The organism is Rhizobium sp. BK376 (assembly GCF_004341625.1).
Lineage (GTDB): Bacteria > Pseudomonadota > Alphaproteobacteria > Rhizobiales > Rhizobiaceae > Rhizobium.
The window spans coordinates 168,948-224,483 of record NZ_SLZG01000004.1; the positions used below are offsets into that span (position 1 = coordinate 168,948).

The window sequence follows — 55,536 nt, forward strand, 5'->3', positions numbered from 1 at the left end:
TGGATGCCGCGATACAATCCGATCGGCTTCTTCGCGATCTTTGCAACGGGCGCACTGGCATCAGGCATCCACACCTGGCTGCCGGCGAAGCGGTCGGTGCTCTACGACATTCTCGGATTTCTGGCCCTCATCGCGGGCGCAGCGCAATTTCCAATATCTATTGGCGGGCCTTGGGAAGGTTACGGCTGGCTCGGCATACCCTATCGCTTTCCCTTCCTGCCGCTCGCGGTAGCAGCCGCCCTCTGCACGCTGCCGCGATCGGTCTATCTCGGAAAGATGCTGGATAATCCCATCATCCGTTATATCGCCACCATTTCCTTCGGCATCTACATCTGGCAGGATATCGTCATCTCGTTGATCAAGCAGACCTTTCCCGGAAGCTTCGGCGGCGCGGGTGACGTCCTGTCAGGATGGATCGTCTCGAGCGTCCTCGCAGCCGTCCTTCTCCTCCTGATCGCCACAGTGAGCTATTTCTTCCTTGAGCGGCCGATTATCCTCTGGGCGAGAAACCTCGAAGGGCGCACACAGCTTCGATCTGTCAATCCGTAAGCTTCGACCGACGGCCTAAGCCTTACGGCTCTGCATCCCTAACGCAGCCCCCTCCACGATCAGCGCAAGGCCAGCCTCGAACAGTGCCGCATGCCCCTCATGCCGGTAATGCGCCAAAGCCTTCGCCGTCAGCGGATGATCCTTGGCCGCAGCATCGAGCCTGTTTCCACGATTTGGCGCGTCCGGAAAATCCGCCTGCTCCTCCAGCACGCAGCCGACGACGTAGCGGCCGATCGCCACGAGGATGTCCATGGCGAATTCCTCGGTCATGCCGGCCCCGACCAGAACCCGCATATGCGCCTCGATCAAATTGAGATTGTCCGGATTGGCCTCGGTGCCCGCATGGACCCGCGCTCCATCCCTGTAGGCAAGGAGTGCCTTGCGGAAGCTGCGGGCATCTTCCAGCAGGAAGCGCTTCCAGTCGGCGCTATCGAATGCCCAGTCATGCCGATGCCCGCGCGCCAGAATTTCATCGTTCATGGCGTCGAGAAGCGCCCGCTTGTTCCTGAAATGCCAATAGAGCGCCGGCTGGCGCACATTCAGTCGCTCGGCCAGGAGACGTGTCGAAAGCCCGTCGATCCCAACTTCGTTGAGCAACCTCAACGCCGCCTCGACTATCGCCGCCCTATCGACTTTCATATTTGGCCCACTTTCATATTTGGTCCCCGCTGCCGTTGATTTTTAAATTTATCATCGATAAGGAACTTATCAGTGATAAATTTTGAGCTTTCCAATGCAAAACATGCTCCCCGTCATCCTGGCGACCATCGTCCTTGATGCCGCCGGCATCGGCCTGACATTGCCCATATTGCCGCGCCTCCTGCAGGAGGTCGGCCATACGAGCGAACTCGGCTGGCTTTTCGGCGCGTTTCTCAGCCTCTACGCGCTGATGCAGTTTCTCTTTTCACCCGTGCTCGGAGGCCTGTCGGATCGATTCGGCCGCAAACCCGTGTTGCTGGTGTCGCTTGGCGGCGCTGCCGTGGACTATCTCTTCATGGCTTTCGCACCGTCGCTTTGGCCGCTCTTCATTGGCCGCGCCATCGCCGGCATAACCGGCGCGAACATGGCGGTTGCGTCAGCCGTTATCACCGACCTGACGCCGGAGGATCAGCGGGCGCGACGGTTCGGGCAATTGAGCGCCTGCTTCGGCATCGGCTTCATAGCCGGCCCGGCAATCGGCGGTCTCCTGGGTGAAGTGTCGGTGCGCACACCCTTCATCGCGGCTGCATTCCTCAATGCCGTCAACCTGGCGCTTGCCTTTTTCACACTTCGGGAAACACGCCAAAGAGATACAGAGGCACCGGAATCGAAGAACTCCCTTTCTCCTCTCGGCACGTTGCGATGGGTTTCAGGGCTTGGCGGGCTTCTTCCTCTGATCGGAGCCTACATCGTGCTTGCCCTTCTCGGCGAAGTCGGGGGCACGATCTGGGTTCTCTATGGGCAGGACAAATTCGCCTGGTCGCCCGATCACGATCGGCATATCGCTCGCCGGCTTCGGCCTCTTCCATGCGGGCATCCAGGCGTTTGTCGCAGGACCGATCTCCGAGCGCTGGGGCGAACGCCGCGCTCTGCTGATCAGCATCATCACCGACAGCATCGCCTATATCCTCATCGCGTTTGCGACCGAAGGCTGGATGGTCTTCGCATTGCTGCCGCTATTTTGCCTGGGCGGCATTGGGGCGCCGGCGCTGCAATCGCTGCTGACATCAGGCGTGCGCTCGGACCAGCAGGGCAGGCTGCAAGGCGTGCTGTCCAGCATGACCAGCCTTGCCTCGATCGTCGGCCCGCTATTGATCAGCACTGTGTATTTTATGAGTCGGTCGAGTTTTCCGGGCCTTGTATGGATTGCCGGTGCAGCACTCTACTGGCTCTGCCTGCCCGTCTTTCTCAACCGCTCAAAGGCGCAAGAGGTATCGCGGAGCCAGCCTTAACGAAAAGGCCGCCCAACGTCATTGTCGGACGGCCAATCAATGGGAAGCGACATCCAGCCCGAAAACCGAACCGGATATCGGCGTAGCCTAGAAGCGGGTGGACTTCAGCCGATCTTCATCAAGGGCGATGCCGAGGCCCGGCGCCTCTCCCAGCTCCAGCCAGCCCCTGCTGTGCTTGAGCGGCGTCACCAGCGGATAGTCGCGGCGGCTCTCGCTCCATTCCGGATTGTCATAGGGATATTCGAGCCAGGCTGCATCGGCAACGCCTGCGGTCAGGTGCGCATTTGCCAACACACCGATGCCGTTCGTCCAGGAATGCGGCGTGAACTGCACGCCTGCCTCCCGTGCCTGGTAGGCAAGGCGGCGGCAGCCGGTGATGCCGCCGACGAGCGCCACATCGGGCTGGATCACGTCGAAGGCGCGTTCCTCGATGATATCGCGGAACTCATAGAGTTCGCGTGTCATCTCGCCGCCGACGATGCGGACGCTGGTTGCCTGCTTCAGCTCCTTCATGCCCTTGCGGTCGGAGCGGAACAGCGGCTCTTCCATCCAGTGGATATTGAGCCGTTCCAGTTCCTTGGCGACAGCCAGTGCGTCCTTGAAGGTCCAGGGAAGCGTCGTGTCCCAGGGCATGCGCCAACCCTGATTGCAATCGACCATCAGCTCCAGCTTCATGCCGACGCGGGCGCGGATCGCCTCCAGCGCCCTGACGTCGTCGCGCCAACTGCCGCGGCCGCCTGACGAAGACGAGAAGCGCACCTTCATGGCAGGAAAGCCCTCTTCGAGGTAGCGCTCGGCCTGGTCAGCCATCTGCTCCGGCTCGCGCAGCACGCCTGATGAGGCATAGAGCCGGACACGATCGGAGCGGCCACCCAGCATCCGCCAGACGGGCTCGCCAGTGATCTTGCCCGAAAGGTCCCACAGCGCCAGATCCATTGGCCAGCAACGGCCATAGTGGAAGTTGATATGCGACAGCACCTCGTAGTGCCGCTCCAGATGTCGGGGGTCCTGGCCGATGAAGAGATCCTCATGGCCTTCGAACCCCTTCATCAGGTCGCCTGAGCCGATGCCCTGACGACCCTCGTCATCGGTCACGCGCACGATCGTCGCGTCGAAATGGCGACGAGGCCTGCCATCCCAGCTCGCCTTGAACGGCGGATCAAGCGGCAGGCGATGGTGGGTGATTTCAACAGATACGATCTTGCTCATTTAGCTCTTCCCTCTTTTATCTTTGGCGCGTGCGGCAAGCCCCTCATCCGCCTGCCGGCACCTTCTCCCCGCTTGCGGGGAGAAGGTGGTATTCGGGGCAACCTCTCCACCCCTCTCCAACCTGTCACAAGGCACGTCCCCTCTCCCCGCAAGAGGGGAGAGGGTTAGGGTGAGGGGCCGACTACGGCAAGTCCGAAAACAGCGACAGCCGAATTACCCGAACTGCTGCCAGATGGTCTTGTAGTCACAATATTTGTCGATCGCATGCACCGAGCGATCACGACCGAAGCCGGATTGCTTGAAACCGCCAAACGGCGTTGCGAAATTCGACATGTCGTAGGTGTTGACCCAGACCGTACCGGCATGAAGCTCTTCGGAGAAGCGGTGAGCGCGATCCATATTTTTGGTGAAGACGGCACCGGCAAGACCGTAGATCGTGTCGTTGGCGATACCAAGCGCCTCTTCCTCCGTGTCGAAGGGAATGGCGGCGAGCACGGGGCCGAAAATTTCCTGCCGCGCCAGGCTCATGTCGTTGGTCATATCGACGAAAACGCCGGGCGAGATGTAATAGCCGCCGCTCTCGCTCATGACCTGCTCGGCGCCGAAGGCGCGACGCGCGCCTTCCTTCTCGCCGGCGGCGATCATGCCGAGTACCTTCTTCATATGCTCTTCCTCGATCAGCGCGCCGATCTGCGCCGACGGATCGAGCGGATGCTTGAGCGCGATGTCGCTCTTCGTCACGGCTTCGATCTTGCGGATCAGCTCGTCCTGCACCGAACGCTGAACGATCAGGCGGGTGGAGGCGTGGCAGGTCTCGCCGGAATTGTAGAAGCAGCCCCAGGCGGCGGCGGCGGCGGCAGCATCCAGGTCCGCATCTTCGAAGACGACGAGCGGCGACTTGCCGCCGAGCTCCAGCGCCACGCGCTTGACGTTGGATTGGGCAGCATAGCCCATGATCAGCTTGCCGACTTCGGTCGAGCCGGTAAACGCGATCATGTCGACATCCATGTGCAGTGCCAGCGGCTTGCCGGTCTCTTCGCCATAGCCCGTGACGACGTTGAGGACGCCGGCGGGAAGACCGGCTTCGAAGCCCAGCTGCGCCAGGCGAATCGCCGAAAGCGAGGACTGCTCCGCCGGCTTCAGCACGACGGAATTGCCGGCCGCAATCGAAGGACCGAGCTTCCAGGCATCGATGATCATCGGATAGTTCCAGGGCGTGATCGCGCCTACGACGCCGATCGGCACCTTGCGCACCAGCGCGCGGGCATTCGGCCCCGTCGGCGCGATCTCGTCATACATCTTGTCGATCATTTCGCCGTAATACTGGATGCCGTCGGCGCAGAGGCGCACATCGACATTAAGCGACGCCATGATCGGCTTGCCGACATCGATGGTTTCGAGCATTGCCAGCTCTTCGCCATGGGCGCGGATCAGCTCGGCCCATTTCAGCATGATCTTCTTCTTTTCGAGCGGCTCCTTCTTACGCCAGACACCGCTCGCGAAAGCGGCGCGCGCTGCGGAAACGGCGGCATCGACATCGGCGGCATTGCCGCGTGCAAGCTCAGCGCCCGGCTGGCCGTCCATGGGACGGATGCGGGTGAAGGTTGCGCCCGAAGAGGAGGCGACGAGCTCGCCGTTGATGAAGTGGCGACCCTCAGGCTTGATGCTCGAGAGGACGTTTTCCCAATAAACGCGCGTGAATTCTTTTGTCATCTCAAATCCCTTTCGGAAGCGCCATCACGATGGCGGCGAACTGATCGATATCGGCATCGCTGATCTCACGAATGGTGGAGCGGCGCATCGGATGGTTTTCGGGTGCGCGCATCTCATTGGCGAGATCGGCAGCAGTGAAGGGCGCAAAGGCGGCCGGCAGAGCACGGACGATGCCGCAGCGGTCCATCAGGTCCGAAACGAAGGCCGGCAGGGCAGCGGCGTTTTCAAGGCCGCAAGCCTTGGCAGCGGCATTGAGATCGGCCGTATCCTCTTCGACCAGCCAGGCAAGCGTCGCCTCAAAACCGAGCGCGGTCGCAAGACCATGATGCACCGGCGCAAGCCCCGCCAGGGCATGACTAACATTGTGGGCAATCGCCGTGCCGCAATTGTCGATCGCGATGCCGGCAAAGCAGGAGCCGAGCAGGACGTCTCCGCGCGCATCGAGATTGGACGGCTCCTTGACGGCCGTTTCCAGCGATCGCGTGATCAGACGAAGCGCCTCATGGGCATAAAACTGCGCGCCGCGATGGGCATTGCGGTTCGTTGCCGCCTCGAAAGCGTGGATGAAGGCATCCATGCCGCACCATGCCGTCAGATTGGCCGGGAGCGTCGTCGTCAGCGCCGGATCGAGCAGGACGAGATCGGCCTTAGTCTCGGCGCCCCAGATCCAGAGTTTTTTGCCTTCCGGGCCGGCAAAGATATTGGTCGCCGAGGTCTCCGACCCAGTGCCGGCGGTGGTCGGGATCATGATCTTCTTCAGCGGGTTCTTCGGTAGCGGATTGGCCGCCAGAGCATAATGCATCGGGTCTTCGCCCGAGGCTGCCGAGCAGGCAACGATCTTGGCGATATCCAGAGCAGAACCACCGCCGATGCCGATGACCAGCTGCGCGCCCTTGGCGATCTCAAGGGCCGCGTGCAGATGCGCAAGCTTCGGCTCGCCGGAAAAATCGGAAAACACCGCCGTTTCGATGCCTGCGCCTTCAAGCTCCCGGCGCACCTTCTCGGCAAAGCCGGACTGGGCCAGAAAGCCGTCAATGACGAGAACAGCACGCTTTACGCCATCAAAAGAGGCTGCGGCAGAGGCGAGACCGGAGAAGACGCCGTCTCCGAAGCGGATTTCGGGAATGGAAGAGATCGAAAATGTCACGAGAGCACCGCAATTGAGTCGATGGAACGATGCCGATATTCATGCATCACAATTTCAGCTCTTCAAATCGGGCGATTTCTCAGGAATATTGATGATCTGAAGTTATGGAGAGCCGCTTGCTCGAAAAAATCCCGCTTGAAGCCTTCCGCGTTTTCGATGCTGCCTGCCGTCTGATGAACTTTTCGCGGGCTGGACGCGAACTCAACATCACCCAGGCTGCGGTCAGTCGCCGGATCAAGGGGCTGGAGGATCATCTTGGCGCGACCCTGTTCACCCGCCGCGGCCGCAACCTTGCCCTGACACCGGATGGAGAAAGGCTGTTTCAGCGCGTGCGGGCGACCCTGGAATATCTGGAGGAAAGCCTGGAACCCTTCCGGAGCGGCGGCGGCCAGATTATCTCGATCGCTGCCAGCGGTTCCGTGTCACACCTCTGGCTTGGCCAGCACCTGAAGGATTTCGGCAAGGAGAGCCCGAATATCTCCGTCCGCCTGCTGACGACAGACGCCCCGACCGAACTAGCGTCCGAGGCCAACGATCTCGTTATTCTTTACGCGACCGGCGAGCATCCGCGCTGGAACCTGACGCTGCTGATGAAAGAGGTGCTGATGCCGGTAGCATCCCCGGACTACCTAGCCAGACGAGGGCTGATCGCCGAAGAGCTGACGGTCGAGGATATCGCCGCATTGGACCTGATCGACTATGAGCGCTTCAACGCCCACTGGATCTCGTTTCGGCAATGGTTTGGCCGGGTTCCGCGTCCGCCGAAGATAAGGCTTCCGCGACCGCGGCTATCCTTCTCGACCTATATCATGGCCGTTGAGGCCGCCTTGCGTGGCGAAGGCATTGCCCTTGGCAGCCTTGGCCTGATCGAGGAACAACTTCGCGCCGGAACCCTGGTAACGGTTGGCAAAGACCATGTCGAAACCGGCTTCGGCTACTATCTCGGGACGCCACGCTTCCGCTCGCTTTCTCCCGAAGCGGTACAATTACATCGGCATTTGCTGTCGAATGACCGAGAAGAGCAATAATTCTTTTGGAAAGCACCCAATTTTGACCCCTTCAGGGTTAACCAGTTATTAAAGCGATAGATGACAAGCGCTATTGCAAAGTATATCTGTGACGCGCCTTCGAAATTGTCATATCAATTTAAGATTGAAATCCATGGCGAACCTATCCGACCGCAAGAGTAATTTTGTGAGCCGCCCGCTGGCTGTGGGCGATCTGTCACACAAATACATCAATGCCAATTCCAACGAATTGCGTGTCGGACACGCTCCAAGACGCGGTTTCGGCTTTCGCGCCCAGCTCGCCGCCAAGAGAGTGATCGATATCCTCGCTTCGGCCACGGCACTTCTCGTGCTGCTGCCACTCTTCCTTACTCTGGCAGTGCTCATTCGTATCGACAGCCCAGGGCCTGTCTTCTTCCGTCAGGTTCGCTGGGGTCAGAATGGCAAGAAAATCCAGGTTTACAAATTTCGCTCGATGCGGAACGATCTCGGTGATCCCACCGGCGTTGCGCAGACGGTCAGAAATGACCCACGTATCACCAATATCGGCGCCACGTTGCGGCGGACCAATCTCGATGAGCTTCCCCAGCTGATCAACGTGCTGAAAGGCGACATGTCCCTGGTCGGACCTCGCTGCCACGCGGTCAACATGTTGGCCGCCGGCCGCCTCTATGAAGACCTGGTGCCGAACTACCATCAGCGTCATCAAATGCGCCCCGGCATCACGGGGCTTGCGCAGATGCGCGGCCTTCGCGGCCCCACGGATCGCGCCGACAAGGCCCGCGCCCGCATCGCCTGCGATATCTATTACGTTGCCAATTTCAATCTCTGGCTCGATTTCAAGATCGTGATCGGCACCATCGTCTCCGAATTGGCCGGCGGCACAGGCTTCTGAAAGCTTCGCCCATATAGGCAACAAGCAAGCATATAGAGTGCAACAAAAAAGGCGGCCCGATAAGGTGCCGCCTTTTTTGCTGCTATCTTTTTTGCTGCTATCGTTTTGCAGAGTATCAGTCCGGCAGGACCGAGCCGCTCAGATGGGTCATTTCCATGATGAAGTGTTCGAGGCGCGACTTGTGCTCGTGGAACTCTGTTTCCTCGAGTTCGCGGCGCGCAGCGTCGATACGGCGCGTCAGCTCGTCACGATTGAGCTCCTCAACCGGGATGGCCGATTCAGCCAGCAGCGTGCAGCCGGTCGGAAGAATGTCGGCAAAGCCGCCGAACACAACATAGTTCTGCTTGGCGCCGGAGGCGGAACGAACCTTGATGAGGCCTGGCTTAATGGTCGTCATCGTGGGCGCGTGGTTGGCCATGACGGTCATTTCACCTTCGGTTGCCGGAATGACAACCTCGGCTACCATTTCCGACAGAAGCAAGCGCTCCGGAGAAACCAGTTCGAAATGGAAATTGTCAGCCATCAGTGACTCACTTTCTCGGATATCGCTTTTAGATCTTGCAGTTTAGTCCCGCAGAACGGGCAGTGCATTATTGCGTGATCGAGATAACCGAGACCTTCCTCGGTCTGGACCAGGCCCACCACCATCATCAGCACGCCGTTATCGGCGCGATAGATAATTGGAGCAGCGGGCTCCGGAAGCTCCGCCACGACTTCCCTGAGGGAGTCGCAGCAGAAAATCTCGTCGGACACGCTGTCGCTCATTAAGCGGCAGCAGCCAGCTTCTTGGCCTTTTCGATCGCTTCGTCAATGGAGCCGACCATGTAGAAGGCAGCTTCCGGCAGGTGATCGTATTCGCCGTTGACCAAGCCCTTGAAGCCCTTGAGCGTGTCTTCGAGAGCAACGAGCTTGCCCGGCGAACCGGTGAAGACTTCAGCAACGAAGAACGGCTGCGACAGGAAGCGCTCGATCTTGCGGGCGCGGGCAACGGCCAGCTTGTCTTCTTCCGACAGTTCGTCCATGCCCAGGATGGCGATGATGTCCTGCAGGGACTTGTAGCGCTGCAGCGTCGACTGAACCTTACGGGCAATTTCGTAGTGCTCTTCGCCGACAACCAGCGGGTCGAGCATGCGCGAGGTGGAGTCGAGCGGGTCAACAGCCGGGTAAATACCCTTTTCAGCGATCGAGCGCGACAGAACCGTCGTTGCGTCCAGGTGGGCGAACGAAGTGGCCGGAGCCGGGTCGGTCAAGTCGTCGGCCGGAACGTAAATAGCCTGAACCGAGGTGATCGAGCCGGTCGTCGTCGTGGTGATGCGTTCCTGCATCTGGCCCATATCGGTTGCGAGCGTCGGCTGATAGCCAACGGCCGAAGGAATACGGCCAAGCAGAGCCGACACTTCCGAGCCAGCCTGCGTGAAGCGGAAGATGTTGTCGACGAAGAACAGAACGTCCTGGCCCTGGTTACGGAAGTTTTCAGCAACCGTCAGACCCGTCAGAGCGACGCGAGCGCGGGCGCCCGGCGGCTCGTTCATCTGGCCGTAAACCAGCGCAGCCTTGGAGCCTTCGCCACCGCCAAGCTTGTTGACGCCGGATTCGATCATTTCGTGGTAGAGGTCGTTGCCTTCGCGGGTACGTTCACCGACGCCGGCGAAAACCGAGTAACCACCGTGCGCCTTGGCGACGTTGTTGATCAGTTCCATGATGAGAACGGTCTTACCGACGCCAGCGCCGCCGAATAGGCCGATCTTGCCGCCCTTTGCGTAGGGAGCGAGAAGGTCGACGACCTTGATGCCGGTCACGAGGATCTGTGCTTCCGTCGACTGCTCGACATAGGCAGGAGCATCCTGGTGGATCGCGCGCTTGTGTTCGGTGATCAGCGGACCTGCTTCGTCAACCGGCTCGCCGATGACGTTCATGATACGGCCGAGTGTTTCCGGACCGACCGGAACCGAGATCGGAGCGCCGGTGTCGCTGACTTCCTGGCCACGAACGAGACCTTCGGTAGCGTCCATGGCGATCGTGCGAACTTCGTTCTCACCGAGGTGCTGCGCGACTTCCAGAACCAGGCGATTGCCGTTGTTGCTGGTTTCGAGCGCGTTCAGAATGGACGGCAGGTCACCTTCGAAAGCCACGTCGACGACGGCGCCGATGACCTGAGTAACCTTGCCTGTTGCCTTTGCGGCGGGGGTAGCTGCCTGAGCCATATTCTTACCCTCTTTCCCTAACCTCAGAGCGCTTCCGCGCCCGAAATGATTTCAATGAGTTCCTTGGTGATCTGAGCCTGACGCTGGCGGTTGTAGCTGAGCGTCAACTTGTTGATCATCTCACCGGCATTGCGCGTCGCGTTGTCCATGGCGCTCATCTTCGCGCCCATTTCGCCCGCGACATTCTCAAGAAGCGCGCGGAAGACCTGGACGGAGATATTGCGCGGGATCAGATCTTCGAGGATCGATGCCGGATCCGGCTCATATTCGTAGATAGCGCTCGAGTGCTCGCTATCCTGGACAGCAGGAGCCTCGGCCGAAGTCGGGACGAGCTGCAGTGCCGTCGGGACCTGGCTGATCACCGATTTGAACTCGGAATAGAACAGCGTGCAGACGTCGAACTCGCCTTCTTCGAACATCTCGATGATGCGCTTGCCGATAGCGTCAGCATTCTCGAAGCCGATCTTCTTGACTTCGCGCAGTTCCTTGCGCTCGACGATCAGCGATGCGAATTCGCGGCGCAGGATGTCGTAGCCCTTTTTGCCGACGGTGAAGATCTTCACCGTCTTGCCTTCTGCAAGGAGCTTGCGGATGTGATCGCGGGCGAAACGGGCGATCTGCGAGTTGAAACCGCCGCAAAGGCCGCGCTCAGCCGTGCAGACGACGAGCAGATGCACGTCGCTCTTGCCGTTACCGGTCATCAGCAGCGGCGCGTCATCGGCTTCGGTGACGGCTGCGGTGATGTTGGAAAGCACGACGGCCATCCGCTCGGAATAAGGCCGGGCGGCTTCGGCCGCCTCCTGCGCACGCCGAAGCTTCGCCGCGGCGACCATTTTCATCGCCTTGGTGATCTTCTGCGTCGCCTTGACGGAGGCGATCCGGTTTTTCAGATCCTTAAGTGAAGGCATCCGTTATCCGTCCTAGAAGTGAGGCCCGATCAGGCGAAAGACTTGGCGAAGCTATCGAGGGCAGCCTTGAGCTTGTCCCGGGTCGCGTCGCTGATGGCCTTCTCGTTGCGGATCGCGTCGAGGATATCCTTGCCTTCCGACCGCAGGTAGGAAAGCAGTCCCTGCTCGAACTTGCTGACGGATGCGACCGGCAGCTTGTCGAGGTAACCGTTAACACCCGAAAAGATCACAGCAACCTGCTCTTCCGTCTTCAGCGGCGAGAACTGCGGCTGCTTCAGGAGCTCGGTCAGGCGCGCACCACGGTTCAGCAGGCGCTGCGTGGCGGCATCGAGGTCCGAGCCGAACTGGGCGAAGGCGGCCATTTCGCGATACTGGGCGAGTTCGCCCTTGATCGAGCCGGCAACCTGCTTCATCGCCTTGATCTGGGCCGCAGAACCAACACGGGAAACCGAGAGACCGACGTTAACGGCCGGACGGATGCCCTGGTAGAACAGGTCGGTTTCAAGGAAGATCTGGCCGTCGGTGATCGAGATCACGTTGGTCGGAATGAAGGCAGAAACGTCGTTGCCCTGCGTTTCGATAACAGGCAGAGCGGTCAGCGAGCCGGCGCCCTTGTCGTCGTTCATCTTTGCAGCGCGCTCAAGCAGACGCGAGTGCAGGTAGAAAACGTCGCCCGGATAGGCTTCGCGGCCCGGCGGGCGGCGCAGCAGCAGCGACATCTGACGGTAGGAAACGGCCTGCTTGGACAGGTCGTCGTAGCCGATCAGCGCGTGCATGCCGTTGTCACGGAAATATTCGCCCATGGCGCAACCGGCAAATGGTGCCAGGAACTGCATCGGGGCCGGATCGGAAGCCGTGGCAGCGATGATGATCGAGTACTTCAGCGCGCCGCGCTCTTCGAGCACCTTGACGAACTGGGCAACGGTCGAACGCTTCTGACCGACGGCGACGTAGACGCAGTAGAGCTTTTCCTGTTCCGGGCCGTTGTCGTGGATCGGCTTCTGGTTCAGGAAGGCGTCGAGCAGGATGGCGGTCTTACCGGTCTGGCGGTCGCCGATGACGAGCTCGCGCTGGCCGCGACCGACCGGGATGAGGGCGTCGATGGCCTTGAGGCCGGTCGACATCGGCTCATGAACCGACTTGCGCGGAATGATGCCGGGAGCCTTGACTTCGACGCGCGAACGGCGGGTCGCATTGATCGGGCCCTTGCCGTCGATCGGATTGCCGAGCGCGTCGACGACGCGGCCGAGCAGTTCCGGACCAACCGGAACGTCAACGATCGCGCCGGTGCGCTTGACGGTGTCGCCTTCCTTGATGTCACGGTCGGAGCCGAAAATAACGACACCGACGTTGTCGGATTCAAGGTTCAGGGCCATGCCGCGAACGCCGCCCGGGAACTCGACCATTTCGCCCGCCTGGACGTTGTCGAGGCCGTAGACGCGGGCAATACCGTCACCGACGGAAAGAACCTGGCCGACTTCGGAGACTTCAGCTTCTTGGCCGAAGTTTTTGATCTGATCTTTCAGAATTGCGGAAATTTCCGCGGCGCGGATATCCATCAGCCAACCTCTTTCAATGCAAGCTTAAGGGTAGAGAGTTTGGTACGAAGAGACGTATCGATCTGGCGGGAGCCGACCTTGACGATCAGGCCACCCAGGATCGACGGATCAACCGTAACAGCGATTGCAACGTTCTTGCCGGTAACGCCATGAAGCGCCGCCTTGAGTTCGTCTTCCTGCGCCGGGGTCAGCGCATGGGCCGAAGTAACTTCGGCGGAAATTTCGCCGCGATGCTCTGCAGCAATCTGGCGGAAGGACTTGATCATGCCAGGAAGGGCAAAAAGGCGGCGGTTACGCGCCACGACCTTCAAGAAATTGGCAAAGAAACCGCTGATGCCGGCCTTTGCAGCGATCGCCTCGATTGCCTTCAGCTGCTCGTCCGAAGAGAAAACCGGGCTTCCGATGAAGCGCTTCAGATCAGCGCTCTCGTCAAGCATTTTCTGGAAAGCGTCGAGGTCGCTGGAAACTGTGTCGACGGCGCCTTCCTCAAGAGCCAACTCGAACAGCGATGAGGCATATCGTTCTGCGACACCAGAAATATGCTGGGATGTGTCTGGCACGGGCACAATTTTCCCTGATTTCAACCCAAGAACTCAGCATCCGGCAGGCGGAAGCCTTATGGTCTTGAATTCGTTTTGATTTCCCCCAGAAATCAGCAAGAGCTTCCTCTCACTTCATCCGAAATTCGGGGTCCGTCTAACATAGGATGTTGAGACTCGCAACACGCGTAATCACCGAATAAGCCTTTCGCGTGAATTTCTGATGGCAAAAACGCCAAAATGCCCTGATGCGGTGCACAATGATTGCGTTGCGGATCGCGTTTTTGATTAAATGAAACTGAAAGCGTAAAGTAGAGGCAGTGCCGCCAGGACGACTTGCACAACCAGAAGCAGCAAGTTGACGATGACCCCGCCACCGCGATCCGACATCAGCGACAGGATGCGGCCGAAAGCCGCGAGCGCGAAGGAAGCACCGAGCGCTATGTAGATCGTCGGCTGGGCGAGCAGGATCGCCGCAAGCCCGAAACCGAGATAGAACCCGCCGACCGAGCGCGATTCCGCATAAGCCCCTTGCCGCCCCTCGCGCACCTGCAGCCCATAGAACTTATAGGCAAGGCCCGGCGCAAACATCATCAAAAGACCGACGAGCGCGGTAAAAGCCGCAGCACAAAAGGCGAGCTGTTCACCCAGCTCCGTCGGAAAATAAAGCTCCATCGATCGTCCCCAAATCAGCGGATTATGTAAGCCGACTTATGGCACAAAGCGAAAACGGAAGAAATGTCCAATACAGACACGGGTCGGTTGGACTTAATTATTTGAAAAAATGTGCATTATCCCTTTATACGGTGAACCCTCGGGAAATGGGATAATTCCCGGCGATGGACAGCCGTATCCAATTGAGCCAGTGAATTACAGGAAACTCTGCGGATCGATGTCGAGCTGGACCTGGACCGAGCCGCGCTCCTTCGGCCCCTGCGACAGCATGGCGCGCAGGAAGCCCTGCATGTCGGAATTCCTTCGGCCGTGGACCAGCAGGCGAAAGCGGTGACGGCCGCGAACGAGCGCGAGCGGCGCCTCCGCAGGCCCGAGAACCGCGATGCCCTGCACCTGCGGCGCGGCATTGCGGATGCCACGCGCATGGCCTTCCGCATCCTGACGCGTATCGGCCGAAACGATGATCGACGCCAGCCGGCCGAAGGGCGGAAGCACGGCCCTTTCCCGCTCCGAAATCTCCCGCTCGTAGAACGCGCCTGCATCGCCTGACACAATCGCCTGCATGACGGGATGCTGCGGCTGGTAGGTCTGGAGCAGGCCGTGGCTCTTGAGACCCGTGCGCCCCGCTCGGCCCGTCACCTGCGACAGCAGCTGGAAGGTTCGCTCGGCAGCCCGCGGATCGCCGTTTGCAAGGCCTAGATCGGCATCGACGATGCCGACCAGCGTCATCAGCGGGAAATTATGCCCCTTGGCGACCAGCTGCGTGCCGATGACGATATCCGCCTCCCCCTTGGCAATCGCCTCCAGCTCCAGCCGAAGCCGCTTTACGCCACCCGTGATGTCGGAGGAAAGCACGATGGTGCGCGCCTCAGGAAAATGCTTCTCCACTTCCTCGGCAATGCGCTCGACGCCCGGCCCGCAGGCAACCAGATGGTCGAGCGTTCCACAATCGGGGCACGCCTCGGGCGTGCGCTCCGAATAGCCGCACTGATGGCATTGTAGCTGGTTTCGGAAGCGATGCTCGACGAGCCAGCTCGAACATTGCGGGCACTGGAAGCGATGGCCGCAGACGCGGCAGAGCGTCAGCGGCGCATAGCCGCGTCTGTTGAGGAAGAGCAGCGCCTGCTCTCCCCGCTCCACCGTCTTGCCGATCCCTCGCAGGAGCACCGGCGAGAGAAAGCCGCCGCGCTCCGGTGCATGCCGGCGCATATCGATCAGATGCAGGTCCGGCAGCGCCGCATCCCCGAAACGGGTCGGCATATGCACGGTGTTGTAGCGGCCGGCCTGCCCGTTCACCTGGCTTTCGACCGATGGCGTTGCCGAGACCAGGACGACGGGGAAATCGCCGATCCTGCCGCGTACGACCGCCATGTCGCGAGCATTGTAGAAGACCCGGTCTTCCTGCTTGTAGGCGGGATCGTGCTCCTCGTCGACGATGATGAGGCCAAGGTCTTCGAATGGCAGGAACAGCGCCGATCGCGCCCCCGCCACCACCCGGACCTCGCCCGTGACAGCCTGCCGCCAGACCTTTTCCCGCATGCGCGGCGCCAGATCGGAATGCCATTCGGCAGGCTTGGCGCCGAACCGACGCTCGAAACGTTCCAGGAAGGCGGATGTCAGCGCAATCTCGGGCAGGAGGATCAGCACCTGCTTGCCCCGCCTCAGCGTCTCGGCGATCGCTTCGAAATAAACCTCCGTCTTGCCCGAGCCGGTCACGCCGTCGATCAGCGATACGGAGAACTCCTGGGCGTCGATATCGCCGAGAATTTCCTCCGCCGCCTCCCGCTGCGGCCCTTCCAGGCGTGCGGCGGTAAAATCCGGGTCCGGCTTTGCGACGACGGGCGGCGGCGCCAAAAAGATCGTCTCGAAGATGCCCTGCGCAATCAATCCGTCGACGACGCTGAGCGAGACGCCGGCCGCATGCGCAAGGCCGCTGCGTGTCCACGACACCCCGTCATTGGCAAGTTCCATCACCCGCGTCCGCGCTGGCGTCATGCGCTCGGGCTGACCGCCGACGAAGCGCAAGCCCTCCACCATCGGCTCCGGCTCGAAAGCGTTCGGCGCACGCAACGCCATGCGCGCCACCAGCCCGGGCGGCGAAAGCGTATAGGAGGCGACCCAATCGATGAAATCGCGCATCTCCTTGGTGAGCGGCGGGCAATCGAAGACATGGCTGATCGGCCGCAGCTTCTTCGGATCAAGCTTATCGTCCTCGCCGCCGTCCCAGACGACGCCGATAACCTGCCGCGGACCGACGGGCACTTGAACGACGGACCCGGGCTCAACATGCACGCCGTCGGGCACCGCATAGGAATAGGGTGTCGCCACCGGCAGGGGCACCAGGACAGGCACCGTCCGCGTCGCGACAGGCGCCTTGAACAACTCTCCAAAAAGATCGGTCGAATCCGTAGTCATCGCGCCGGACCATGCCCCCAAAGGCACGAAAAGAAAACCCGCCCTTTCATTCCGGCCCTTTCATTCCGGCTAGTCCTCCTCGTCCTCATCTTCTCCGGCGATGACGCCGGTCAGCCGCATGCCCTCGATCCAGGTCGCGCCGTCTTCCTTGATCACTCGCCTCGGGCGGACACCGCAGCGCGACTGCAGCGCCTCGGCAAGCTGCATCGAATGGGTAACGACCCAGATCTGGCTGCGCTTCGACGCCTCCGCGATCATGTCGGCGAGCGGCCCCAGCATGTCCGGATGCAGGCTCGCCTCCGGCTCGTTGAGCGCGATAAAGGGCGGTAGCCGATAGGACAGCAGAGCGGCCGCCAGACCGAGAAAGCGAATCTGCCCATCCGAAAGCTCGCGGGGGTGGAAGGTGCGATAGGGAAAATCGGGCAGCGTCAGCGCAAATTCCGCCGTTTCGCCCGGATCAGGCACGACAAGACGAGCGCCGCCGAGCGCGGAAGCAACGATGCGATCGAGATCGACGGTATCCTGCCGCGTATGGGTCAGCGTCGCAAAGACCGCCGCCAGATTGGCGCCGTCCTCGTCCAGGATTGGAGCAGTCACGGCGAGACACGGATGACGCAGCGGCGAAGCGCGATCCGTGCGAAACCCATGAAAGAAGCGCCAGTTGGCAACCATGCGTCGGAACGCGGCAATCTCGGGAAAATGTCCGGCATCGCCGAGAACGGCAATCGCGGTTTCGGACGTCAGCGCCTGGTCGGGATAGTCCTCCATCCGCCCGGCGCTATTGCGCACGGAGATCGACGGTCCGGCGCGCTTCATCATGCTGACGGAGCGGTGGCCGGTCTGGATAGAGAGTTCCTCGGCCTTCACCTGCGGCTCCAGTGCAAAGCCTGCAGCGGCACCGGGAGGACGAAGTCCTGTCTCGACCCGATAGCGGAAAGCCGCGGCCCGCTCCTCGTCAAGGATTTCCACCTCGAAACAGATGCGCGCCGGATCTTTCGGTTTGCTTCTCGGCCCTGACCACAAAACCGACAGCATGCCGCCCTCGATCGCCAACTCATGCGCCAACCTGCCGTTGATAGCAGCCTGCACCAGCTGCAAGGCGCGATAGAGATTGGATTTGCCGGTGCCATTCTCGCCGATAAAGACCGTCATATCCCCGAGATCCATGCGGATCGATCGGAGCGAGCGATAGTTCTGGGCGAACATGGAACGAAGGCGCATTGCGGAATTTCTATACGATTACGGCAGAAAAAGAAGGGCGCTCAACCGAACCGATAGATGTGCGTATAGTTTTCGCATTGCATCGGCTGAAATCCCATCGCGTGCCAGAACAGCGCGGCATCGGGGTCACCGGCGTGCACCGTTACCCTATCGGTAAACGCTTTGGCGTGATTGAGGAGCTCGCGTGCAATCATCCGGCCAATGCCGCGGCCACGATACTGCGGCAGCACGTAGAAACGCCGCATCCGGAGCCAATCGACGCGCGAGAATTCGACCGTCAGCCCGCCGATCGCCACAACATCATTCTCTTCGAGAGCCACAAGCAGCCGCTCTCCGCGCCTTGAGAAGCGGTTAAGCCCGTCTGCCCATTCATCAACAAGGCGGCGGATGTGCTCATAGCCTTCCCGCTCGGCCGCGGAGGCAAGCGGCGTGACATCATCCGGCAAAGTATCAACGACGACACGAAGAGTGACCGTCATCTCAATCAGGCGACCTTTTCGGTCTCGTCCGCGGGCATGATGCTTTCCGCATTGCTCGGCATTGAAAACCGCGCATTGCCGTCTGCAGCAAGATCGAAGACCGTGTGCTGTTCCAGCGCTTTGGTCACCTCGTTGACATCGCCATCCAATGCTTCCGGCTGGATCAGATGACCGATCTGAAATTCGAAACGGTCACCGCGCTTGTTCAGAAGCTCGTGGAAGACGGTCATGTCGCGCAGTTCCGTCGACCATTTGGCGAGCCAGTAGAACAAGCCGGAATTGCGCGCCGTCAAGTGAACCGGCAGGATCGGCAGATTATATTTCCGCGCCAGCCCGACGGCCGAGGTCTTCCACGGGCGTTCGTTCAACTTGCCATTCGCCCAATAAGCGATGCGGCCGGAGGGAAACAGCACCGTGGCCTTGCCTTCCTTCACGGCGGCATTGGTCAGTTGCAGCGTCTCGCGCGTCTTGAGCTTGCTCTTGTATTCCTCGCGCCACTCGACCGGGATGATCATCTCGGCAAAACGCGGATTGACCCGGACTGCGTCGCGGTTGGCAAAGACCATCATGTCCGGCCGCCGCTCCTTCAGGAGGTCGAAGACTGCGACGCCATCGGCAATGCCGGTCGGATGGTTGCTGACGAGGATGAAACCGCCCTTGGCGGGAATGCGGTCGGCATCCGACACCCTGATATCAAGGCGCAGAAGGTCGCTCATATATTCGAAACACTGGAAGCCCGGCATGTTCGCGACATCGTCGGCAAAGGCGATGGCCTTGTGATAGCGCAACACGATGTGGAGAAACGGGCGCATCAGCGGCCAGAGCGGATTCTTGACGATCTTCTCTCCGCGCTCGGCGATCAATGTGTCGACGACATGACCCGGCTGTCCTTGGGAAACGAGTGCGATATGATCCGCAAGCTGTCCCAGTGCAGTCGTTGAAGCGCGGCGTGCCATGAAAAATCCTGAATATTTGGCTTACCCTATCGCAATCGATTGTGATCGAAGCATGACAAGATTGCATGACAGGGATCAGGGAAAGTTAGCGATTCCATAACCTTCCATCTAGCAAAGTGGCAGACTGAATTGCAAATTCAAGAGGTGTTTTGCTGAGCGAATTGTTGATCATCGCCGATCCGGCCCTGATGGCCGAACGCCAGCATTGGCTCGCCGCGCTTGAGAGCGAACGACGGCTTTCGGACCACACGCTGGACGCCTATGAGCGCGATACACGGCAATTTCTCGCCTTCCTGACAGGCCATCTCGGCGGTCCAGCGACCATCAAGGACATACACGCGCTTCGTCCGGCCGATTTTCGCGGCTTCCTCGCTACGCGCCGCAAGGATGGAGCCGGCGCGCGCTCGCTCGGCCGCAATCTTGCAGGCCTTCGCTCCTTCCTGCGCTATCTGGAAAAGAAGGGCCTGGTGAACGCCGCCGGCGCCGGCGCCGTCCGCTCGCCGAAACAGCCGAAGTCCCTGCCGAAGCCGCTCTCCGATTCGCAGGCGATTACGGTCACTGGCGACAATGCGCAGATGCATGACGAACCCTGGATCGCTGCCCGCGACGCCGCCGTCCTGACCCTGCTCTATGGCTGCGGCCTGCGCATTTCGGAAGCACTTGGCCTGATGCCCTCGGATATTGGCCCCGGAACGACGGCGCTCAGGATCACCGGCAAGGGCAACAAGACTCGCATCGTACCGCTGCTTTCCCTCGTCGGCGAAGCGGTCGAAAAATACCGCAAGATCTGCCCCTATCATCTCGAGGATGGCAAACCGCTCTTCCGCGGCGCCCGCGGCGGCCCGCTGCAGCCGGCAATCATCCAGCGCGGCATGCAGAAGCTGCGCAGCGCCTTCGGCCTGCCGGATAGCGCGACACCGCACGCGCTGCGCCATTCCTTCGCCACCCATCTGCTTGCCGGCGGTGGCGATCTGCGTACAATCCAGGAGTTGCTTGGCCACGCCAGCCTGTCAACGACGCAGGTCTATACCGGCGTCGATGCCGCGAGACTGCTGGAAGTCTATGACCGGGCGCATCCCAGGGCGTAAGAAAGCGTTAACCTGATACCTTAAGGGAAAATGCGTGCGACCGGAGTAGAACCGGAATCCAATATCCGCACCTCAGAAGGCCGAAATGATTTCTGCTGTCGACAACAGTTCCCGTTCGATAATGCCCAAGGCATCGACTGTCCTTCTGTGGGTGGCCGCCGCCGTACCGGCAGCCCTGCTGGCTGCGCTGGTCCTGACCACGATCTCGCTGCGGACGGCCAACGCTGCTGACGATGCCGCAGCCTGCACGGGCAAGAACCTCCTGACGGACCTTCAGCAGACGGATCCGGCGAAATACGCTTCGATCATGGCGGAAGGCGACAAGGTCGCCAATGGCAAAAGCATCTTCTGGAAGATCGAGAAGCCGGGCATGAGGCCTTCCTGGCTGCTCGGCACCATGCATGTCACCGACCCGCGCGTCCTGTCGATGCCCAAGGGTGCCGCCGAGGCGGACAAGGCCGCCGATACGATCATCGTCGAATCCGACGAAATTCTCGACGAGAAGAAGGCAGCCCTTGCCCTCCTCGCCAAGCCTGAGCTGACGATGTTCACCGACGGATCGACGATCAGCAAATATCTCTCCGCCGATGACAATGCCAAGCTTGAGGCCGGCCTCAAGGAGCGGGGCATTCCGCTCACCGCGGTTTCCCGCATGCGGCCATGGATGATCTCCAGCGTCGTGGCATTGCCGCCCTGCGAAATCGCCCGCAAGGCCAAGGGCGCCGAATTCCTGGATCAGAAACTGGCCGTCGATGCCGCCGCCGCAGGCAAGCAGGTAAAGGGCCTCGAGACGCTCGCAGACCAGCTACAGGCCATGGCGGACCTTCCGACCGAATTTCATCTGAAGTCACTGATCGAGACGCTTCAGCTCGGCGACAAGATGAACGACGTCGTCGAGACAATGACCGATCTCTATCTTTCCGGCGACATCGGCGCCACTATGCCGATGCTGAAGATTGCTGCCCCTGACGGCGACGACGGCGATAGCGACTATGCCGCCTTCGAACAGCGCATCATCCTCGATCGCAACAAGGTCATGGCCGAGCACGCCGCCCCGATTCTCGCAAACGGCAATGTCTTCATGGCCGTGGGCGCCTTGCATTTGCCCGGCGACCAGGGGCTGGTGGAGTTACTACGCAAGCAGGGCTTTACGGTCACGGCTGTACAGTAAAATACACAACCGTCACTTGACTTTTATTGTGCAGCCGAAGAAATTTCCCGCAAAACTACAGTTGCGGCAGCATACAGATAATGGTTTTCAACCCGACTTTACCTGACATGGCGAAGGTTCTAGGAACCTTCGCGTTTCACATCATTGTACTTCTCTTCCTGCTCGTCCCAGCGAACGCATCGCCAACCTCCGCGCCAGATACCATGAAGTGTCCAGCTTCAAGTGTGCTGCCGCGAATGAAAGCGAGTCAGCCGGAGCGTTATCGGACCTTTCTCAAAGAGGCCCGCTCGATCCGAAACGGCAGACACATTGTTTGGAAGATCGAAAGGAAGGGGCTGAAACCATCGTGGCTTTTCGGCACAATTCACACAAGGGATCCACGCGTCTTCACTCTCCCGCCCAACGCATTCAATGCCTTCGACAAAGTCGATGCCGTGCTTGTCGAAATTAAGGAGCTTCTCCAACCGACTTCCATTAAACTCGAAGTATGGAAGCATCCGGAGTTGGCGATGCTTCAAGACAGTAGGCTCGACAATCTATTGCCGCCAGAGGAGACGGTCGAACTCGCGACCTCTTTGAAACAGCGCGGGCTGCCGCTCGATCTCGTTGCGAGGATGCGGCCCTGGTATCTGACGTTCAACTTGGGAACACTCACATGCGAGACCCGCCTGATAAGAGCCGGCAGGGGCTTTCTCGATCAATCGATCGCGCAAAAAGCACTAGATAAGAAGATCACACTTGTCGGTCTCGAAACTCCCCTGGAGCAGCTTCAGGCGTTCGCTCGCGTTCCCGACGCCTTTATGCTTGAGGCTCTTCGGCGATCGCTTACGCTACCCTACAGCAATGACGATCAATTGGAGACGGAAATCGATCTCTACAAAGCACATGATATCGGGAAAATCATCGCACTGGGCGATTTTTTCTTGGCCGATCAGGCAATCGCCCAGTCATACACGCAATACGTTGTTACTGATCGCAACAAGATTATGGCCGAACGCGCCAAACCCTATCTGGATAAAGGTCGCGCTATGATCGCTGTCGGCGCGGCGCATCTTCCCGGCGACGAGGGGCTAGTCGAACTCCTGCGCAAGCAAGGCTTTACGGTCACGGCTGCGGATTGAGGGCGGCACGATTGAGATTGATGAGCGCCGTTTCGACGATGAGATTGTGAAACGGCGTGATTGCCATCAGATAGAGTTTTCCAAACAATACTTTGCGCCGAACAAGCGTTGTCGAGCTGACGAATGTTCGCCCATCGCGTTCGTTGACATCGATAACAGCGCGGAAATCGAGGTGGCGGTCGTCGAAGCCGAGCACCACCTGACGGGCGGACCGGCTTACGACAGGAAAGATGCCGATCATGTCGATATCGCCGGGCTTATGCGCCGTCGACGGTTTGATCCCGAAAGGCGCGACCAAGGCGTCGCGGATCGTTATCAGCACCTTTACCCAATAGGGAAAACGGCCCAGGACCAATCGGGCTGCCTCGTCAGCTCTCATGCTCCGGCCGACAGCGATCTGGTAGCAATCCGCCCAATCGGCACCGGGCAACGCCGGATGTGGCAGGCGTGGTACAATTTTCGTCGGTTTGGCAAAATCGTTCTGCATCGCGAGGCCGGTCCGCTTGCGTCTACGGCGCAGCATACCACCGCGTGACGTCCCCTGCTTGGCCTATTGTGAGGCTGCGACAATGCGTATTGGCACTCTCTGGTGGGGAGCCGCAACCGGTGCTGCGGCTCCCGAGACGAATCACATATGGATCGGCTTGAACGTAGCTGCCATCGCAGCTTCCTTCACCGCTTCCGACATGGTCGGGTGCGCGTGGCAGGTGCGGCCGAGATCTTCCGACGAACCGCTGAATTCCATCAGGACGGTGATCTCGTGGATCATCTCGCCGGCGCCGAAGCCGACGATATGGCCGCCGAGAACCTTGTCGGTTTCCTTGTCGGCCAGGATCTTCACGAAGCCATCCGTCGCAAGCATCGCGCGAGCGCGGCCGTTGGCGGTGAAGGGGAACTTGCCGACCTTGTAGGCGATGCCTGCGGCCTTCAGCTCTTCCTCGGTCTTGCCGACGGAAGCCACTTCCGGCTGCGTGTAGACGACAGCGGGAATGACATCGTAGTTCACATGGCCAGCCTGGCCGGCCAAGATTTCGGCAAGCGCCACACCTTCATCTTCAGCCTTGTGCGCCAGCATCGGGCCCTTGACCACGTCGCCGATCGCATAGATGCCGGCGACATTGGTCTTGAAATGGCCGTCTATTTCCACGCGACCGCGGTTGTCCAGCTTCACGCCGGCTTCTTCAAGGCCGAGGCCTGATGTGTAGGGCTTGCGGCCGGTGGAGATCAGCACGACATCGGCATCAAGCACGACCTTGTCGCCGCCCTTGACCGGCTCGAACGTCACCTTCGCGCCGGCGCCGGACTTTTCAACACCGGTCACCTTGGCGCCGAGATGGAATTCGAGGCCCTGCTTGGCGAGCAGGCGCTGGGTCTGCTTCGACACTTCGCCGTCCATGCCGCCGAGGATGGTGTCGAGATATTCGACAACGGTGACCTTGGCGCCGAGGCGCGACCAGACCGAGCCGAGCTCGAGGCCGATGACGCCGCCGCCGACCACGATCATGCTGCCGGGAACCTTGTCGAGCGCGATACCGCCGGTCGACGAGATGATGACCTTCTCATCGACTTCGACCGGAACGCCGGGAATGCCTGCAACGTCGGAGCCGGTGGCGATGACGATATTCTTGCCCTCGATTTCCTGGACCTTGCCGTCTTCGGCGGTTACGGAAACCTTGCCGGCCGCGACGATCTTGCCCGTGCCGATGAAGCTGTCGATCTTGTTCTTCTTGAACAGGAAGGCGACGCCATCGACGTTGGACTTCACCGTCGCATCCTTGTGCGCCATCATCTTGGAAAGATTGAGCGTCGGTGCGCCGACTTCGATACCGAGCGCATCCATGCCGTGACCGGCCTGATGGAACATCTCGGAAGCATGCAGCAGCGCCTTCGACGGAATGCAGCCGATGTTCAGGCAGGTGCCGCCGAAGGTCGTGCGCTTTTCCACGACCGCGACCTTGAGGCCGAGCTGTGCCGCCTTGATGGCGCAGACATAGCCGCCGGGGCCGGTTCCGATAACAATCACATCATAGGACATTGTTTAATTTCCTTTTTTTGAAGGCGTCCAATTAATCGGCGGCGCGCTCAAGCGCCAAACGGAAACCGGAGCAGGCCGAAGCCGCACCGGGAAATACGGGTGAACTGTCGTCCGGCGCTGAAACGCTCGCGCAACGGCCTGACGATGAAGAGGATCGAAACGACTGCATGTCTACCCCTATCGGCCGCCGCTCACATTGAGGATCGAGCCGGTTATATAGGAAGCGGATGGAGACAGCAGGTAGAGCACGGCGTCGGCGACTTCCTCCGACGTACCGACCCGGCCCATCGGCAGCGTTGGCCCGAGGTCCCGGACGCGATCCGGCAGTCCACCGGACGCATGGATGTCAGTGTCGATAATACCGGGGCGAATGCAGTTGACCCGAATTCCCTCCGCGACCACCTCACGCGCAAGGCCGATCGTGAACGTATCGATCGCACCCTTGGAGGCCGCGTAATCGACATATTGGCCGGGGCCACCGAAGATCGCGGCCATGGAAGAGATATTGACGATCGAGCCGCCCTTGCCGCCGTGGCGCGTCGACATGCGAAGCACGGCTTCCTTGGCGCAGAGGATCGAGCCGGTGATGTTGATGCGGAACATCCGGTCGAGCCGCTCCGGCGACATCTGGTCGACGCGCTGCACCATATCGACGATCCCGGCATTGTTGACGAGCCCGTCAAGCCGGCCGAAATGGCGGTCGGCGGCCTCGAATATCGAAGCGATCCCGGCAACATCACCGACATCGCCCGCAATCGCGATGGCATCGCTACCGGCCGCACGGACCGCGTCGACCACCTGATCGGCGGCTTGCTTGTTCGAGGCGTAATTGACAACCACACGCCAGCCCTGGCGCGCCGCGCCGATGCAGATCGCAGCCCCGATGCCGCGGCTGCCGCCCGTGACCAGAAGTACCGGAGAATTATCGCTCATCTTCCATCCTCACCGCAAAACGCCAACGAACATCAGGACGAGACCTGTCAACGAAACCGCCCAGATCAACGAACGCCAGGGGCTGAGACCGAGGAGATAGGCGGGCAAATAGGCAAGCCGCGCCCAGAACCACAACAGGATGCCCCAATGGGTCAAGGCATCAGCCCGTCCCGCGGCGACAGCGACAACCGTAAGCGCAATGAAAACAGGATATGTTTCCTGAAAATTGCGAAATGCGCGGGTCGCGCGCCCCGTCAGGAGATTGGGTTCCGGCTCGTCATCACGCGTCGAATTGGCCTCCGCCACGCCCGACTGGAGGCGATAGACGCTCGCCTGGACCATCATGTAGATGAAGGCCAGCGCCGTGCTCCACAGGAGATAGGTCAGTTCGAACGACATGGAGAATGCCCCGGAATGGCAGAAAGGGCCGCTCGTGGCGGCCCTGCACCGTTCTTAGAGATCGAGAACCAGACGTTCCGGATCTTCCAGGCTTTCCTTGACGCGGACGAGGAAGGTAACCGCTTCCTTGCCGTCGACGATACGGTGGTCGTAGGAGAGCGCGAGATACATCATCGGGCGGATGACGATCTGGCCGCCGACGACAACAGGACGGTCCTGGATCTTGTGCATGCCGAGAATGCCCGACTGCGGCGCATTCAGGATCGGCGAGGACATCAGCGAACCGTAGACACCGCCATTGGTGATGGTGAAGGTGCCGCCCTGCATGTCGGCCATCGACAGCGTGCCATCACGGGCAGCCTTGGCGAGACGGCCGAGGTCCTTTTCGATCTCGGCGATCGACATCTGGTCTGCATCGCGGATGATCGGAACGACGAGGCCCTTGTCGGTGCCGACGGCCATGCCGATATGGCAGTAGTTCTTGTAGATCAGGTCGGTGCCGTCGATCTCGGCGTTGACGGCCGGCAGTTCCTTCAGCGCATGGGTCACGGCCTTGGTGAAGAAGCCCATGAAGCCGAGCTTGACGCCATGCTTCTTTTCGAAGACGTCCTTGTACTTGGCGCGCAGGTCCATCACGGCCTTCATGTCCACCTCGTTGTAGGTGGTGAGCATGGCGGCGGTGTTCTGGGCGTCCTTCAGGCGCTTGGCGATCGTCTGGCGCAGGCGGGTCATCTTGACGCGCTCTTCGCGCCCTGCGTCTTCGACCGTCGACGGGCCGCGGGCGGCGACCGGAGCTGCAGCCGGTGCGGCTGCGACAGGAGCCGCAATGCCCTTGGCAACGGCAGCGATCACGTCACCCTTCAGGACCTGGCCACGCTTGCCGCTGCCGTCGACCTGATCGACCGAGAGGTTGCTTTCAGCAAGCAGCTTGGCAGCAGCCGGAGCCGGCGGCATGGAGGAAGCAGCCGGAGCTGGAGCAGAAACGACGGGCGCAGCAGGAGCTGCGGCAGCGGCCGGAGCAGCAGCGCCGACAGTTTCGGCAACCTTTGCAGCGGCGGGTGCGGCGGTAGCGCCGGCACCTTCGGCGATCTGGCCGAGCAGTGCGCCGAGACCGACCGTTTCGCCAGCCTGCGCAACGATTTCCGAAAGCGTTCCGGCAGAAGGAGCCGGCACTTCGATCGTCACCTTGTCGGTTTCAAGCTCGAGGAGCGGCTCGTCGGCCTTGACGACATCGCCGACCTTCTTGAACCAGGTACCAACGGTCGCTTCACTGACGGACTCGCCGAGGGTTGGAACGCGGATTTCTGTGGCCATTGTTCAAATCCTGAATTTTTTGATCGTTATGAGTTGGACGGCGCTCCGGCAGAAGCTTGCCGGAGAATGATCGAAGGAATGGGCGAAACGTCGAAGCGGAAACCGATACCTGCAAGGATCACGGGATCGGCATCGCCGACCGCCTTGGCAGCGTCGGCATCAGCGACTTCGATGATTGCCATCCCCCATGCGCCTTCTCTTTCGAAGACCGGGCCGACGGCGATCGCCATCCCGGTCTCTGCATTCTGCCGCCAGTAGGCGGCGTGACGTTGCATGGCGGCCATCTCTTCAGCGGTCGCATCATGCGGGAAGCTGGGGCGCGGTGGCGTCAATTTCAGATGAAAATAAGCCATCGCGCCAACTCCTTAACCGCCGAGCGCATCCTCGAGGAATGCGGCGAGCTGCGCCAGATGCTTGGACATCAGGCCCGTCGCCGGAGAGGCGGCGGCCGGACGGCCGGTGTAGCGAACCCGCTGGTACTTGGCATCGATATGGGCAAGCACCCATTCCAGATAAGGATCGATGAAGGACCATGCGCCCATGTTCTTCGGCTCTTCCTGGCACCAGACCATTTCCGCGTTGCGGAAGCGGCTGAGCTCGTTGATGAGCGCCTTGGCCGGGAACGGATAGAGCTGCTCGATGCGCAGCAGGTAAACATCGTCGATGCCGCGCTTTTCGCGCTCTTCCAGAAGGTCGTAATAGACCTTGCCGGTGCACATGACGACGCGGCGGATCTTGGCATCCTTCTGCAGCTTGATCGGGCCGTCCTTGATCACCTCGGCGTCGTCCCACAGCAGGCGGTGGAACGAGGATTCGCCGGCGAGTTCGGCAAGGCTCGATACGGCGCGCTTGTGGCGCAGCAGCGACTTCGGCGTCATCAGGATCAGCGGCTTGCGGAAATCACGCTTCAACTGACGGCGCAGGATGTGGAAGTAGTTCGCCGGCGTCGTGACGTTGGCGACCTGCATGTTGTCTTCCGCGCAGAGCTGGAGGTAGCGCTCCAGACGGGCCGAAGAGTGTTCCGGGCCCTGGCCTTCATAGCCATGCGGCAGAAGGCAGACGAGACCGGACATGCGCAACCACTTGCGTTCGCCCGAGGAGATGAACTGGTCGAACACGACCTGCGCACCGTTGGCAAAGTCGCCGAACTGAGCTTCCCAGAGGGTCAGCGCGTTCGGACGGGCCAGCGAATAGCCGTATTCGAAGCCGAGTACGGCTTCTTCAGACAGCATCGAGTTGATGACTTCGTAGCGGGCCTGCGTCGGCGACAGGTTTGCGAGCGGGATATAGCGCTCTTCAGTTTCCTGATCGTAGAGAACCGAATGACGTTGCGAGAACGTACCGCGTTCACAATCCTGGCCCGAGAGACGAATCTTGTGGCCTTCCGTGACAAGCGCGCCAAAAGCAAGCGCCTCTGCCATGGCCCAGTCGAGACCTTCGCCGGTCGCGATCATGCCGGCACGGTTTTCCATGAAGCGCTGGATCGTGCGGTGGGCGTTGAAACCTGCCGGGATTTCCGAAAGCTTCCGGCCGATCTCCTTCAGCTGCTTCATCGGGACGGCGGTCTTGCCGCGACGCTGTTCGTCCGCATTGTCGGCAGCGCGCAAGCCGGACCACTCGCCATCAAGCCAGTCGGCCTTGTTCGGCTTGTAGTGCTGGCCAGCCTCGAACTCCTGTTCGAGATGCGCGCGCCAGTCAGCCTTCAGCTTTTCGACTTCGCCTTCGCTGATATGGCCTTCGCCCACCAGACGATCGGCATAGATCTGCAGCACCGTCTTGTGACCACGAATGACCTTGTACATCTTCGGCTGCGTGAAAGACGGCTCATCGCCTTCATTGTGGCCGTATCGACGGTAGCAAAACATGTCGAGGACGACAGGCTTGTGGAACTTCATACGAAATTCCATGGCGATCTTGGCAGCGTAGACGACCGCTTCCGGATCGTCGCCGTTGACATGCAGGATCGGCGCTTCGATCATCTTCGCGACGTCGGACGGATAAGGCGACGAACGCGAGAAGGCCGGATTGGTGGTGAAACCGATCTGGTTGTTGATGATCACATGCATCGTGCCGGCGACGCGATGGCCGCGCAGGCCCGACAGGCCGAGAATTTCAGCGATAACGCCCTGGCCGGCAAAGGCCGCATCGCCATGGATCAGCAGCGGCAGAACCTTGGCGCGCTCGGACAGCGGAATGGTGTCGCCGTCCCAGACGGTTGCGCCCATGTCCTGCTTGGCGCGAGCCTTGCCCATGACGACAGGATCGACGATTTCCAGGTGCGACGGGTTTGCCGTCAGCGACACGTGGATCTTGTTGCCGTCGAATTCGCGATCGGACGAGGCGCCCAGGTGATACTTGACGTCACCAGAACCTTCGACTTCGTCAGGTGCGTAGGAGCCGCCCTTGAACTCGTGGAAGATGGCGCGGTGCGGCTTGCCCATGACCTGGGAGAGCACGTTCAGGCGGCCGCGATGGGCCATGCCGAATACGGCTTCACGCAGGCCGAGCGAACCGCCGCGCTTGAGGATCTGCTCCAGCGCCGGGATCAGCGATTCACCGCCGTCGAGACCGAAGCGCTTGGTGCCCTTGAAGCGAACGTCGAGGAACTGCTCGTAGCCTTCGGCTTCGACCAGCTTCTGCAGGATGGCCTTCTTGCCCTCGGGGCTGAAGGCAACACCCTTGTCCGGCCCTTCGATGCGCTCCTGGATCCAGGACTTCTCTTCCGGGTTGGACATGTGCATGAACTCGACGCCGAGCGTCGAGCAATAGGTGCGCTCGAGAATCTCGATCATCTCCCGGATGGTCGCGTATTCAAGACCGAGCACGTTGTCGATGAAGATCTTGCGATCGTAATCGGCGGACGTGAAGCCGTAATTTTCCGGCGACAGCTCGTGATAATCTTCGACCGGGGCCGCGATGCCGAGCGGATCGAGCTTGGCATGCAGGTGACCACGCATGCGATAGGCGCGGATCATCATGATGGCGCGAACCGAATCGCGGGTCGCCTGCAGCACGTCGGTCGCGCTGGCGGGGGTGCCTGCAGCCTCGGCCTTCGCCTTCAGCTTGGTTTCGACAACCTTCTCGACAATGCCCCAATCGCCGTCGAGGGCCGATACGAGATCGCCCCGTGCCGGGATCGGCCAGTTCTTGCGCTGCCAGGACGCGCCCTTGGCCGCCTTCTTCACATCGTCGGGATTATCTTCCAGAGCCTTGAAGAAGGTCCGCCACTGATCGTCTACCGATGTGGGATCTTCCTCGTAGCGCGCGTAGAGCTGCTCGATATAGGCAGCGTTGGCGCCATCCAGAAACGAAGTGATCTGAAACTGTTCGTTGGCTTCTTGCCGTGCCATGGCGATATGCGGACGCTTCCGTCCGCCTCCTGACTTCGATGAATCCGCCGGTCGCATTGCCGGCTACCGCATTCTCTGGACCGTTTGCGCTTTTCTCGCGAAACGCTCCTATCTTCCCGATTTTTCGCAATTCCGGACAAAACCGCTGCGCAGCTTTGCTGGAATTGCTTCATTGCCGCCTGTCCGCGGCGCATCTGCTCTTGAACGAATGGACCGGGCGAGGTGCAGATGCCGCTCCTCGCCCGGTTTAATAAGTCGGATCAGCCCTTGAGGACTTCAACCAGCGTCTTGCCGAGGCGTGCCGGGGAAGGAGACACCTTGATGCCTGCCGATTCCATGGCAGCGATCTTGGATTCCGCATCGCCCTTGCCGCCGGAAACGACAGCGCCGGCGTGGCCCATGGTGCGGCCCTTCGGAGCGGTACGGCCAGCGATGAAGCCGGCCATCGGCTTCTTGCGGCCCTTCTTGGCTTCGTCCTTGAGGAACTGGGCTGCATCTTCTTCAGCCGAGCCGCCGATTTCGCCGATCATGATGATCGAGGTCGTGGCTTCGTCAGCGAGGAACATTTCGAGCACGTCGATGAACTCGGTGCCCTTGACCGGGTCGCCGCCGATGCCGACAGCCGTCGTCTGGCCGAGACCTTCGTTCGAAGTCTGGAAGACAGCTTCGTAGGTCAGCGTGCCCGAACGGGAAACGATACCGACCGAACCCTTGCGGAAGATCGAGCCCGGCATGATGCCGATCTTGCATTCTTCCGGCGTCAGGATGCCCGGGCAGTTCGGGCCGAGCAGGCGAGACTTGGAGCGGTCGAGGCGAGCCTTGACGCGGACCATGTCCATGACCGGGATGCCTTCGGTGATGCAGGTGATGAACGGGATCTCGGCGTCGATCGCCTCGATGATCGCATCTGCTGCACCAGCCGGCGGAACGTAGATGACGGACGCGTCGGCGCCGGTCTTTTCCTTGGCTTCGGCAACGGTCGCGAAGATCGGCAGGGTTTCGCCCTTGGAGCCGGTCCAGGTTTCGCCGCCCTTCTTCGGGTGGATACCGCCGACCATCTGGGTGCCGTAATAAGCAAGGGCCTGTTCCGTGTGGAACGTGCCGGTCTTGCCGGTCAGGCCCTGAACGAGGACCTTGGTATTCTTATTGACGAGAATGGACATTCTTTCAGATCCTTCAAATTAGCCGTTGATCGCCGCGACGATCTTCTTGGCCGCATCGTCCAAGTCGTCAGCTGCCGTGATCGCGAGACCCGATTCGTTCAGGATCTTCTTGCCGAGCTCGACATTGGTGCCTTCGAGGCGCACGACGAGCGGAACCTTGAGGCCGACTTCCTTCACCGCGGCGATGACGCCTTCAGCGATGACGTCGCACTTCATGATGCCACCGAAGATGTTGACGAGGATGCCCTCGACCTTCGGGTCCGCGGTGATGATCTTGAAGGCTGCAGCAACCTTCTCCTTGCCGGCGCCGCCGCCGACGTCACAGAAGTTCGCCGGCTCCTTGCCGTAAAGCTTGATGATGTCCATCGTCGCCATGGCAAGACCTGCGCCGTTGACCATGCAGCCGATGTTGCCGTCGAGGGCAACGTAAGCGAGGTCCCACTTGGAGGCTTCGATTTCCTTGGCGTCTTCTTCGGTCTCGTCACGCAGCGTCTTGACGTCGTCGTGGCGGAAGAGCGCGTTGCCGTCGAAGGACATCTTGGCGTCGAGAACGCGCAGGTGGCCGTTCTTCATGACGATCAGCGGGTTGACTTCGAGGAGAGCCATGTCCTTTTCGCCGAACGCCTTGTAAAGCGCCGGGAAGAGCGACTTCGCATCTTCGGCTGCTGCACCGGTCAGTTCCAGAGCCTTGGCGATCTTGGCAACGTCGTCAGCGGTTACACCGGCTTCCGGGTTGATGGCGATCGTGTGGATCTTCTCCGGCGTGTCGTGGGCGACAGCTTCGATGTCCATGCCGCCTTCGGTCGAAACGACGAAGGCAACCTTGCCAACCGAACGGTCGACCAGGAGCGAGCAGTAAAGCTCACGCTCGATGTCAGCGCCGTCTTCGATGTAGAGGCGGTTGACCTGCTTGCCGGCAGGGCCGGTCTGGGCAGTTACCAGCGTGTTGCCGAGCATCTCCTTGGCATGGGCCACGACTTCGTCGATCGACTTGGCGAGACGAACGCCGCCCTTGGCATCAGGGCCGAGTTCCTTGAACTTGCCCTTGCCGCGACCACCGGCATGGATCTGGCTCTTGACCACGTAAAGCGGACCTGGGAGCGACTTGGCGGCAGCTTCGGCTTCCTCGACCTTGAGGATAGCCACGCCTTCAGCGACCGGTGCGCCGTAACCCTTGAGCAGGGCCTTGGCCTGATATTCGTGAATGTTCATTTGGGAAGATCCCTGTTTCGATTACTTGAGCGCCAGATTACTTGAGGGACGGCGCGATGTTGATGCAGGCTTCGCAAAGACCGGCGACAGCAGCGACGGACTTGTCGAAGGCTTCCTTCTCGGTCTTGTTCAGGTCGATCTCGATGATGCGCTCGATACCGCCGGCACCGATGACGGTCGGAACACCGACATACATATCCTTGACGCCGTACTGGCCGTCGAGGTGAGCGGCGCAGGGCAGAACGCGCTTCTTGTCCTTGAGGTAGGATTCGGCCATTTCGATCGCGGAAGCAGCCGGTGCGTAGTAGGCCGAGCCGGTCTTCAGCAGGCCGACGATTTCCGCGCCGCCATCACGAGTGCGCTGGATGATTTCTTCGAGGCGTTCCTTGGTGACCCAGCCCATGGTGACGAGGTCGGTCAGCGGAATGCCGCCGACGGTCGAGTAGCGCGCAAGCGGAACCATCGTGTCGCCGTGGCCGCCGAGAACGAATGCCGTGACGTCCTGGACGGAAACGTTGAATTCCTGCGAGAGGAAGAGGCGGAAGCGCGAGCTGTCGAGAACGCCGGCCATGCCGACGACCTTGTTGGCCGGGAGGCCCGAGAACTTCTGCAGCGCCCAGACCATGGCGTCGAGCGGGTTGGTGATGCAGATGACGAAAGCGTTCGGGGCATACTTCTTGATGCCGGCGCCGACCTGCTCCATGACTTTGAGGTTGATACCGAGAAGGTCGTCGCGGCTCATGCCGGGCTTGCGGGCAACACCTGCAGTGACGATGCAGACATCGGCGCCTTCGATGGCGGAATAGTCGCTGGCACCGGTGAGGTTCGCGTCGAAACCTTCGACCGGCGAAGACTGAGCGATATCGAGGCCCTTGCCCTGGGGGATGCCGTCAGCGATATCGAACAGGACGATGTCGCCGAGTTCCTTCAGGCCGGCGAGATGCGCCAGCGTGCCACCAATCATGCCAGAACCAATGAGAGCGATCTTATTGCGCGCCATTTCGGTAAATCCTTTGCGGTCAAATCCATGATCGACAGTTTTAGCCTCGATCACTGCCGCCAATCGCATAGACCCAAAGTCAAAAAATGGCAATTGATTATTTTTGGGCGAGCAAATTCAATCGGTTAGATATCAAAATTCTTACGTAAACGTAAGACAAAGTCTCAACAAATCGTTACTCAGCTGCTCGTCTAGCATGAGTCTGTGACAAATATTCGGCGCTGCGCATTTCAAAAAGCCGTGAAGCGGTGCGATCGAATTCGAAGCCTTCGGTGCCGCGCCGCTCAATCAGAAGCTCCTCCGGCATTGCCTCCGCCGATATATAGAGGCGAACGGAATGATCGTAGAGCGTGTCGACAAGAATGATGAAGCGCTTGATCTGATTACGCTTATCCGCCCCCATCTTCGGCACGCGATCGAGAAAGATCGTGTCGAAACGGTCGGCGATCGCCAGGAAGTCGGCAGCGCCGAGCGGCTTGTCGCATAGATCCTCAAACGAGAACCGCGCCATCCGATCGACGGCGAGCGGCACGTGGATGGAGCGGCCCTTCATCGGGATCTCTGTCGGCGAAGCCTTGCGGCCGGCAAGCGCATGCGCCCAGGTCGCATCCATCGCCATGTCGTTGCGCCGATTGAGCGGCGTCAGATAGACCGGCTGGCTGTTGAGCTTCTCCATCCGGTAATCCGTCGGTGAATCCAGGGAAACGATGTCGACATACCGCTTCAGGAGGTCGATGAACGGCAGGAAGAGGCCACGGTTCAGGCCATCCTTGTAGAGATTGTCAGGCTCGACGTTCGAGGTCGCGACGAGCACGCAGCCCAGCGAAAAGAGCTCCGAAAACAGCCGCGACAGGATCATCGCATCGGCGATGTCGGTGACCGAGAATTCATCGAAGCACAGCAACTCCGCCTGGGCGAACAGATCGGCGGCGACGGGCGGCACGGGGTCGGCCTGCTTCGTCTCGCCGTTCTTGAACTTCAGGCGGTGCGCCGCGATACGGTTATGCACATCGGCCATGAACTCATGGAAATGAGCACGGCGTTTCTTGGCGCAGGGCGCCATTGAAAAGAACATGTCCATCAACATGGTCTTGCCGCGCCCGACGCTGCCGTGGATATAGAGGCCCTTCGCCACCTCCGCCGGCTTCTTCTTTGCCGCGAAAAGCCAGCCGAGAGCGCTGGATTTCGCAGCCGGTCGCTTCTGCTTGAGATGGGAGAGAACGCGATCCAGGGATTTCGCCACATCCATCTGCGCCGCGTCGACCTGGAGGGAACCCGACGCCGTCAGCGACTTCAAGTGTTCGCTGACGCTGATGGAATAATCAGGCATGGGCTGCATGGGGAAACATCCGCCTGTCTGTCGTAAGTAAGGGGCGGCCGTGCAGCCGCCTGCCCGTTTATCGGCTGAGGCTTATCGTCTGGCCGGCGGACGTCGAGCCGTCGAAGCGGGAATCCGCAGTCTTATAGAGCGTGCCGAGCGTGTTGCCGTCGCGGTCCTTCAGCAGGACCTGCTTGCCGGAGACTTCCCAGGAGCCCATAGCCGTCAGCGGACCGACACAGCCACGCGTGCCGCCGCGCGAACCGCTGCCGAGATTGGTGAGGGTCAGGAACATGTCACAGCTGGAACCGCCGTTGCTGACCTTCCAGCTGCCGACCATGGATTCCTTCGTGACATCCTGCGCTGCCGAGGCAAGCTGCGTGTTCTGCTGCTGCACGCCGCCGGGCGCTGGCGCAGTCGTCGTCGGCGCTGCCGGGAACTGCGAGGCGCTGGGATCCGGGAGCTGACCGGCTTGAACGGAAGGAACGGGTGCAGCCTGGAGAGGAGGTGGCGAATAATTGGAAGAACTATATTCGGTGCGTTGGCACCCAGCGAGCGAGAGACCGACGACCGCAGCCACCGCAGCATATTTCAATTGCATCATCACACTCCTGAGATTTCCTGGCCTTGAGCTGAAGCTGGCGCGCAATCACGGCCGAATTATCGTGAAAGGCCCAATTGAATCAAGTCGACGCTAGGAGAATTTGTACCAAGGCAGGATAATCGGAAAAGCATGGGACAAATTTGGCGCATTTTTGCACAAATCAAGACTTTTCGATCCGAACATTACTGTTTCACCTGCAGGATTTCCTCCTGATAGAACGCATCGGCAAGCTGATGAGCGGTTTCCTCCCTCGCCACATCCCTCTCGGCTTTCATGGGATGCTTCGCGAAACGCTCCATCGTCCGTCCGACGAAAAGTGCAATTCCATCAGGCACGGCGCCTTCACCCATCTCCCGGGTAAGCTTCTTGACTTCGATGAGATCGAGAATGGCGGTCTTAAGCGAGGGCTCGATATCGGTCTCTGCCAGACACTCGATGAGGTTCATCGGCGGCAGTCGCGAAAACCCGGTTTGACGCATCCACTCCAGCGCGACAGCCGGTCTTACCGCATAGAGAAGCTTCTTCAGCTTAGCGCCTGCGGGATCCACCGGCTGCCATTGCTGGCGCAGCAGGCCGATATAGTGCTCCGCAACCTTGCTCGGCAGCATGATCTCACCCAGCAATACAGAAAGACGCGCCCGAAATCCCGGCTCCTCCTCGTAGACTATGGGAGATTTAATCCATTCGACCAAAACTGCATTGCCCTTCAACGCCAGAAGCAACGCCTTGCGTAGATCCCAGCCGCCCGTATCGATATCGCCGACGATCGGAAATTCGATGACATCACGGTACGAAACAAGATGCAGGTGATCCCGCGTCGGGCGGATGTAAACGAACCGGCAGTCATAGTCGCTGTCGGGCGAGGGAAAACCCCATGCCCGGCTGCCACTTTCAATGGCAAAGCCGATACGAACGCCTTCGGCGCGAACGGAATCGAGCCGGGTTCGGATCTCGGCGACGGCTTGCGGATCGAAACTGTCAAGCCCCGTCGCCGAAATCCCATTCATCTCTTGGTACATCTTGCTTAAACGCGGCGCTCGACCATCATCTTCTTGATCTCCGCGATCGCCTTTGCCGGGTTGAGGCCCTTGGGGCAGGTCTGCGCGCAGTTCATGATCGTGTGGCAGCGATAGAGGCGGAAGGGATCCTCGAGATTGTCGAGGCGTTCGCCGGTCGCTTCGTCGCGGCTATCGATCAGCCAGCGATAGGCCTGCAGCAGAACGGCCGGACCGAGATAGCGATCACCGTTCCACCAGTAGCTCGGACAGGAGGTCGAGCAGCAGGCGCAGAGGATGCACTCGTAGAGGCCGTCGAGCTTGGCGCGGTCCTCATGGCTCTGCTTCCATTCCTTGGCCGGCGCCGGCGACACCGTCTTCAGCCAGGGCTCGATAGAGCGGTGTTGGGCATAGAAGTTGGTGAGATCGGGCACGAGGTCCTTGACCACAGGCAGATGCGGCAGCGGATAGATCTTCACCGCACCCTTGATATCGTCCAAGCCCTTGGTGCAAGCCAGCGTGTTGGTGCCGTCGATGTTCATCGCGCAGGAACCGCAAATGCCTTCGCGACAGGAGCGGCGCAGCGTCAGCGTCGGATCGATCTTGTTCTTGATGTAGAGCAGACCGTCGAGCACCATCGGGCCGCAATCATCGACATCGATGTAGAATGTGTCGATCGACGGGTTCTGGCCATCATCCGGGCTCCAGCGATAGACGCGAAATTCGCGAGTGTTCTTGGCACCCTGCGGCTTCGGCCAGACCTTGCCCGGGCGGACCTGAGAGTTCTTGGGAAGAGCGAGTTCAACCATGTCCGGTTCCTCTAGCGATCAATAGACGCGAGCCTTGGGCTCGATCTTGTGCGGATCGATGCCTTCGGCGATCAGTTCGGTATGAACCGGGCGATAGTCGAGCTTCACGTCGCCGGCGTCGTTGACCCAGGCAAGCGTGTGCTTGCGCCAATTGTCGTCGTCGCGTCCGGCGAACTTGCCTTCGGTATAGTCCTCGCGAGCGTGCGAGCCGCGGCTTTCCTTGCGGGCTTCGGCGCCGTAGATCGTCGTGATCGCATTCGCCATCAGGTTCTGAAGCTCGAGCGTCTCAACGAGGTCGGAGTTCCAGATCATCGAGCGGTCGGTGACCTTGATGTCCTTCATCTCGCCCCAGATTTCAGAAAGGCGGCGGCAACCCGATTCCAGCGATTCCTGCGTGCGGAAGACGGCTGCGTCTTCCTGCATCGCCCGCTGCATCTTCTCGCGCAGCACGGCCGTCGGCGTACCGCCACTGGCGTGACGCAGGCCATCGAAGCGGTCCATGATCTTGTCGCAGGCGGCAACGTTCAGATGCGGGATGGGTGCCGCGCGGTCGATGACCTCGCCGGCGCGGATCGCGGCGGCGCGACCGAAGACCACAAGGTCGATCAGCGAATTGGAGCCGAGGCGGTTTGCGCCGTGCACCGAGGCGCAGCCGGCTTCGCCGACGGCCATCAGGCCTGGAATGATCCGCTCCGGATTGGAGCTGTCGGCGTTCAGCACTTCGCCCCAATAGTTGGTCGGAATGCCACCCATATTGTAGTGGACGGTCGGCAGAACCGGGATCGGCTCGCGGGTCACGTCGACGCCGGCGAAGATCTTGGCGCTCTCGGAAATGCCCGGCAGGCGCTCATGCAGAACGGCTGGATCGAGATGGTCGAGATGCAAGAAGATGTGGTCCTTGTTCTTGCCGACGCCGCGGCCCTCGCGGATTTCCAGCGTCATGCAGCGCGAGACGACGTCGCGCGAGGCGAGGTCCTTGGCCGACGGCGCATAACGCTCCATGAAGCGCTCGCCCTCGGAGTTGACGAGATAGCCGCCTTCGCCGCGCGCGCCTTCCGTGATGAGACAGCCGGAGCCGTAGATGCCGGTCGGATGGAACTGCACGAATTCCATGTCCTGCAGCGGCAGGCCGGCACGGGCAACCATGCCGCCGCCGTCGCCGGTGCAGGTGTGGGCCGAAGTGGCGGAGAAATAGGCGCGGCCGTAGCCGCCGGTCGCCAGCACCACCATCTTGGCGGCGAAGCGATGGATCGTGCCGTCATCCAGGCACCAGGCGACGACGCCGGTGCAGCGGCTGCCGTCTTCCGACATGATCAGGTCGAGTGCGAAATATTCGATGAAGAATTCGGCGTTGTTGCGCAGCGACTGGCCATAGAGCGTGTGCAGGATGGCGTGGCCGGTACGGTCGGCAACGGCGCAGGTGCGCTGAACCGGCGGGCCTTCGCCGTAATTCTGCATGTGGCCGCCGAACGGGCGCTGGTAGATCTTGCCTTCCTCGTTACGAGAGAAGGGAACGCCGTAATGTTCCAGTTCGTAAACGGCCTTCGGCGCTTCCATGGTCAGGTACTGCATGGCGTCGACGTCGCCGAGCCAGTCGGAACCCTTGACGGTGTCGTAGAGGTGCCACTGCCAGCTGTCGGGCGTCATGTTGCGCAGCGAAGCGGCGATGCCGCCCTGTGCCGCAACCGTGTGCGAGCGGGTCGGGAAGACCTTGGTGATGCAGGCGGTGCGGAAGCCCTGTTCGGCCATGCCGAGCGTGGCGCGAAGCCCGGCGCCGCCGGCGCCGACGACGATCACGTCATAGGAGTGATCGACGTACTGATAGGCTTTCCCGTTCTGAGCGGGCCCATTCTGAGCGGATGAATTCGGAGCCATGATGCTGTTATCCTACGAATGCGATCTTCAGAATGGCGAAGAGACAGAGCCCAGCGACGATGATCGCAAAGAACGTGTTGAGCATCAGGAGAGCGATCTTGCCGAATTCGCCATGCACATAGTCTTCGATGATGACCTGCATGCCGAGCTTCATGTGAATGACGCCGGAAATGACCATCAGACCCATGATGACCGACACGAACGGGTTCGACAGCGCATGGACCACGTCGGCATAGGGTGCGCCGGCATAGATCATGAGGAAAATGACGAAGAAAATGATGAGCGGCACGTTGGCGACTGCAGTCAGCCGCTGGCGCCAGAAATGGTCCGTGCCTTCCTTGGCGGAGCCAAGGCCGCGGACTTTACCCAAAGGGGTGCGCATATCCATGGAAACCTAACCTTCAGAAGCGGACAGCGAGGCCGATAGCCCAGACGAGGACGGTAAGACAGAGCGAACCGATGATCGTCGCCTTGGCCATTTTCGTGGAGAATTCCTTCTCGAAGCCGTAGCCGAGATCCCACATGAAGTGGCGGAAGCCGCCGAGCATGTGGTGCAGCAGCGCCCAGGTATAGCCGAGCAGGACCAGGCGGCCGATGATCGAGCCCATGATCCAGTTGACTAGGTCGAAATAGGCCTGCCCCGTGGCAGCGGCAATCAGCCACCAGGCAACCAGCACAGTGCCGAAATAAAGAGCGCCACCGGTGATTCGGTGAACGATCGACATGACCATGGTGGGAATGGGCTTGTAGATTTGTAGGTGCGGCGACAGGGGCCGGTTTTGTGTGACGTTCGCCATCAGAACCTCGCGGCGTTACGATGCGATTTCAATCTCGGGCGAACCCGGGGGGCAACACACGAATGACAAATTTCTGTGTGCGTTGCATCAATTGCGACGTTTAATGACCCAAGCGCCCATCTACAAGCACAATTGATGCCTGCTCGGAATTTAATCGATTCGAGTTTACAGGAGCTTATCCGCGATCAGTTCAGGTAAGGTTAAACGCGTTAACTATTCCGCCGATTTCCGCCATCTTCACATGGACTTGACGCCCCCTTTGCGGCACTCTCTTAATGATTTGTTAAGAGTAAGGAGTGTGAGGCGATGTTTGCGCGTATTTCGAAGGCAGGCCTGCTCGTGCTTGCGATGGTCGCTGCATTTTCGTTCGCTCTGCCGGTTTCAGCCGCCGATTGGCGCGGAGGTGGTCGCGGTTTCCACTCGCGCGTCTTCCCCGGTTCCTTCCATGGTTCCTTTGCGGGCAATCGCAATGGATTTCATCGCAACTTCGATCCGGGCCGCCGGTTCCAGTTTGCCGACCGCGGCCGCTTCGGGCGCGGCGGCTTTCAAGACCGGCGCAACGGTTTCCGCAATCGCGGTGTTTTCGGCAATAACGGTTTTGCCTGGAACAATCGTGGCTGGAATAACCGTGGCTGGAACAAGGGTTTCGGCTGGAACAATCGCGGTTGGAATAATCGCGGCTGGTGGGCCAACCGCCGCGTCGGTCCCAATCACCTGATGACGCTTTCATCGTCCTCAGGCGTCATCACCAACCGCGGCAGCGGCGTGGTCGTCATATTGAGCGACCGCGCCGACACCGATCTCATCAGCAACAACTATGCCGGCTCGAACGATGTCTATCGCGCTGATGGCGGCACCTACGTCACCGGCTACGGCTATGCCGGCGGCGGGCCGGACCAGGTGACCGACCCGCATCCGGGAGCAAAGATCATCGATACGGCGAGAGCCGGCGATCCCTGCTCGCATGAAAACGGCGTCTGCGTGATCAGGGCGAGGTAATTACTCGGCTAAAAAACGCCAGACCGTGGTCTTCTTGACCTCGCTGTCTTCGAGCGCGCGGGTGACAGGCACCGCGTAGGTTGCGCAGGCTTCCAGGCGATCTTTCGGAAGATAGGCCCTTCCGGGATCGCCAACCAGAACAGGCTTGCCCTGTTGCGCAAGCGTCCTGAACCACGGAATGATTCGATCCGCGAAATCTCGGTCGTAGAAGACGTCGCCGGCCAGCACGATATCGGCATCGACGCGCCCGCCGAGAAGATCGTCCGAGGTAAATTCGATCGCCACGCTATTTGCGGCGGCATTCAGGCGCACGGCGGTTTCGGCCCAGGGGTCGATATCAGCGGCGATGACCTCAGCCGCGCCCGAAAGCCGGGCGGCGATCGCGACCAGACCGGAACCGCTGGCAAAATCGAGAACCCGCCTGCCCCTGACCATATCAGGGTGATCGAGGATGTAGCGGGCGAGCCCCTGCCCGCCGGCCCAGGCGAAAGCCCAGAACGGCGGCGGCAGACCGATTTCCTGAAGCTCGTCCTCCGTCTTCAGCCAGAGATCATGCGCTTCGCTCGCCAGATAGAGCCTGATCTCCGGCACATGCGGCGGAGCCATCAGGCTGGTATTGGCGCGGATGAAGCTCTCCGGATCGGTTTTCAAATCATCCTCGATTGCAAATCCGGGAAAAGTGCAAAGCGGCTTTCCGCCAGGAATTGCGTTCAATCAAAAAGCTAGACAGGCGGATTATCCAGTCCGCCCATGCGACAGACCTCGGCCCATTCCTCGCCCGTCACAGGCTGTACCGAAAGGCGCATCGACGTGACCAGCGCCATTTTCTCAAGCTTCGGGTTTGCTTTCACGTCCTTGAGCGTCACCGGCTGCGGCATGTCGCGCACGGCGCGGATATCGACGCAGTCCCACTTGGGATCGCCCTTGGCACTCGAATCGGGATGCGACAGCGCGCAGACCTCGACAATGCCGACGATCTCTAGCCCATCGTTGGAATGATAGAAGAAACCCTTGTCGCCGATCTTCATCGCTCGCATGTTGTTGCGGGCGAGATAGTTGCGAACACCGGTCCACTCGGTCCCCTTCTCGCCAGCGTCCTTCTGCTGCTGCCAGGACCAGGAAGAGGGCTCGGATTTATAGAGCCAATGCGCCATCGCTCATGCCTCCGGATTGTTGAAGACCCAGTTGAATGGCTTGATCTCCACGCTCTCGAAAAGCCCGGCCTTGGTATAGGGGTCGGCATCGGCGAGCGCCTTGGCGGCCTCGATCGAATCGGCATTGACGATGACGAGGCTGCCGTTCGGTTTGCCCTCTGCATCCAGGAACGGACCCGCCATCTTGAGCGTACCCTCGGCGTTGAGCTTGTTCAGGTGCTCGACATGCGCGGGGCGTGTGTCCATGCGCACTTGAAGGTGGCCGGGCTTATCCTTGCAGACAAAGGCAAAAAGCATTCTTCATTCTCCTTCCGAAATCAAAAAAATCATTCCGTGGTGATCGGCCGTGTCATCAGCTGCTCGATGGCGTCAGGAATAGCGAGCGAGCCTTCGATGATTGCGGTAACCGCATCCGTGATCGGCATGCTGACATCAAGCTTTTCCGCCAGCCGCGAGGCGACGGAAGCCGCAAGCGCGCCCTCGACAAGCGTCCCATGCGCGGGGTCGACCGTCTCGCCGCGACCAAGCGCGATGCCGAAACGCAGATTGCGCGACTGGTGGCTGGTTGCCGTGAGCACGAGATCGCCGAGCCCCGAGAGGCCGCGCGCGGTTTCCGCCTTGCCGCCCTTGGCGACGATGAAACGGGACATTTCCGCAAGTCCGCGGCTGATCAGTGCCGCACGGGCCGAATCCCCGATGCCGCCGCCCTCGACGATGCCGCAGGCAATCGCCAGCACATTCTTGAGCGCTCCGCCGAGCTGCACCCCGATCCGGTCGGAGGAGGCATAAAGGCGGAAGGTGCGACCCGAAATCGCCTGCGCGAGACGCTCAGCCACAGGCATATCTGCGGCCGCGATCGCCATCGCCGTCGGCAATCCCCTGGCAATATCCGTCGCAAAGCCGGGACCGGAAAGCACTGCTATGGCATGGTCCGGCAGTTCGCGCTCCAGCATATCGGTCAATATATCGCCGGAGACGCGGTCGATCCCCTTGGCGCAGGTGACGACGATCGCGTCCTTGTGAAGATAAGGACCATAATGCCGTGCAGCGTCCGCCTGAGCCTGGGAAGGCATGACGAAAAGCACGATGCCGGCATCCTGCAGCACATCCGGCTCGGCCGAATAATTGAGCGAATCCGGCAATTGAATGCCGGGCAGTGCGGCCTCGTGCAGGCCCTCGGCCCTGAGATCGGCAATCAACTCGGGGTCTCGGCCGATGAGCGTCACCGAGTGGCGGCCGGTCAGCGCGATGACGGCCGCAAGCGCCGTGCCAAATGCCCCGGCTCCGATAACGGCAATGCGCTCACCTTCACTCATGCCTTCGCACCTCGTTTGCCGTAGCCCAGCAGCGTCTCGGCCTTGGAATCGAGCGGCCAGCGCGACCGTGGCTGTACGTCGAGATCGTCGGCAGCAGCACCCGTCGCCATGCGCTCGAGCCCTGCCCAGGCAATCATGACGGCATTGTCGGTGCAAAGACGAAGCGGCGGCGCGATGAAGCGGAAACCGTTGACGCTGCAGAGATCCTGCAGCGTCGCCCGCAGTTCAAGGTTAGCCGCAACGCCACCTGCGACGACCAGCGCCGGCATCTCGCCGAGATGCGGAAATTCTCGTTTGAAGCGCTGAAGCCCGCGGCCAATCCGGTCCTTCAGCGTGCGCGACACCGCTTTCTGGAAGGAGGCGCAGATGTCGGCGATATCCTGCTGCGTCAAAGGCGCGATCTCGGTCGCCGCCTGGCGCACCGCCGTCTTCAGGCCGGAGAAGGAAAAATCAAGCCGCGCCTCGCCCACCAGCGGCCGCGGGAAATCGAAGCGATCGGGATTGCCGGTCTTTGCCGCCTCCTCGACGGCGGGTCCACCGGGATAAGGCAGGCCAAGCAGCTTCGCCGTCTTGTCGAAGGCTTCGCCGAGCGCATCGTCGATCGTCGTGCCCCAGCGCTCATAATCGCCGACTCCGCGCACGAGGATGAGCTGCGTATGGCCGCCTGACACGAGCAGCATCAGATAGGGAAAGGAGAGACCATCCGTCAGCCGTGCCGTCAGCGCGTGGCCTTCCAGATGATTGACGGCGTAGAGCGGCTTGCCGGCCGCGCGCGCGATCGCCTTCCCGGTCATCAAGCCGACGAGCAGCCCGCCGATCAGGCCGGGGCCGGAGGTTGCCGCAATGGCGTCCACATCGGAAAGCGACACATTGGCACGTTTCAGTGCCTCTTCGATCAGCGTATCAAGCGCCTCGACATGGGCCCGCGCCGCAATCTCGGGCACGACGCCGCCATAGGCACTATGTTCGTCAAGCTGGCTCAGAACAACGTCGGAGAGTACGGTGGAGCTTCCATCCTGCCCGCGCTCGACCACGGCAGCGGCGGTCTCGTCGCAGCTTGTTTCGATGCCGAGTATGCGAAGAAAGGGAGCCATGGAGCCTGTTCGTTGATTGCGGTGATATGGAAACCTGTTTACGAGAACTGTCGGTAACAACGGATCAAAGCGGATGCAAACAAAACCTTTCCGGATCGGTACGCGCGGCAGCCCACTGGCGCTGGCGCAGGCGCACGAGGCCCGCGATCGGCTGATGGCGGCCCACGGCCTGCCGGAAGAAATGTTCGAAATCGTCGTCATGACAACGACGGGCGACCGGATCACCGATCGCTCGCTCGCAGAAATTGGGGGCAAGGGTCTCTTCACACAAGAGCTGGAGCTGAAGCTTCTCTCCGGAGATCTCGACCTTGCTGTCCACTCCGCCAAGGATATGGCGACAAAACTGCCCGAAGGCCTCTATCTCTCCGCCTTTCTGCCCCGCGAGGATATTCGCGACGTGGTCATCGGACGCACGGCGCCAAAGCTGCTCGAACTGCCGCATGGAGCCACCGTCGGTTCCGCCTCCTTGCGCCGGCAGGCGCTGATCCGTCGCCTGCGGCCCGATATCAAGGTCGTCACCTTCCGCGGCGCCGTCGAGACGCGGCTGCGCAAGCTGGGCGAAGGCCAGGTCGATGCGACGCTGCTGGCACTCGCCGGTCTGAAGCGGCTCGGCAAGGTCGAAGTGCTGACAGATATCCTCGATCCCGACGAATTCCCGCCGGCTCCGGCGCAGGGCGCCATCGCCATCGAAAGCCGTGCCGGCGACGAGCGCACCGACGCGCTGCTGTCTGCCATCAATGACGTGCCGACCCATCACACCGTTTCCTGCGAACGCGGCTTCCTTGCCGCACTGGACGGTTCCTGCCGCACCCCGATTGCCGGCTATGCCGTCTGCGAGGGTGACCATATCCGCTTCTTCGGCATGATCCTGACGCCCGATGGCAGCAAGGTGCACACGATCACGATCGAGGGCCACTGCCGCGATGCCGAAGCGCTCGGCACCAATGCCGGCCAGGCGATCCGCGAACAGGCGGGCAGCACCTTCTTCTCAGACTGGAGCTGAGCGGCATGCGCGTGGTCGTCACCCGTCCCGCGCATTCCGCCGAGCGCACGGCAGTACGGCTGAAAGAGCTGGGACATCAGCCCGTTCTTCTGCCGCTGACCCGGCCGGTCCACCAAGTCGCGAGCATTGCCGATGCGCTGACGCGATCGCAGGGTGCGATTGCTGTTACCAGCGCCGAAGCGATCCGGGTGATCCAGCGGCTGGCCCCGACAGTCTCATCCCATCTTTCGCGCCCGCTTTTTGCGGTCGGCAAGGCGACGGCTGAGGAAGCGCGAAACGCAGGCTTCGCCGATGTCTGCCATTCGGAAGCAAGCGGCGCAGAACTTGCCGAACTGATTTCAGCGCATCGCTCCGTTCTGTCGAACGCGCCTCTTCTCTACATGGCCGGATCTCCCCGCGCGCCGGGCTTTGAGGCAAGGCTGACCGAGCTTGGCATCCCGTTCCACGCGGTCGAATGCTACGTGATGAAGGACGAGGAGCCCGAGGACGCTAAACTCCGCAGCATCTTTCTCGGTGATGGTGCTGACGCGGTCCTTCTCTATTCCCGCCATAGCGCCGAACGTTTCTTCGCTCTTCCGTTCCTCCAGGCGCACGGAAATTCACTGACCGGGACAAGATTCTTCTGCCTGAGTGCAGCGATTGCAGACGCCGTTCCCGATCTCTTGCGCGAAAACACGAAAATTGCCGCAAATCCCGATGAGGACAGCCTTTTGGAATTACTCCGCCGCCGCTGACTGCCCAAATTTCATCTAACCTCTTTCCATAATGGGCTTCACTGTCTAACTTCGTTGCAGTGCATAAAATGAGGATGTCCATGGTTTCGGGAAACCCGCCGCGCCATTCGAAAGCCAACGACGAGCCGGTCACGATTGACTTGGAGGCCGAGGCCGCAGCTCATGCAGCGGATTCCGAGAAGATGACCGAGCGCGACAGCAGCACGCCGGGAGGTTTATCGGTCGAGGAGGCGGAAGCCCTACTCAAATCCGAAACCGAAGCGTCGCCCGATCAGGAGCGCGCCCGCGCCGACGAAGGCGCATTCACAAGCCCCACCGCAGCTGAACGGGCTGCGGCCTATTCCGAACCCACCGAAAATGCCGCGGCGCCAAAGCAGAGGGAAGCGGCAATCGCTAGCCTCGTTGCAGCCGGCATTGTCGGCGGACTGATCGCATTGATCGGAGTGGGCGCCATCCAATACGCCGGCCTGCTGCCCGGCGGTGGCTCTGCGGCAAAAAATGACTCTGCTAAGATAAACGCGCTCAATGCCGAGATTGACGGGCTGAAGCAAACCGTCGCCAATCTTGCTGCCGCGCCCGCGGCGAAGCTGGACACGGGCTTGACGGATCGCATCGCCGCATTGGAGACCGCCGTCAAGAATGCCCCCGCTGCAGCGGCGGCCGACGGAAGCGGCACGACGGATGCGTCAGCACTTAATGCCGCCAACCAGAAGATTGCCGATCTCGGCTCCCAGCTTGATCAGCTGAAGTCAAGCATGGCACAGGCGACGCAGGACCAGGCCTCGACCGGAGCCGACATCAACAAGCGACTGGATGACGCCGAGAAGAAGTTGAACGAGCCAGCCGAAGGTGCGGCTGTTGCACGCGCGATTGCCGCCGCCGGGCTGAAGGCAGCGATCGACCGCGGTGGTCCATTCCGTCCGGAGCTCGATACATTCGCGAGCGTCGCTCCCGATGATCCCGCTATCGCCGATCTCCGCAATTTCGCCGAAACCGGCATTCCATCGCGCGCAGATCTCATTCGCCAGGTGTCTGACGTTGCGACCGCGATCGTCGCGACCTCGCAACAGGCTGACCCGGACGAGAGCTGGAGCAACCGGCTGATGTCCAGTGCGAAGTCGCTGGTGACAGTGCGCCCTGTCGGTGACGTACAGGGTGATGGCGTCGATGCGATCGCCGCACGCTTTGAAAGCAAGGTAAAGAACGGCGACTTGCCCGGCGCGGTCAATGAATGGAACACGCTGCCGGATGCCGCAAAATCCGCTTCTGCCGCATTCAAGCAGTCGCTGGACGCGCGCATCCGGGTCGAGGATCTCGTTGGCGAAGCGCTGTCCAAGGCAATCGCCGGCGCCGGAAAACAGAGCTGAGGACGGGAGCGAACATGGTCAGGCTTGTCATTTTCGCCCTTATCGTCCTGGCTCTCGGCTATGGATTTTCCTGGCTGGCCGATCGCCCCGGTGACCTGTCGCTGGTGTGGGAGGGTGAACTCTACCAGACCAAGCTGATCGTTGCCGCGAGTATCCTGATCGCGATCGTGGTCGCCGTCATGCTCGCCTGGGGGCTGATCCGCCTGATCTGGACCTCGCCCCATTCCGTCACCCGGTATTTCCGCGCCCGCAAGCGCGACCGCGGCTACCAGGCCCTTTCGACCGGCCTGATCGCGGCCGGCGCCGGCAACGCCTTGCTCGCCCGCAAGATGGCGGCGCGCACGCGCGGTCTTATCCGCGGCGACCAGGAGCCGCTGATCAATCTGCTGGAAGCACAGGCAGCCCTGATCGAAGGCAAGCATGACGAGGCCCGCGCCAAATTCGAAGAGATGGCGAACGATCCGGAGACCCGCGAACTCGGCCTGCGCGGCCTCTATCTCGAAGCCAAGCGTCTTGGCGCAACCGAAGCGGCACAGCAATATGCCGAAAAGGCCGCCGACAAGGCGCCCTATCTTCCCTGGGCGGCGCAGGCGACGCTGGAAAACCGCAGCCGCGAAGGTAGGTGGGACGACGCGATCCGGCTTCTCGACCAGCAGAAGGCCGCACGGGTCATCGAAAAGGACGAGGCCAATCGCCTGCGCGCCGTGCTGCTCACTGCCCGCGCCGGCGACAAGCTGGAAAGCGATCCGACGGGCGCGCGTGACGACGCCCTGAACGCGCTGAAGCTTTCCGATGATTTCGTGCCGGCCGCGCTGATCGCTGCCAAGGCCCTTTTCCGCGAAGACAAGGTTCGTAAGGCTGCCTCCACTCTGGAGCAGACCTGGAAAGCCGCTCCCCACCCGGAAGTCGGCAAGGCCTATGTTCGCGCCCGCAGCGGCGACACGGTCCTCGATCGCCTGAAGCGCGCCGAGCGGCTGGAGGCCATGCGCCCCAACAATGTCGAAGCGTTGCTGATCAGCGCCCAAGCTTCACTGGACGCCGGCGATTACGGCAAGGCACGGACCAAGACGGAGGCGGCCGCCCGCGCGGATCCCCGCGAAGGCGCATTCCTGCTGATGGCCGACATCGAGGAGGCTGAGACCGGCGACCAGGGGCGCATTCGACACTGGATGGCGCAGGCGCTTCGTGCTCCGCGCGATCCGGCCTGGGTTGCCGATGGCTTTGTTTCGGACAAGTGGCTGCCTATATCTCCTGTTACCGGCAAGCTCGATGCGTTCGAATGGAAATCGCCGTTCGGCCAGTTGGAAGGCCCTGTCGAGGAAGGCTCGACCGCCACGGTCGACACGGCGCTGAGGACCCTGCCGCCGGTGCGCGAGGCGAGACCAGCTTCACCGACAGTTGCTTCGCCGGCTGCCGATACATCTGTTATAGAAATCAAGCCCGTCGTGGCAAAGCAGGCAGGCGCTGCAGCGCCAAGCTCGGCCGCACCAGCCTCGGACGCCTCGAAGAAACCGGAACCCAAGCCCTTCTTCGGCGGCCTGCCTGACGATCCGGGCGTACGTGACACCAAGATCGAGCCCGAACCCAAGACGCGGCTTCGACTATTCTAAGAACGGACCCGAATGTTTGAACGCTTTCAGGAATTCTTCCAAAATCTGACTGCCGAGCATCCCAAATCCGAGTTCGCACCCGACGATCCTCGCATCGCTGTTGCTGCTCTCTGCATCCAGGTCATGGAAGCAGACGGAAAGGTTGAGGCGACCGAGCAGAAGAAGCTGCGCAAGCTCCTGCATGACCAGTATGGTCTCGACGGCAAACAACTCGAAGCGCTGATCGCCGCCGGCGAAGAGGCCGAAAACGAGGCGGTCGATTATTTCCGCTTCACATCCGACCTGAAGCGGCATCTCAACAACGACCAACGCGTCGAACTGATCGGCATCCTCTGGGATATCGTCTATGCCGATGGCGAACGCAGTGAGATGGAAGACCATGCCATCTGGCGCATCGCCGATCTCCTCGGCGTTTCCGGTCGCGAGCGGATCATGAAGCGGCAGGAAGCCGCGGCCCGCGTTCCGGGACCCAAGCTGGAGAGCAAGGATGCCGATTGAGGGTGAGAGCCGCGGCGGGAAACGTCCCGTTCTCGTCGTCCTGCATCAGGAACGCTCCAGCGCCGGCCGCGTTGGCCAGATGCTGATCAAGAAAGGCCATGCGCTCGACATTCGTCGTCCGGCCCTTGGCGAAAAGCTCCCGGAAACGCTTGCCGGACATGCCGGGGCCGTTGTCTTCGGCGGGCCGATGAGCGCCAACGATCCGGATGATTTCGTCAAGACCGAGATCGACTGGCTGAACGTGCCGCTCAAGGAGAATCGCCCCTATCTCGGCATCTGCCTCGGAGCGCAGATGCTGGTCCGCCAGCTCGGCGGCAAGGTCCAGGCGCGCAAGGACGGGCAGACGGAGATCGGCTGGTATCCCCTCCAACCGACCGAAAAGGGTAGGCTGCTGATGCACTGGCCGCAGATGGTCTATCATTTCCATCGCGAGGGCTTCGATCTGCCGCACGGCGCCGATCTGCTCGCCAAGGGCGACACCTACCCCAACCAGGCTTTCCGCTATGGCGAGAACGCCTGGGGGCTGCAGTTCCACGCCGAGCTGACCCGCGCGATGATGCAGCGCTGGGTGGTCCACGGCGAACACCGCTTCATCATGCCGAACGCCCAGAAGGGACGCGAGCACCTCGAAGGGCGGATGCTCTTCGACGCCGCGCTCAAGGCCTGGCTGTCGCAATTCCTCGATATCGTCTTCGAAGGCAAACGGGCGCTTGCTGCCTGAAGACGTCGCCGCCGGCCGTCAGGCCGGCTGCGCTTCGCCTTCCGTGGCTGGCGCGTCCAAAGTGTCGATCTTGCGCAATTTCGAGAAGCCGGTCGCCCAGATGATCGCGACGGCGAGCGTTCCGATACCGCCGATCACGACAGCCGGCACCGCGCCGAAGATCGACGCCATCGTACCGGCGCGGAATTCTCCAAGCTCGTTCGAGGCGCCCACGAAGACCATGTTGACGGCGTTGACGCGGCCGCGCAGGTGATCCGGCGTCCAGAGCACGATCAGCGTTTCGCGAACATAGACCGAGATCAGGTCCGAAGCGCCCATCAGAACCAATGCCAGGATCGATAGCCAGGCGGTATGCGACACGCCGAAGATCAGCGTGCCGACACCGAACATGGCGACCCCGATGAACATGCAGAGACCTGCACGATGCTTGATTGGATAGGTCGTCAGGAACAGGGCCATCAGGATGGCTCCAACGCCCGGCGCACCGCGCAGCATGCCCAGTCCCCAGGGGCCGAGCATCAGGATGTCGCGGGCATAGATCGGCATCAGCGCCACCGCACCTCCAAGGAGGACGGCGAACAGATCGAGCGATACCGCGCCGAGCACCACTTTCTCCGACCAGATGAAATGAAAACCGGCGAGAAGCGTATTCCAGCTCTTCGCCTCCGCGGACGCGCGTTGCGGCGGCTTGGGGATCAGGTAGACAAGCAGCGCCCCCGCTGCGGAAAAAACCACGGCAACCGAATAGGCCGTGCCCGCACCGACACCATAGAGGAGACCGCCGGCGACAGGCCCGAGGATCGCCGCCGCGTCCCAGGACATCGAATTCCAGGCGATCGCGTTCGACAGGTCCTCAGGCGGAATCAGGTTCGGCGCCAGCGACTGGGTTGCCGGCGTCATGAAGGCACGCTCGATGCCGAAGACGGCAAGGATGAGGAAAACCGGCAATGGCGAGAACAGTCCCGTCACCGTCAGGAACAGCAGGGCGGCTGCACAAAGCGTGCCCACAAAAATACAGATCGCCGAGACGACGCGCCTGTTGTAGCGGTCGGCAACGCTACCGGTCACAAGAATGAGCAGCAGGGAGGGCAGGAACTGCACGAGGCCGATCAGGCCGAGATAAATGGCGCTGCCGGTATGGTCATACATCTGCCAGCCGACGGAGACGCTGATGATCTGCGTTGCAAAGGCGACCAGAAATCGTGCGAAGAAGAAACGGGTATAGGCCACGTGCCGGAACGCGGCGAAACGGTCTCCCGTAGCGGACAAGGACATAATAGACTTTCCGGTGAAAATCAGGTGTCGGCGGCAACCGCAGAACGCCTGTTAAACATGATTCATCGTACGCTTGGGCATAGTACTTGCCCGTTAAGTCGCCAATGTCTACATGTCTGTCAATCGCGAAATGGAGACAAACATGCTCGCCTTATTTCAAACCATTGATCTGGCTTTGAATCTTTATACCTGGGTGCTGATCGCCAGCGCCATCTTTTCATGGCTTTATGCTTTCAACGTCATCAATTCGAGCAACCAGTTTGTCAATTCGGTCGGTCGCTTCCTCTATAACGTGACAGAACCGGTGTTGCGCCCGATCCGTCGCGTCCTGCCGGATCTCGGCGGCATCGATATCTCGCCGATCATCCTGTTGCTCATCATCTTCTTCCTGCGCTCGCTGATGTGGAACACGCTTTATCCGCTGGTCGCTTGAACCAAGCCTGGCAGATATTTCCGGACCATATCCGTCTCTCGGTGCGCCTGACGCCGAATGGCGGACGTGACGCCATCGATGGGCTGGAGACCGGCGCGGACAGCGAGGCTTATCTGAAGGCTCGCGTCAGCGCCGTTCCTGAAAAAGGCAAGGCGAACAAGGCGCTGATCGTTCTGATCGCCAAGGCTCTCGGCATCCCGAAATCCTCGGTAAGCCTGCTATCCGGCGATACCGCACGTAAAAAAATCCTCCGGATCGATGGCGACCCGGAGGATTTGTCAAACAAGCTGGAAGCGCTTCTGAAAGCCTGATCAGGCCTTCTCGGCCTTGGCACGGGCAATCGCTTCGATGATGAGTTCGCCGGCTTCCTTGGAACCCTTCCAACCGAAGATCTTCACCCACTTGCCGGGCTCCAGATCCTTGTAGTGTTCGAAGAAATGCTCGATCTGCTTGACGGTGATCTCAGGAAGATCGGTATATTCCTTCACCTTGTCATAGCGCATCGTCAGCTTCGGCGACGGAACGGCGATGATCTTCTCGTCCTTGCCGGAATTGTCTTCCATCATCAGCACGCCGATCGGGCGAACGTTGATGACGCAGCCAGGCACCAGCGGGCGGGTGCTTGCGATCAGAACGTCGATCGGGTCGCCGTCTTCCGAAAGCGTATGCGGCACGAAACCGTAATTGCCCGGATAGGTCATCGGCGTGTAGAGGAAACGGTCGACGACGAGCGTGCCGGCTTCCTTGTCCATTTCGTACTTGATCGGATGGCCACCGACCGGAACTTCGACGATGACGTTGACGTCTTCCGGCGGATTTTTGCCAATTGAAACTGCGTCGATACGCATGAGTGCCCCCAAAAAGGATGGTTTTCCGGCAGCCAGATAATCATAATCATCCCGCAACGCAACAAGCCTTTGAAGCGATTCGGGATTTTTGATTAACGGCCAAATTTACGACGCCTCACTATGGTTATATTCTGGGCGAAATTGGGATTTCCAGCCGAACGGAACACCGCATCCTGTCCCTATCTTTCGCGAAAGCACCGATATGACGCCCCTTTATGAAAGCCAGAGTTTCTTCGACCTCCTGAGCCGCAGCTACCAGAAGCTGCTCGGCCGCCCCCTGGTCGGCACCGATCTTACATCCGGCGAAGGGCCGCGCTGGCTTTATGAGGCGGCACCCTTCGGCATCCTCGCGCATGATACGCAGGCCGATCCGATCTTCGTCTACGGCAACCGGGCAGCGCAGAAACGTTTCGGATATAGCTGGGAAGAGCTGACCGCGCTTCCTTCACGGCTATCGGCGGAAGCGCCTGACCGACAGGAACGCGCGGATTTTCTCGAGCGCGTTACCCGTCACGGCTTTGTCGAGGGCTATCGTGGAATGCGGGTGACGAAGTCAGGCGAGCGTTTCTGGATCGAAGGCGTCACGGTTTGGCAGTTGCTCGACGAAAAAGGCAATCGCCACGGTCAGGCAGCCCTGCTTCCGCTCGGCTGAAGCCTCAGCCCCAGACGAAGCCGATTTTCTTGATCTGCTTGTCGTCGAAGGTTTCGATCCCTTCGCAGAAATCGATGCCGCCGTGACCGCGATAGAAGCGGTCGGCATTCTCGTTCTCTTCAAGGCACCAGACGACCATTCCCTTGCAGCCGAGCGATTTCAGCAGGCGGCGAGCCTCGCCGAACAGCATCCGGCCAAGGCCGACGCCCTGATATTCCGGGCGCAGGTAGAGCTCGTAGATTTCGCCTTCCTGTGGAAGGGCGCGTGCACGGTTGAGCCCGAGCGTCGCGTAGCCCGCCACAGTTCCCGCAACATCGAGAACCAGCAGCGTTGCCGGACCGCGGGTCGCCCGACGCCACCAGGCCTCGTCGCGCCGCTCGATCATCTTCGTCAGCGCGCGGTGCGGAATAATGCCCGTATAGGCATGCCGCCAGGCAACGCGGTGGACCTCCGAAATGGCCGGAGCATCTTGCGGTTCAGCCCGCCGAACATCGATCGACAACGTCTTCATAACGCGTACTCTGGCTTTGCAAGGGCAAATTAACCATCCGCAAAAATCGCGGCGACCGCTTTGCCCACAGGCTTTATATGTGGACGATTTCGCCACGTTAACGCTTTTTTAACCTTTGTCACAAGGGCTCAAAAATCGAACGCACAAAATAAAACCCCGGCACGGGGGCCGGGGTTTTGCATTTTCGATCTATGATCGGATCAGGCGTACTTGGCCTTTTCGAAGCGCTTGCGCTCGTTCGGATCGAGATACATCTTGCGAAGACGGATCGACTTCGGCGTGACTTCGACCAACTCGTCGTCCTGGATCCAGGACAGAGCGCGGTCGAGCGTCATGCGGATCGGCGGCGTCAGCTTCACGGCTTCATCCTTGCCGGCGGCGCGGATGTTGGTGAGCTTCTTGCCCTTGAGCACGTTGACTTCGAGGTCGTTGTCGCGGGAGTGGATGCCGATGATCATACCGGCATAGACCTTTTCGCCGGCGTCGATGATCATCGGGCCGCGGTCTTCAAGGTTGAACAGAGCGTAAGCAACGGCTTCACCATTGTCGTTCGACAGCAGCACGCCGTTGACTCGACCACCGATTTCCCCCTTGTACGGCTGGTAGTCGTGGAACAGACGGTTCATCACGGCCGTGCCGCGCGTATCCGTCAGCAGTTCCGACTGGTAGCCGATCAGGCCGCGGGTCGGAGCGAAGAACTTCAGGCGAACGCGAGCGCCGCCCGAGGGAC

At 60.7% G+C, this 55,536-nt stretch carries 58 protein-coding genes and 1 pseudogene (2 of these 59 running past the window's edge); 17 read left to right on the top strand and 42 right to left on the bottom strand.

What is annotated here, in order from left to right:
• Positions 1-549, top strand: the end of a protein-coding gene (locus EV561_RS12860) for an acyltransferase (RefSeq protein WP_132521991.1). The gene continues 669 nt to the left of window position 1, outside the view; the window shows 549 of its 1,218 coding nt (coding positions 670-1,218); its start codon lies off the left edge, out of view; its stop codon occupies positions 547-549.
• Positions 550-564: 15 nt separating this feature from the next.
• On the opposite strand, the gene EV561_RS12865 is transcribed toward EV561_RS12860, so the two are convergent.
• The gene (locus EV561_RS12865) at positions 565-1,188 is read right to left on the bottom strand and encodes a TetR/AcrR family transcriptional regulator C-terminal domain-containing protein (protein WP_132521993.1); all 624 of its coding nucleotides are present in this window, start codon (positions 1,186-1,188) and stop codon (positions 565-567) included.
• A gap of 13 nt (positions 1,189-1,201) precedes the next feature.
• On the bottom strand, positions 1,202-1,387 hold the full coding sequence (locus tag EV561_RS37855; RefSeq protein ID WP_245512668.1) for a hypothetical protein: 186 nt from the start codon (positions 1,385-1,387) through the stop codon (positions 1,202-1,204).
• Between EV561_RS37855 and tet the strand changes: the two are divergent.
• Positions 1,343-2,480, top strand: a pseudogene (tet, locus tag EV561_RS12870) (Tet(A)/Tet(B)/Tet(C) family tetracycline efflux MFS transporter). The gene EV561_RS37855 and the pseudogene tet overlap by 45 nt on opposite strands.
• Positions 2,481-2,567: 87 nt before the next feature.
• Here the strand turns inward: tet and EV561_RS12875 are convergent.
• The 3 genes from EV561_RS12875 to EV561_RS12890 form a co-directional block, all read right to left on the bottom strand.
• Positions 2,568-3,689, bottom strand: coding sequence for a mandelate racemase/muconate lactonizing enzyme family protein (locus EV561_RS12875; RefSeq protein WP_132521995.1), 1,122 nt, complete (start codon positions 3,687-3,689; stop codon positions 2,568-2,570).
• A 213-nt stretch (positions 3,690-3,902) separates the two neighbouring features.
• Positions 3,903-5,402 carry an aldehyde dehydrogenase family protein gene (locus EV561_RS12885; RefSeq protein WP_132521997.1) on the bottom strand — a complete coding sequence of 500 codons (1,500 nt, stop codon included), beginning with the start codon at positions 5,400-5,402 and terminating at the stop codon, positions 3,903-3,905.
• A 1-nt stretch (position 5,403) separates the two neighbouring features.
• Positions 5,404-6,549, bottom strand: a complete 1,146-nt coding sequence (locus EV561_RS12890; protein WP_132521999.1) for an iron-containing alcohol dehydrogenase — start codon at positions 6,547-6,549, stop codon at positions 5,404-5,406.
• 116 nt (positions 6,550-6,665) lie between these two features.
• Here EV561_RS12890 and EV561_RS12895 point away from each other — a divergent pair, with 116 nt between their 5' ends.
• Both EV561_RS12895 and EV561_RS12900 read left to right on the top strand, forming a co-directional pair.
• A complete protein-coding gene (locus EV561_RS12895) occupies positions 6,666-7,577 on the top strand; it encodes a LysR substrate-binding domain-containing protein (RefSeq protein WP_132522001.1) in 912 nt (303 codons plus the stop codon).
• A gap of 229 nt (positions 7,578-7,806) precedes the next feature.
• Positions 7,807-8,451, top strand: coding sequence for a sugar transferase (locus EV561_RS12900; protein ID WP_245512666.1), 645 nt, complete (start codon positions 7,807-7,809; stop codon positions 8,449-8,451).
• A 115-nt stretch (positions 8,452-8,566) separates the two neighbouring features.
• Here EV561_RS12900 and EV561_RS12905 read toward each other — a convergent pair whose 3' ends face one another.
• The 11 genes from EV561_RS12905 to EV561_RS12955 form a co-directional block, all read right to left on the bottom strand.
• Positions 8,567-8,974, bottom strand: a complete 408-nt coding sequence (locus EV561_RS12905) for a F0F1 ATP synthase subunit epsilon (RefSeq protein ID WP_132522005.1) — start codon at positions 8,972-8,974, stop codon at positions 8,567-8,569.
• A complete protein-coding gene (locus EV561_RS12910) occupies positions 8,974-9,216 on the bottom strand; it encodes a hypothetical protein (RefSeq protein WP_132522007.1) in 243 nt (80 codons plus the stop codon). The genes EV561_RS12905 and EV561_RS12910 overlap by 1 nt, the downstream gene beginning before the upstream one ends.
• Complete coding sequence (atpD, locus tag EV561_RS12915) at positions 9,216-10,655, bottom strand: F0F1 ATP synthase subunit beta (RefSeq protein ID WP_132522009.1); 1,440 nt, start codon at positions 10,653-10,655, stop codon at positions 9,216-9,218. Before atpD ends, EV561_RS12910 begins: the two co-directional genes overlap by 1 nt.
• A 23-nt stretch (positions 10,656-10,678) precedes the next feature.
• The gene (locus EV561_RS12920; protein ID WP_132522011.1) at positions 10,679-11,563 is read right to left on the bottom strand and encodes a F0F1 ATP synthase subunit gamma; all 885 of its coding nucleotides are present in this window, start codon (positions 11,561-11,563) and stop codon (positions 10,679-10,681) included.
• Between the two features lie 29 nt (positions 11,564-11,592).
• On the bottom strand, positions 11,593-13,122 hold the full coding sequence (gene atpA / locus EV561_RS12925; RefSeq protein WP_132522013.1) for a F0F1 ATP synthase subunit alpha: 1,530 nt from the start codon (positions 13,120-13,122) through the stop codon (positions 11,593-11,595).
• Positions 13,122-13,688, bottom strand: a complete 567-nt coding sequence (locus EV561_RS12930; protein ID WP_132522015.1) for a F0F1 ATP synthase subunit delta — start codon at positions 13,686-13,688, stop codon at positions 13,122-13,124. The genes atpA and EV561_RS12930 overlap by 1 nt, the downstream gene beginning before the upstream one ends.
• Positions 13,689-13,949: 261 nt before the next feature.
• Positions 13,950-14,336: a DUF4345 domain-containing protein gene (locus EV561_RS12935; RefSeq protein ID WP_132522017.1), complete on the bottom strand. Its 387-nt coding sequence runs from the start codon at positions 14,334-14,336 to the stop codon at positions 13,950-13,952.
• Positions 14,337-14,531: 195 nt separating this feature from the next.
• On the bottom strand, positions 14,532-16,751 hold the full coding sequence (locus EV561_RS12940) for a primosomal protein N' (protein WP_132522019.1): 2,220 nt from the start codon (positions 16,749-16,751) through the stop codon (positions 14,532-14,534).
• A 69-nt stretch (positions 16,752-16,820) separates the two neighbouring features.
• Positions 16,821-17,972, bottom strand: a complete 1,152-nt coding sequence (locus tag EV561_RS12945; protein ID WP_132522021.1) for an AAA family ATPase — start codon at positions 17,970-17,972, stop codon at positions 16,821-16,823.
• A gap of 41 nt (positions 17,973-18,013) precedes the next feature.
• Positions 18,014-18,451, bottom strand: a complete 438-nt coding sequence (locus EV561_RS12950; protein WP_132522023.1) for a GNAT family N-acetyltransferase — start codon at positions 18,449-18,451, stop codon at positions 18,014-18,016.
• 5 nt (positions 18,452-18,456) lie between these two features.
• A complete protein-coding gene (locus tag EV561_RS12955) occupies positions 18,457-19,407 on the bottom strand; it encodes a 1-acyl-sn-glycerol-3-phosphate acyltransferase (protein WP_132522025.1) in 951 nt (316 codons plus the stop codon).
• A gap of 152 nt (positions 19,408-19,559) precedes the next feature.
• Here EV561_RS12955 and EV561_RS12960 point away from each other — a divergent pair, with 152 nt between their 5' ends.
• The 3 genes from EV561_RS12960 to EV561_RS12970 all read left to right on the top strand — a co-directional run bounded on the left by EV561_RS12960 (position 19,560) and on the right by EV561_RS12970 (position 22,787).
• Positions 19,560-20,495 carry a tyrosine recombinase XerC gene (locus EV561_RS12960; protein ID WP_132522609.1) on the top strand — a complete coding sequence of 312 codons (936 nt, stop codon included), beginning with the start codon at positions 19,560-19,562 and terminating at the stop codon, positions 20,493-20,495.
• A gap of 85 nt (positions 20,496-20,580) precedes the next feature.
• Positions 20,581-21,666 (top strand): TraB/GumN family protein, encoded by a 1,086-nt coding sequence (locus EV561_RS12965; protein WP_132522027.1) that lies wholly within the window; start codon positions 20,581-20,583, stop codon positions 21,664-21,666.
• Between the two features lie 80 nt (positions 21,667-21,746).
• Complete coding sequence (locus tag EV561_RS12970; RefSeq protein ID WP_132522029.1) at positions 21,747-22,787, top strand: TraB/GumN family protein; 1,041 nt, start codon at positions 21,747-21,749, stop codon at positions 22,785-22,787.
• Here the strand turns inward: EV561_RS12970 and EV561_RS12975 are convergent.
• The 17 genes from EV561_RS12975 to sdhC all read right to left on the bottom strand — a co-directional run bounded on the left by EV561_RS12975 (position 22,771) and on the right by sdhC (position 40,591).
• Positions 22,771-23,310, bottom strand: coding sequence for a DUF2867 domain-containing protein (locus EV561_RS12975; RefSeq protein WP_245512657.1), 540 nt, complete (start codon positions 23,308-23,310; stop codon positions 22,771-22,773). The two genes, EV561_RS12970 and EV561_RS12975, sit on opposite strands and share 17 nt — an antisense overlap.
• Before the next feature lie 105 nt (positions 23,311-23,415).
• Positions 23,416-24,822, bottom strand: a complete 1,407-nt coding sequence (lpdA, locus tag EV561_RS12980; protein WP_132522031.1) for a dihydrolipoyl dehydrogenase — start codon at positions 24,820-24,822, stop codon at positions 23,416-23,418.
• A gap of 177 nt (positions 24,823-24,999) precedes the next feature.
• A complete protein-coding gene (locus EV561_RS12985; RefSeq protein ID WP_132522033.1) occupies positions 25,000-25,755 on the bottom strand; it encodes an SDR family oxidoreductase in 756 nt (251 codons plus the stop codon).
• Between the two features lie 9 nt (positions 25,756-25,764).
• Complete coding sequence (locus EV561_RS12990) at positions 25,765-26,154, bottom strand: MAPEG family protein (protein WP_132522035.1); 390 nt, start codon at positions 26,152-26,154, stop codon at positions 25,765-25,767.
• Positions 26,155-26,208: 54 nt separating this feature from the next.
• A complete protein-coding gene (gene odhB / locus EV561_RS12995; RefSeq protein WP_132522037.1) occupies positions 26,209-27,468 on the bottom strand; it encodes a 2-oxoglutarate dehydrogenase complex dihydrolipoyllysine-residue succinyltransferase in 1,260 nt (419 codons plus the stop codon).
• A gap of 26 nt (positions 27,469-27,494) precedes the next feature.
• Entirely contained in the window at positions 27,495-27,821 is a 327-nt protein-coding gene (locus tag EV561_RS13000; RefSeq protein ID WP_132522039.1) for a YciI family protein, read from the bottom strand.
• Between the two features lie 12 nt (positions 27,822-27,833).
• Complete coding sequence (locus tag EV561_RS13005; RefSeq protein ID WP_132522041.1) at positions 27,834-30,818, bottom strand: 2-oxoglutarate dehydrogenase E1 component; 2,985 nt, start codon at positions 30,816-30,818, stop codon at positions 27,834-27,836.
• Between the two features lie 260 nt (positions 30,819-31,078).
• Positions 31,079-31,981, bottom strand: coding sequence for a succinate--CoA ligase subunit alpha (gene sucD / locus EV561_RS13010; RefSeq protein WP_132522043.1), 903 nt, complete (start codon positions 31,979-31,981; stop codon positions 31,079-31,081).
• A gap of 18 nt (positions 31,982-31,999) precedes the next feature.
• Positions 32,000-33,193, bottom strand: a complete 1,194-nt coding sequence (sucC, locus tag EV561_RS13015; protein ID WP_132522045.1) for an ADP-forming succinate--CoA ligase subunit beta — start codon at positions 33,191-33,193, stop codon at positions 32,000-32,002.
• A gap of 37 nt (positions 33,194-33,230) precedes the next feature.
• Positions 33,231-34,193: a malate dehydrogenase gene (gene mdh / locus EV561_RS13020; RefSeq protein WP_132522047.1), complete on the bottom strand. Its 963-nt coding sequence runs from the start codon at positions 34,191-34,193 to the stop codon at positions 33,231-33,233.
• A 175-nt stretch (positions 34,194-34,368) separates the two neighbouring features.
• Positions 34,369-35,532, bottom strand: coding sequence for a cell division protein ZapE (gene zapE / locus EV561_RS13025; protein ID WP_132522049.1), 1,164 nt, complete (start codon positions 35,530-35,532; stop codon positions 34,369-34,371).
• A gap of 58 nt (positions 35,533-35,590) precedes the next feature.
• On the bottom strand, positions 35,591-36,112 hold the full coding sequence (locus EV561_RS13030) for a protease inhibitor Inh/omp19 family protein (RefSeq protein WP_132522051.1): 522 nt from the start codon (positions 36,110-36,112) through the stop codon (positions 35,591-35,593).
• A 185-nt stretch (positions 36,113-36,297) separates the two neighbouring features.
• A complete protein-coding gene (locus tag EV561_RS13035) occupies positions 36,298-37,122 on the bottom strand; it encodes a nucleotidyltransferase domain-containing protein (protein ID WP_132522053.1) in 825 nt (274 codons plus the stop codon).
• A gap of 17 nt (positions 37,123-37,139) precedes the next feature.
• Positions 37,140-37,919 carry a succinate dehydrogenase iron-sulfur subunit gene (locus tag EV561_RS13040; RefSeq protein ID WP_132522055.1) on the bottom strand — a complete coding sequence of 260 codons (780 nt, stop codon included), beginning with the start codon at positions 37,917-37,919 and terminating at the stop codon, positions 37,140-37,142.
• Between the two features lie 18 nt (positions 37,920-37,937).
• The gene (gene sdhA / locus EV561_RS13045; protein ID WP_132522057.1) at positions 37,938-39,794 is read right to left on the bottom strand and encodes a succinate dehydrogenase flavoprotein subunit; all 1,857 of its coding nucleotides are present in this window, start codon (positions 39,792-39,794) and stop codon (positions 37,938-37,940) included.
• Between the two features lie 7 nt (positions 39,795-39,801).
• Positions 39,802-40,182, bottom strand: a complete 381-nt coding sequence (gene sdhD / locus EV561_RS13050; protein WP_132522059.1) for a succinate dehydrogenase, hydrophobic membrane anchor protein — start codon at positions 40,180-40,182, stop codon at positions 39,802-39,804.
• A gap of 13 nt (positions 40,183-40,195) precedes the next feature.
• Complete coding sequence (sdhC, locus tag EV561_RS13055) at positions 40,196-40,591, bottom strand: succinate dehydrogenase, cytochrome b556 subunit (RefSeq protein WP_132522061.1); 396 nt, start codon at positions 40,589-40,591, stop codon at positions 40,196-40,198.
• Between the two features lie 306 nt (positions 40,592-40,897).
• On the opposite strand from sdhC, the gene EV561_RS13060 reads away from it, so the two are divergent.
• Positions 40,898-41,590 carry a hypothetical protein gene (locus EV561_RS13060; RefSeq protein ID WP_132522063.1) on the top strand — a complete coding sequence of 231 codons (693 nt, stop codon included), beginning with the start codon at positions 40,898-40,900 and terminating at the stop codon, positions 41,588-41,590.
• Here the strand turns inward: EV561_RS13060 and EV561_RS13065 are convergent, their stop codons facing one another.
• From EV561_RS13065 to tsaD, 5 genes are all read right to left on the bottom strand, one after another.
• Positions 41,591-42,241: a methyltransferase gene (locus tag EV561_RS13065; RefSeq protein WP_132522065.1), complete on the bottom strand. Its 651-nt coding sequence runs from the start codon at positions 42,239-42,241 to the stop codon at positions 41,591-41,593.
• Positions 42,242-42,312: 71 nt separating this feature from the next.
• Positions 42,313-42,744: an EVE domain-containing protein gene (locus EV561_RS13070; RefSeq protein ID WP_132522067.1), complete on the bottom strand. Its 432-nt coding sequence runs from the start codon at positions 42,742-42,744 to the stop codon at positions 42,313-42,315.
• Between the two features lie 3 nt (positions 42,745-42,747).
• Positions 42,748-43,041: a YciI-like protein gene (locus tag EV561_RS13075; RefSeq protein ID WP_132522069.1), complete on the bottom strand. Its 294-nt coding sequence runs from the start codon at positions 43,039-43,041 to the stop codon at positions 42,748-42,750.
• A 29-nt stretch (positions 43,042-43,070) separates the two neighbouring features.
• A complete protein-coding gene (locus EV561_RS13080) occupies positions 43,071-44,060 on the bottom strand; it encodes an NAD(P)H-dependent glycerol-3-phosphate dehydrogenase (protein WP_132522071.1) in 990 nt (329 codons plus the stop codon).
• Positions 44,057-45,154, bottom strand: a complete 1,098-nt coding sequence (gene tsaD / locus EV561_RS13085; protein WP_132522073.1) for a tRNA (adenosine(37)-N6)-threonylcarbamoyltransferase complex transferase subunit TsaD — start codon at positions 45,152-45,154, stop codon at positions 44,057-44,059. Before tsaD ends, EV561_RS13080 begins: the two co-directional genes overlap by 4 nt.
• Before the next feature lie 73 nt (positions 45,155-45,227).
• Between tsaD and hemC the strand changes: the two genes are divergently transcribed.
• From hemC to EV561_RS13115, 6 genes are all read left to right on the top strand, one after another.
• Positions 45,228-46,157: a hydroxymethylbilane synthase gene (gene hemC, locus EV561_RS13090; RefSeq protein WP_132522075.1), complete on the top strand. Its 930-nt coding sequence runs from the start codon at positions 45,228-45,230 to the stop codon at positions 46,155-46,157.
• Between the two features lie 5 nt (positions 46,158-46,162).
• Positions 46,163-46,891 carry a uroporphyrinogen-III synthase gene (locus EV561_RS13095; protein ID WP_132522077.1) on the top strand — a complete coding sequence of 243 codons (729 nt, stop codon included), beginning with the start codon at positions 46,163-46,165 and terminating at the stop codon, positions 46,889-46,891.
• Positions 46,892-46,971: 80 nt separating this feature from the next.
• On the top strand, positions 46,972-48,258 hold the full coding sequence (locus EV561_RS13100; protein WP_132522079.1) for a mitofilin family membrane protein: 1,287 nt from the start codon (positions 46,972-46,974) through the stop codon (positions 48,256-48,258).
• A 14-nt stretch (positions 48,259-48,272) separates the two neighbouring features.
• Positions 48,273-49,868 (top strand): heme biosynthesis protein HemY, encoded by a 1,596-nt coding sequence (locus EV561_RS13105; protein WP_132522081.1) that lies wholly within the window; start codon positions 48,273-48,275, stop codon positions 49,866-49,868.
• A gap of 12 nt (positions 49,869-49,880) precedes the next feature.
• On the top strand, positions 49,881-50,366 hold the full coding sequence (locus EV561_RS13110; protein ID WP_132522083.1) for a TerB family tellurite resistance protein: 486 nt from the start codon (positions 49,881-49,883) through the stop codon (positions 50,364-50,366).
• On the top strand, positions 50,356-51,087 hold the full coding sequence (locus EV561_RS13115; RefSeq protein ID WP_132522085.1) for a glutamine amidotransferase: 732 nt from the start codon (positions 50,356-50,358) through the stop codon (positions 51,085-51,087). Before EV561_RS13110 ends, EV561_RS13115 begins: the two co-directional genes overlap by 11 nt.
• Before the next feature lie 18 nt (positions 51,088-51,105).
• Here EV561_RS13115 and EV561_RS13120 read toward each other — a convergent pair whose 3' ends face one another.
• The gene (locus tag EV561_RS13120; RefSeq protein WP_132522087.1) at positions 51,106-52,362 is read right to left on the bottom strand and encodes an MFS transporter; all 1,257 of its coding nucleotides are present in this window, start codon (positions 52,360-52,362) and stop codon (positions 51,106-51,108) included.
• Positions 52,363-52,504: 142 nt separating this feature from the next.
• Between EV561_RS13120 and EV561_RS13125 the strand changes: the two genes are divergently transcribed.
• Together EV561_RS13125 and EV561_RS13130 are read left to right on the top strand one after the other, a co-directional pair.
• Positions 52,505-52,795, top strand: coding sequence for a YggT family protein (locus EV561_RS13125; protein ID WP_245512658.1), 291 nt, complete (start codon positions 52,505-52,507; stop codon positions 52,793-52,795).
• Positions 52,792-53,106 (top strand): DUF167 domain-containing protein, encoded by a 315-nt coding sequence (locus EV561_RS13130; RefSeq protein WP_132522091.1) that lies wholly within the window; start codon positions 52,792-52,794, stop codon positions 53,104-53,106. The genes EV561_RS13125 and EV561_RS13130 overlap by 4 nt, the downstream gene beginning before the upstream one ends.
• On the opposite strand, the gene ppa is transcribed toward EV561_RS13130, so the two are convergent.
• Positions 53,107-53,643, bottom strand: coding sequence for an inorganic diphosphatase (gene ppa / locus EV561_RS13135; RefSeq protein WP_132522093.1), 537 nt, complete (start codon positions 53,641-53,643; stop codon positions 53,107-53,109).
• 202 nt (positions 53,644-53,845) lie between these two features.
• Between ppa and EV561_RS13140 the strand changes: the two genes are divergently transcribed.
• Positions 53,846-54,295, top strand: a complete 450-nt coding sequence (locus EV561_RS13140; RefSeq protein ID WP_132522095.1) for an MEKHLA domain-containing protein — start codon at positions 53,846-53,848, stop codon at positions 54,293-54,295.
• A gap of 4 nt (positions 54,296-54,299) precedes the next feature.
• Here the strand turns inward: EV561_RS13140 and EV561_RS13145 are convergent, their stop codons facing one another.
• Positions 54,300-54,806, bottom strand: a complete 507-nt coding sequence (locus EV561_RS13145; RefSeq protein ID WP_132522097.1) for a GNAT family N-acetyltransferase — start codon at positions 54,804-54,806, stop codon at positions 54,300-54,302.
• 200 nt (positions 54,807-55,006) lie between these two features.
• Positions 55,007-55,536 carry the final stretch of a translational GTPase TypA gene (gene typA, locus EV561_RS13150; RefSeq protein ID WP_132522099.1) on the bottom strand. Its footprint extends 1,291 nt past the window's final position, so only the last 530 of its 1,821 coding nucleotides appear in the window; its start codon lies beyond the right edge, outside the window; its stop codon occupies positions 55,007-55,009.

Excerpts from the sequence above, each read along its gene's own strand:
- EV561_RS12865 (WP_132521993.1), bottom strand. The coding sequence starts at position 1,188 with ATGAAAGTCGATAGGGCGGCGATAGTCGAGGCGGCGTTGAGGTTGCTC.
- EV561_RS37855 (WP_245512668.1), bottom strand. The coding sequence starts at position 1,387 with ATGGCCGACCTCCTGCAGGAGGCGCGGCAATATGGGCAATGTCAGGCC.
- EV561_RS12875 (WP_132521995.1), bottom strand. The coding sequence starts at position 3,689 with ATGAGCAAGATCGTATCTGTTGAAATCACCCACCATCGCCTGCCGCTT.
- EV561_RS12885 (WP_132521997.1), bottom strand. The coding sequence starts at position 5,402 with ATGACAAAAGAATTCACGCGCGTTTATTGGGAAAACGTCCTCTCGAGC.
- EV561_RS12905 (WP_132522005.1), bottom strand. The coding sequence starts at position 8,974 with ATGGCTGACAATTTCCATTTCGAACTGGTTTCTCCGGAGCGCTTGCTT.
- EV561_RS12910 (WP_132522007.1), bottom strand. The coding sequence starts at position 9,216 with ATGAGCGACAGCGTGTCCGACGAGATTTTCTGCTGCGACTCCCTCAGG.
- atpD (WP_132522009.1), bottom strand. The coding sequence starts at position 10,655 with ATGGCTCAGGCAGCTACCCCCGCCGCAAAGGCAACAGGCAAGGTTACT.
- EV561_RS12920 (WP_132522011.1), bottom strand. The coding sequence starts at position 11,563 with ATGCCTTCACTTAAGGATCTGAAAAACCGGATCGCCTCCGTCAAGGCG.
- atpA (WP_132522013.1), bottom strand. The coding sequence starts at position 13,122 with ATGGATATCCGCGCCGCGGAAATTTCCGCAATTCTGAAAGATCAGATC.
- EV561_RS12935 (WP_132522017.1), bottom strand. The coding sequence starts at position 14,336 with ATGGAGCTTTATTTTCCGACGGAGCTGGGTGAACAGCTCGCCTTTTGT.
- EV561_RS12940 (WP_132522019.1), bottom strand. The coding sequence starts at position 16,751 with ATGACTACGGATTCGACCGATCTTTTTGGAGAGTTGTTCAAGGCGCCT.
- EV561_RS12945 (WP_132522021.1), bottom strand. The coding sequence starts at position 17,972 with ATGCGCCTTCGTTCCATGTTCGCCCAGAACTATCGCTCGCTCCGATCG.
- EV561_RS12950 (WP_132522023.1), bottom strand. The coding sequence starts at position 18,451 with ATGACGGTCACTCTTCGTGTCGTCGTTGATACTTTGCCGGATGATGTC.
- EV561_RS12955 (WP_132522025.1), bottom strand. The coding sequence starts at position 19,407 with ATGGCACGCCGCGCTTCAACGACTGCACTGGGACAGCTTGCGGATCAT.
- EV561_RS12965 (WP_132522027.1), top strand. The coding sequence starts at position 20,581 with ATGATTTCTGCTGTCGACAACAGTTCCCGTTCGATAATGCCCAAGGCA.
- EV561_RS12970 (WP_132522029.1), top strand. The coding sequence starts at position 21,747 with ATGGTTTTCAACCCGACTTTACCTGACATGGCGAAGGTTCTAGGAACC.
- EV561_RS12975 (WP_245512657.1), bottom strand. The coding sequence starts at position 23,310 with ATGCTGCGCCGTAGACGCAAGCGGACCGGCCTCGCGATGCAGAACGAT.
- lpdA (WP_132522031.1), bottom strand. The coding sequence starts at position 24,822 with ATGTCCTATGATGTGATTGTTATCGGAACCGGCCCCGGCGGCTATGTC.
- EV561_RS12985 (WP_132522033.1), bottom strand. The coding sequence starts at position 25,755 with ATGAGCGATAATTCTCCGGTACTTCTGGTCACGGGCGGCAGCCGCGGC.
- EV561_RS12990 (WP_132522035.1), bottom strand. The coding sequence starts at position 26,154 with ATGTCGTTCGAACTGACCTATCTCCTGTGGAGCACGGCGCTGGCCTTC.
- odhB (WP_132522037.1), bottom strand. The coding sequence starts at position 27,468 with ATGGCCACAGAAATCCGCGTTCCAACCCTCGGCGAGTCCGTCAGTGAA.
- EV561_RS13000 (WP_132522039.1), bottom strand. The coding sequence starts at position 27,821 with ATGGCTTATTTTCATCTGAAATTGACGCCACCGCGCCCCAGCTTCCCG.
- EV561_RS13005 (WP_132522041.1), bottom strand. The coding sequence starts at position 30,818 with ATGGCACGGCAAGAAGCCAACGAACAGTTTCAGATCACTTCGTTTCTG.
- sucD (WP_132522043.1), bottom strand. The coding sequence starts at position 31,981 with ATGTCCATTCTCGTCAATAAGAATACCAAGGTCCTCGTTCAGGGCCTG.
- sucC (WP_132522045.1), bottom strand. The coding sequence starts at position 33,193 with ATGAACATTCACGAATATCAGGCCAAGGCCCTGCTCAAGGGTTACGGC.
- mdh (WP_132522047.1), bottom strand. The coding sequence starts at position 34,193 with ATGGCGCGCAATAAGATCGCTCTCATTGGTTCTGGCATGATTGGTGGC.
- zapE (WP_132522049.1), bottom strand. The coding sequence starts at position 35,532 with ATGCAGCCCATGCCTGATTATTCCATCAGCGTCAGCGAACACTTGAAG.
- EV561_RS13030 (WP_132522051.1), bottom strand. The coding sequence starts at position 36,112 with ATGCAATTGAAATATGCTGCGGTGGCTGCGGTCGTCGGTCTCTCGCTC.
- EV561_RS13035 (WP_132522053.1), bottom strand. The coding sequence starts at position 37,122 with ATGAATGGGATTTCGGCGACGGGGCTTGACAGTTTCGATCCGCAAGCC.
- EV561_RS13040 (WP_132522055.1), bottom strand. The coding sequence starts at position 37,919 with ATGGTTGAACTCGCTCTTCCCAAGAACTCTCAGGTCCGCCCGGGCAAG.
- sdhA (WP_132522057.1), bottom strand. The coding sequence starts at position 39,794 with ATGGCTCCGAATTCATCCGCTCAGAATGGGCCCGCTCAGAACGGGAAA.
- sdhD (WP_132522059.1), bottom strand. The coding sequence starts at position 40,182 with ATGGATATGCGCACCCCTTTGGGTAAAGTCCGCGGCCTTGGCTCCGCC.
- sdhC (WP_132522061.1), bottom strand. The coding sequence starts at position 40,591 with ATGGCGAACGTCACACAAAACCGGCCCCTGTCGCCGCACCTACAAATC.
- EV561_RS13060 (WP_132522063.1), top strand. The coding sequence starts at position 40,898 with ATGTTTGCGCGTATTTCGAAGGCAGGCCTGCTCGTGCTTGCGATGGTC.
- EV561_RS13070 (WP_132522067.1), bottom strand. The coding sequence starts at position 42,744 with ATGGCGCATTGGCTCTATAAATCCGAGCCCTCTTCCTGGTCCTGGCAG.
- EV561_RS13075 (WP_132522069.1), bottom strand. The coding sequence starts at position 43,041 with ATGCTTTTTGCCTTTGTCTGCAAGGATAAGCCCGGCCACCTTCAAGTG.
- EV561_RS13080 (WP_132522071.1), bottom strand. The coding sequence starts at position 44,060 with ATGAGTGAAGGTGAGCGCATTGCCGTTATCGGAGCCGGGGCATTTGGC.
- tsaD (WP_132522073.1), bottom strand. The coding sequence starts at position 45,154 with ATGGCTCCCTTTCTTCGCATACTCGGCATCGAAACAAGCTGCGACGAG.
- hemC (WP_132522075.1), top strand. The coding sequence starts at position 45,228 with ATGCAAACAAAACCTTTCCGGATCGGTACGCGCGGCAGCCCACTGGCG.
- EV561_RS13095 (WP_132522077.1), top strand. The coding sequence starts at position 46,163 with ATGCGCGTGGTCGTCACCCGTCCCGCGCATTCCGCCGAGCGCACGGCA.
- EV561_RS13100 (WP_132522079.1), top strand. The coding sequence starts at position 46,972 with ATGGTTTCGGGAAACCCGCCGCGCCATTCGAAAGCCAACGACGAGCCG.
- EV561_RS13105 (WP_132522081.1), top strand. The coding sequence starts at position 48,273 with ATGGTCAGGCTTGTCATTTTCGCCCTTATCGTCCTGGCTCTCGGCTAT.
- EV561_RS13110 (WP_132522083.1), top strand. The coding sequence starts at position 49,881 with ATGTTTGAACGCTTTCAGGAATTCTTCCAAAATCTGACTGCCGAGCAT.
- EV561_RS13115 (WP_132522085.1), top strand. The coding sequence starts at position 50,356 with ATGCCGATTGAGGGTGAGAGCCGCGGCGGGAAACGTCCCGTTCTCGTC.
- EV561_RS13120 (WP_132522087.1), bottom strand. The coding sequence starts at position 52,362 with ATGTCCTTGTCCGCTACGGGAGACCGTTTCGCCGCGTTCCGGCACGTG.
- EV561_RS13125 (WP_245512658.1), top strand. The coding sequence starts at position 52,505 with ATGCTCGCCTTATTTCAAACCATTGATCTGGCTTTGAATCTTTATACC.
- ppa (WP_132522093.1), bottom strand. The coding sequence starts at position 53,643 with ATGCGTATCGACGCAGTTTCAATTGGCAAAAATCCGCCGGAAGACGTC.
- EV561_RS13140 (WP_132522095.1), top strand. The coding sequence starts at position 53,846 with ATGACGCCCCTTTATGAAAGCCAGAGTTTCTTCGACCTCCTGAGCCGC.
- EV561_RS13145 (WP_132522097.1), bottom strand. The coding sequence starts at position 54,806 with ATGAAGACGTTGTCGATCGATGTTCGGCGGGCTGAACCGCAAGATGCT.